Genomic DNA, 57,304 nt, shown 5'->3' with positions numbered 1-57,304 from the left:
ATGTTGTGATCATCGGAACGAAATAAAACCAGAGAAGAACAGGAGTAAGCTAGCAGGTGGAGTGGAGAAATAGAAAACGCATCCAGGAGTGATCATGATGGATTACCAAAAGACAGCTAGAGAAGTGCTTAGATCGGTGGGGGGAAACGAAAATGTGTATAGTGTCATTCACTGTGTCACTCGTTTGAGATTCAAATTGAAGGATAACCAATTGCCAGATAAAGAAAAAATTAAACAGATTGACGGTGTCATTACCGTCGTGGAAAGTGGCGGCCAATTCCAGGTGGTCATCGGGAATGAGGTTCCCAAAGTATACGAGGCTCTTTTGGATACGATGGGAGTAAAGCACGGAGACCAGACAGTTGAAGACGATCAAAAGAATGAAAAAGCGAGCCTGTTCAGCCGATTTGTCGATGTGATCTCAGGCGTGTTCATGCCCGTTGTGGGTGTGCTCGCTGCTGTGGGGATTCTAAAAGGACTGCTGGCCTTATGCACATCTCTGGGGTGGATGACTGATCAGATGGGCACATACAAAATTTTATATGCAACAGCAGACGCTATGTTTTATTTCTTTCCGGTTATTCTAGGGTTTTCAGCAGGTAAAAAATTCGGAGGAAACCCGTATCTATCTGCTGTTTTGGGGGCCGCCTTGGTGTATCCGACCATTACTTCGGCTTTTACGGATAAAACGGCGCTGTCCTTTTTGACCATACCTGTCGTTCTGATTAATTATACTTCTTCTGTTATACCCATCATTATTGGGGCGTTCTTGGCAGCTAAGGTTGAAAAATTTATTAGTAAGTATGCACCTGCATCCATTAAAATGTTCATTGTGCCTTTTCTGACCTTGGTCATTATATCACCGATTGTTTTTCTGGTTGTCGGGCCGATAGCAACTATAATCAGTGATGGATTAGCCAAAGGCTCCATGTGGATTTACCAGTTAAGTCCGGCTATAGCTGGTCTCGTTCTGGCTGGGTTCTGGCAAGGGATTATTATCTTTGGCTTGCATTGGGCGTTCATTCCGATTCTCCTGAATAATGTAGTTACGAACGGGTTTGATCCGATTAACGGTATGCTGTTCTGTACTACGTTTGCGCAAACAGGTGCGGCTTTTGCCATTGCTTTGAAATCACGCGATCCTAAATTAAAACCTATTGCGACTTCTGCTACCATCGCGGGTTTGATGGGGGTTACTGAACCAGCTATTTACGGGGTTACGCTACCCACCAAAAAACCGTTTATTTTAGCCTCGATCGCTGGGGGTGTAGGAGGAGCTGCAGCGGGCTTACTCGGCTCAACAGCATATGGATTTGCCTCAGGCGGGATTTTTGGTATCCCTTTATTCATTAATCCAAAGGGGATAGATGCAGGCTTCATTGGCTTTATTATCTCTTTGGTTGTCGCTTTTGTAGTCGGATTTATTCTGACCTATCTTTTCGGCTATAAGAATGCTAAACCCGCACCTGAAATTAAGGTTGCAGTTGAAAACAAAGCGGAAGAAAAAACGGTATTTAGTCCTTTAAACGGTGAATTGATTCGTTTGGCCGCAGTGAAAGATGAGGCTTTCTCCAGTGGTGCGATGGGTCAGGGAGCCGCGATTATCCCCCAAGAAGGGGTAGCTTACGCACCGTTTAACGGAACTGTTGTTACCGTTTTCAAAACAAAACATGCGATTGGACTGATCTCTGAGGATGGAGTTGAACTGCTCATTCACATTGGAATTAATACGGTCAGCTTGAAAGGAAAACATTTCACTTCTTTTGTGTCTGAAGGAGATACGATTCAAAAAGGGGACAAGCTGGTTGAATTTGATCCAAAAGCTATAGTGGATGAAGGATATGATCTCACCACCTCTGTTATAGTAACCAATACTGCGGTGTACACAGATATCTTAGCTGAAAACTCGAAGGATATTCATGCAGGAGAACGTTTATTGAAGATCAGATAGTTCCCTAATATTCAGTAATGCACAGCAAACGCATCAAGCTGACGATGGCCCGTGTGTAAAAATAGGGTTGTCGTCAGCTTTTTTGGATCATGAAACAGACTTTTGCGGCATGTACTACAATAGCAGGTTACCGTACACCCAACGAGCTCATCATCTGCCGGAAGGAGCGCACATATTTATCTGGCGCCAACAGGTTAACGATCCGTGTACGCCCCTTCTGGCGGATAGATTCGCGATGAGGGACGTTGTTCATAAGGTCTAGTCCTTGCAGTACCGCCTGTAAAATGTCTCCCTGCTGATAAAACTTGCCGGTTTCGTTATGGTCAATGAATGCTCGTACTCCGTCTGAATCAGAGCTTAAGACCGGGCAACGACAGGCCATGGCCTCAGCTACCGCGTAACCGAATCCCTCCACCAGTGAAGTCGAGAGCAGATACCCACCCGAGTCGCCAATCATGGAATAATACAAAGGCATTTTCGCATGAGGCACGCTTTTAAAACGCTCAATGATCGTGGACATGCCAAGCTGAGCAAGCATGTTCTCGAATTGTATTTTATCCTCCGTCTGCGACAAGGTGTCATCATAGAACATCCAAATCCGAAGATCGGCACGATTTTGCAGCATCCAGTAAGATATGTCTATAAAATGCCGCCAATTCTTATTGGGCTCAAGCCGCCCAACCCATGCAATGACCGGATTAACCGGGGGAGTGTTAGGTACATAATTAAATACGCTAGTATCCAATACGTTTGGGAATACATAACGATCAAGCCATGGACACATGCTGGAAAATAGCTGCACGAGGTGAGTTGTATCGGGGAGGAGCACCGCGTCAGCATAATTTTGAAGATACGGAGATGCATCTGCAACAACCCAAGCAGCTTCTTCGTGAGTGCCAAAGCCTTGTGATTCATAGATTAATATCCCTTGATAGCCCAACATTCGCAGTCTAGGGAGCATAGGATAGTCCGAAGAGACGATAATTGCATCGTAGCGATGAGTCTCCACCAGTTTTCGAATTTCTTCTTCAGAGGAAGTCATGAACACCGGAATATCGCCTTGCAGGTTTTGCATCCCTGTACCCTGCTGATAATAGAGAAGATGACATTCAATCCCGTCCTGAATGAGCGCTTTACAGCGTTGGCGGTTCAAGGTTTCCACGCCACCGCTGGGTATATAAAAAGTAAATAGAACTTTGATCTCAATAACCTCCTTTGCCAACCACAAGTTCTTATACCAAGTTATTCAACCTACAGGACGGGGTGTGGGTTTCTATGGAAGCCTGGATTGAATTAGCGCATAATTATGGCGAAGGCGAGAATCTTCCGGAGAGCGTTCTGTTGCTTCTTTCGCAAATTCACAGGCTTTGTGTATTAGGCCCAACTCATAGCAAGCGAGGGCTCCAAGATCATACAAAGTAGCATCCCAGCAAAAATCCTCTTGCATATACGTATCTGGTCGTGTCGAAATGCGCAGCGCTTCTTCGACCATATGATAGACGGCGGGCCAGTTCCGTGTATGATAGGCAAGTTGAGCCATTTCCGTGTAAGGTTCACGTAAATAGGGCGCTTCCGCAATAGCACGGTATAACCAACGTGCAGCCTCATGCCATTGTTCAGTTGCCTTATATGCTCTAGCGATAAAACGCATCGAAGCGCTGCGTTCATCGGCCCAGCGCGCCTGTGGCATGGCAAGATGTTGTTGCAGTGTAGTGATGCATTCGTCCCAACGGGCATGATACATATATTCTCGCCCCAAGTAATGCATATTGCGATCATCTTCGGGAAATTCACGTACAGACTGCTCTAGCAGTGGAAGGTATTGGCTGCGTGACTTGTGCGGATCGGGATCATGATACAAGCGGAGCTGGCACGATCGGATGCTGTGTTCTTCGCCTTCCCCGATATATTCAAGCACTTCATGAACCGGGCGTACCCAGTGGTAGCCATGACGAGTGTGTATTTTTTCTTTCCAGAACCATGTATAAGCGGTATTCCTTCCAGGCTGTCCATGTGTAAAGGCATACAGCATTCGAGTCGTTCCATCCTTCCAGTTGCCTTCCAGGCGCGACCGCCATCCCTCCTCCCAGACTTCATCCAGATCTGTACAGACACAAATATCTACATCATCAGGGACCAGCCGCAGGGACTCATTGCGAGCCTTGTCAAAACGCCAAGGGACTACCTGAATAGGATGTACCTCTGCACCCGCCTCGCGCAGTAGAGCAACGGTGTCGTCTGTAGAACCGGTGTCGGCTACAATGACAACATCAGCTTCCCGCATGGAGTTCATCCAGCGCTTGGCGAATCGGGCTTCATTTTTGCTGATGGCATAGACCGCTATCTTGTACCGTTTCTGTGGTTGCATTGGTTTGCTCCTCCTTTGATTGACTTAAAGAATGATGGCTGGCTATGGGAGGCATCTCTATTGGGAAGGGTTCAGGATTGAGCTGAAATATTGTCGATTATGCTGGACATGCGGGTCATTGGGAACGTACGTGGCTGCTTGCTCATTGTGCCAGTTCGCACGTGTATAGTCTTTTAGCCGAAAATGGCAAATGCATAGCTGGATATGAGGAAACCATGTTTGGTATGCGTCTTGTACCGGGCCTAGCGTGTTAGGAGGATTCAGAGTGGTAGCCATGTCGTACCAGTAAACGGCTTTGGGAATCTCATTTTTATGCAAAAAATAATGACCCATCCGACAACAAAGCTCCGCTCTAGGCGTATCGAAGGTCAGGCTACGGAGAGCCGCGGTAATACTTTCCTCCAGCTTGCCGAGTTGTTGCAGACAGTCAGCCATTTTGCCACATGCACTAATTGCGTCCTCTACCCAGCCTTGTTCGGTGTTTAGAAAGTCTCGGTAAGCCTGCACGGCCTGCTCATATCTTCCATTGTCTCTAAGCTCGTTAGCGTAATAGTAGCGGTCGCGGGGAGAGAAGTCATGGCCTTGGGCGAGCTGCTTCTCATAAATTCGCAGATTTCGGCCCGGGGTATGGGTATGTGTTCTGGTGTGAGTTATGGCAATATCCGCATGTAGAATATTTCCGTCTACGGCGAGATACTCATGCACGGCTCCATGCCAACGGAATCCGGCCGACCGTCTGACCAAGCGATTCCGACGAAAATGCAGGGTGACATTGCCATGATCATCGAAGGCATAATGATACTTCATGGACACTGCATCTACGGTTGATATAGCTGAGGAATCAAGAGTATGCTTTAGCTCAAGCAGCTTGATAGCATCCTGCTCCTTCAAAATGTCATCGGCATCCAGCCAGAGAATGTACTCCTGCGTAGCTTGCTCAAATGAATAGTTACGTGCAAGGGCAAAATGATCTACCCATTCAAACGGAAAAATCCGATCTGTAAAGCTGCGACATATGTCAATGGTCCGATCCTGTGAACCTGTGTCCACGATGTTGATTTCATCTACAATATGATGGACCGATTCAAGGCAAGGACCAATGGTATGTTGGTCATTTTTGACGATCATGCACAGGCTGATACTGATCAATTGAGTATCACTCCTTTGGGAACCATTTAAGGATTCAGGTCAAACCTAAAATTGGAATTAATAGAGACCTGATTATAGAAGCCCTGCCGCAATTGCGGCAGGGCAAGGATGGCAAAGCCATAACTTGCTAAGAGGCTTTGGCGGTAGGATATGATACGTCGTTTAAGTCCATGATGTGGTAATAATAGAAGATTAGAGTCCGGTCGGCCCAGTGGGTCCAGTAGGACCAGTTGGCCCCGTAGGTCCGATAGGTCCTGTAGGTCCAGTCGGTCCAATTGGACCGGTAAAGCCAAGACCAAATGGCCCGGTCGGTCCAGTTGGTCCAATCGGTCCCGTGTCGCCCGTAGGTCCGACAGGTCCAGTGTCGCCAATAGGCCCGATAGGTCCGATAGGTCCGGCAGGCCCCGTAGCACCAACGTCGCCCGTGGCACCCGTAGGTCCGGCAGGTCCGGTAGCGCCAACGTCGCCTGTGGCACCCGTAGGTCCGGCAGGCCCCGTAGCGCCTGTGTCGCCTGTGGCACCTGTAGGTCCGGCAGGCCCCGTAGCGCCAATGTCGCCCGTAGCACCTGTAGGTCCGGCAGGCCCCGTAGCGCCAATGTCGCCCGTGGCACCCGTAGGTCCGGCAGGCCCCGTAGCGCCAATGTCGCCCGTGGCACCCGTAGGTCCGGCAGGCCCCGTAGCGCCAACGTCGCCCGTAGCACCTGTAGGTCCAGCAGGTCCCGTAGCGCCAACGTCGCCCGTAGCACCTGTAGGTCCGGCAGGCCCCGTAGCGCCAACGTCGCCTGTGGCACCTGTAGGTCCAGCAGGTCCAGTAGCGCCAATGTCGCCCGTGGCACCCGTAGGTCCGGCAGGTCCAGTAGCGCCAACGTCGCCCGTAGCACCTGTAGGTCCGGTAGCGCCCGCAGGCCCCGTAGCACCTGCATCGCCGCTAGCGCCTGTAGCACCAGTTGGCCCCGCAGGTCCGGTTGGTCCCACAGCTCCAGTTGCACTTGCTTTAACAAGGGCAACGGAATCAATGGCTACATTAGCGGTGTTAGCTAAGGCATTTTTGCTAATAACCAAAAAGGCAAAGGCTGCGTTAGCTGGAACAGGAGCTGTTACTTCATACAGGGTTTGCCATGTCCCATTAACAGCATCAGGTAATGTGCCTGCGCTCAGATAGGTAGTTAGCCCAGTACCGAGGAAACTAAAGGTTGCGTCATAGTAGTACAGAAAAATGTTGATTTGAGGATTAATCAAGTTTCCTATTTTTGCAGCTGACAGGCTCAACGTATAACTTTCGCCTGGTGTGGCAAAAACGACCTGGGAAAGAGATGCATCTACCGCGCCTCCTGCTAGGATCGCACTATAAAAGTTTGTCTTTTTTACGGATAAGTTAGTGACGGTTACATTTGCGGCGTTCCAAAAAAGGGTAGATCCGGTCTCGAAGTCGCCGTTATTAACAAGATTGGTAAATAATACGGTCATCGCTTTTTATACACTCCCTTCACACGTTGTAATGATAGTAGATGCGAATCCACGCCGTGGCGAACCGTACAAGTTGACGAGGGCAGGTGTGTATTTCCATGTTCACATTTTAGACACATTATTTTAAGCTTCTATTTAAGTGACGTTAAGCTGAAGCTATATGTGGGGGATTATCATTAGAATTTAAAAGTGTAGCATGAAGTGCGAGGAGACCGCTTCGCGAAGGCTTTGAGCTTCCGATCGCTGGCGCTTCTCCAGCTTCAAACCCTCCGCTTCGCTGCTACCCAACTCCCATGCAACATTTGGGGGAGGGGAGCAGCAGGGAGGAGACCGCTCCGCTACTCATGCAACATTTTAGGTGGGAGAGCAGCATAGGGAAGATCACGAACAATGAAAGGGTGAAACATGTGCTCAAAGTACAACAGGTGAGCAAGTGGTATGAGGGCAACCGGGGCGTACATAAATTGGATTTTGAAATGCAGCGCGGTGAAATTGTTGGTTTCCTGGGGCCAAATGGTGCGGGTAAAACAACGACAATGCGTATGATTACAGGGTATCTTCAGCCAAACGAGGGTGTAATTACGATCGACGGTATCCCGATTCAGGATAAAGGCAGACAGGCTCGTTCCAAAATTGGTTATCTGCCGGAGACGCCTCCTTTGTATGGGGATATGTCTGTAAGATCCTACTTAAAGTTTGTAGCTAGTATTCGGGACGTGCCTGCGAGAGAGCAGAAGCTGCGTATTTCGGAGATGATTTCCCGACTGGGACTGAATGGACGTGAAAAACAATTGGTCCGCAGCTTGTCCAAAGGGTATAAACAGCGTCTGGGATTGGCAGGTGCGATTATTCACAACCCGGATTTACTAGTGCTGGATGAACCGACTTCGGGTTTGGACCCCAATCAGATTTTGGAGATTCGTCAGCTCATTCAGGAGATTGGTGAAAATCATACGGTATTGCTCAGCACGCATATTTTGCCTGAGGTGGATGCTTTGTGCAATCGGGTTCTGATCATCCACGAAGGGAAACTGGTCATGGACGGGCGTCCTGACGCGCTCGGCGGTTCGATGGAAGACGGATTCAAGGTGAAGGTGGAGGTCAAAGGCAAGCGTGAGCAGGTAATGGATGTCCTACGAGCTTGGGGAAAAGTACAAGTTGAACCTTCGTCACCTACTCTGCCTTCAGCGAATACGAAGCTGGCTGTCACAGAGCAGGATTTGACTGGATTGTTGCTTACAGGAGCTCCTGATGAGGATTTTCGCGAAGAACTGTTTTTTGTGCTGTCGGATGCGAAGCTTCCGATTTTGGAAATGAAAAAAGAAAACATAAGCTTGGAAAACATCTTCCAGCAGTTAACGACCCGCGAGACGGAAGAAGGTGGGAGCAGCGATCCAGCGGTTCATGTTCTACATACCTCTAAGAATGAAGCAACGGTCAACACGGTGGATCATGGAGAAGCCTTGGCCAGCGATAACAAGGTCGATGAAGACAAGGATACAGGAGGTAAACAGTCATGAGGCGTTTGTTCGCAGTTTGTCAAAAGGAGCTGCAAGCCTATCTATGGACCCCAACGACGTATTTTGCGCTTGCGGTGTACATGTTGCTGACGGGGTTACTATTTTACACGAACTTTGTGATGTATCAGCCTAGTATTTTGGACTATCGGCTGGTACTCGGTGACACATTGTCCATGCTGGTGTTTGTTGTCCCCCTACTCACAATGCGGCTGGTTGCAGAGGAATTCAGGCAAGGTACAGATGAGCTCCTGCTTACCTCACCTGTAAGTGTAACGGAAATCATGATAGGTAAATTTTTGGCATCGCTAGGCATGTTGCTCATACTGGTGCTGTGCAGTCTGGCGTATCCGGTCGTGATGTCCTTTTATGGGTCGCTGGATTGGACGCTCGTATTTACATCCGTGATCGGCCTGTTTATGCTTGGCGCAGCCATGATGGCGATCGGCTTATTCGCATCGACGCTTTCACAGCATCAGATGATGTCCGCGGTCGTCAGTTTTATTCTCTTGCTCGTGTTCTGGATGCTGGATTCGTTTGGTGGACAAACGGGCGCATCTGCGGCGCTGCAGCAGTGGCTGGAACCTTTTTCACTAACCGCACGGTTTGACAGTTTCACCAAAGGATTGCTGAATGGAGCCGATGTGATGTACTACGTGACGGTGGCGGCGCTCTTTTTGCTATTTAGTATCCAAGTGGTTGAACGGAAACGGTGGAGGTAATGAATATGAAAAAATGGCTGGGTCATACCAATAGTATGGTACTATCGATTGCTGCTGTAGGGATTTTTATTTTATTGACGTTATTTCTGCGTTCGCTGGGAGGCTTTCAATTGGATCTGACGGCAGGCAAGCAGTATACGCTGTCTGATCAGACGTTAACGACCATTCAGGGTGTGAAGGAAAACGTACGATTGATTGCCTTTACTGTCTCCACTTCGCAGAATCAGAAGCTGAACCGGGATGTTACGGATATGCTGAATGAGTATGCCAAGCGTAACAACAAGCTCAAGGTCGAGCAATATGATTTGAATCAGGAACCGATACTGGCCAAGCAATATGGGATTACAGCAGCATCCATCGTGTTGGTGCAGGGAGAGAAGAAGCGGGTTATAGATATTGGGAGTCTATTTACGCAGGCTCAGGGGAGTAGTGAAGGAGCATACCAATTTACCGGGGAGGAAAAGCTGACCAGTGGACTGCTGGCATTATCGTCTACCCGCCAAGGGAAAGTGGTTTTTCTGACAGGGCATGAGGAAATTCCTTTGTCCCAAATGACCGAATTAAGCAGCTCGCTGGCGCAAGATAATGTGAAAGCAGAGGAAGTTCAGCTCAATCAAGCGGGTAGTGTGCCCAAAGATGCGTCTGTATTGGCTATTGTCGGACCCGAACGGGATATTAGCGTGACGGAACTGAAGAGTATTCGTACGTATCTGAATGACGGTGGAAAGCTTTTTATGGCGTTAGGATTTCACCCGAACATGGGGTCTAGCTGGAAAAACCTTGACGCATTAGCGGCTGATTATGGTGTGAAAGATACTCATGCTATCGTGGTGGATCAGGAACAGACGAATACGCTTGGTCCTCTGTGGACGGTTCCCACCTTTGGCAGTCATGCAATCACCGATAAATTGGCGGCCTCTAATCTGTATCCTGTTCTTTCACTATCTATTGCTTTGCAGGCAGGAGAACAGAAGGATTGGAAGACGACGCTATTGCTAAAATCTTCTGCAGCTAGCTATGGTGAAACGAATATTCAGGGACTGCTGAACAACGAAACGCAGAAGGATGACAAGGACCCACAGGGGCCGCTTGATCTCGGTTACGCGGTAGAAGGGAAAGACGGCAAGCCCAAAGCGGTTATTCTCGGAACGTCAGCCCTCCTAAGTGACACGGAGATCAGTACAGGTGGGAATCGTGACTTTGTGCTGAATAGTCTGAATTATGTACAGGAACACTCTGATGGACTCACTATTCGTCCTCGTCAGGAGCAGGATTTTAAGGTAGCTTATTTGACTGCTGCACAAGCGAAAACGGTATTAGCCATATCTGTCGTCGGATTGCCGCTGCTGTTTGCGGTTGTCGGAATCTTATTATGGTGGAGGCGAAGAAGTGCATGAGAAAATGGATACCCACAGTGCTGCTGTTAGTCGTATTGGGAGCGGGTATAATCTATGCCAAGAGCCAAAACTTTTTTCGTGAACAAGCTCCGGCCGCTCGCCAGCTCGTTCAGCTTACGCAAGGAGATATTGCGTCTTTTGCGATCACTGGAAAGGACGGCAAGTCGGTGGAACTTGATCAACATGATGGCAAATGGAGCATGAGTAAGCCGCGATCTTACCCGTTAAATCAATATACATTAGACAATTGGCTAGCCGCGATTCAAAATGTAAAGTTGGGTGATGTCGTGGAATCATCTCCCAAAGACGTAGCCAAATATGGAATCAGCGCTACCCATGACCAGATTGAGATTAAGACCAAGAATGGTGACGTTCGCACCTTTGCCTTCGGTGATACGCTGCCTTCTGGAGACGCTGTTTATGTACTATCAGACCAAAAAGAGATAGCTTCCGTACCTATAGATACACTTTCGGGTTTGCTGCTGGATGCTGATGATTTTACAGACACAACGCCGTTTGATTGGGATGATACCAAGCTGAGCGGGATAGAGTGGGAAGGCCAGAATGCCTCATGGATGCTCCGATCCTCCGGTAACAGTGGAACTGGAGATAGTGCTTCCGCATCTTGGACGCTAAACGGAAAGTCGGTAGCGGGTGACACGGCGACTTCCCTCTCACAGCAAATCAAAAACCTGGCCAGCAATCAGGCTTTGCGCAAAGCCTCCGAGCTGAACAAGCCTGTTCACCGCTTTACGCTGAGCATATCGTTGGGAAAGGATGATCCCGAGCTGGTTTATCAGGGCTGGACACTTAAAGATGATCCAGATACCGTGTGGGTTGTACCGCCACAAAGCAACTGGGCTTATGGCCTGTCAGCATCTGGCGTGAACCATGCTGAACAGAATGGTCATGACCAGGCTAAGGCTAGCCAATAATCATTACATTTATAATAGCTGAACAAAGAGGCTCCAACGGCGAATAATCGCCGCGTGGAGCTTTTTTGTGTGCGTTATTCATCAGGCTTGCTGCTTTTGGAAGAAGGGCTGTTATTGACATTTAAATCTTGGATGACCTGAATCAGCTCATGAAGTGAGAGATCCAGCTTATCCAACTTTTCTTCCATCGTGTGCAGGATGTGCCGCAATAAAATAAAACAAAGCCCAGCCGGAAAGCCTACGTTGGTAACCAGAGAAAGAGCATCATCCATCTGCAATGTATTTCCCTCCTTTTTAGCCATATATAAAGGAAGGTAAATTAAAAGAACCATATACAACTGATTGTAAAAATAGTATAATAAATAAGAACAAATGTTCTGTTTTGGTTGTAAAACAGGATTGCAAATTACCCTATAATATGAGGATTTAGAAAAAGTCAAATCCAAAGAGAAAGGGTGATTTATATTGGAGAAATCTCAGCTAACATTGGTCGAACAATACCGTAAGAAGTTGTACCGCATTGCTTGGAGAATCCAGTATCGTGCTCGGGTACAAACCAATCATGAATTTGTAATGGAAAAGAACGAAACTGTCAGCGCCCCATCTTTTGCAGAATCTGTAAACTCTAATATGTACACACTACAGCTTATCAACTCTCTATCTTCTGAGATCGGAAAAATGATCATCTTTGACCTTTACATACTAGATAAAACCGAAGCGCAGATTGCAAAAGAGTTAAAGCTATCCCAACAGGCGGTGAATAAATGGAAAAAGAAAATGCTCAAAGAGTTATTTCGGATGCTGAGTTCGTCCAATGGCTCAAATTAGCACAACGTGGGGATCAGGAGGCCATGAGCAGGATACTTTATTTGTTCGAGGAAGACATTCAGAGGACGAGTCGATATATACGTATGTCCCGTGAAGATGCTGTTCAAAGTATCATGGTTGATTTTATTGAAGAATTGCGGCAAGAGCTGAAGACAGAGATCTAGAAAAGTGGACATTGGATATAGTCTTGTCTATCCTTATCGGTAGGTTTAACTTATGTGACGGAGGGCTTGTATGTTTATGAGTGATAGCAGGGCTTTATTTGAAAAAAATATGAAGTTGTATCCAGTTAACCGTATTCGTTCCAATGTTATCATTCTTGTTTTATTGCTGTTAGATCTGTTTTTAACTATTCCCTTAATGGGAAACCCCTACATTGCAGTCTATGTTTATGTGCTGATGCCACCGATTGTTGTGATTAATATTTGGGCTCTTGTACTGGTCATCATGCCAAGCAAATTGCAATTGAATTATGTTTTATTCCGTGGTGTATTTGGTTTGGTATGCTCTATTGGCTTCATGATCATGACACAAAAGTTTGCTTATGGTATGTTGGGTCTGGATACCCCATGGTATTTTATAAGTTCTTTTGCCGCTTATGGAATCGCTTTATACTGCTATATAAAATATCATCTGACGAAATTCAAAGATCCTTCAACTTATAAGAAAGAACCAAAAGTGAAGAAAAAACACAAGCGAGAAGCTGTAGTAACAATGATCACATTTACCGGGGCTGGTTATTTGATAGCCAATCTTTCCCTTGGTTTTGCTACACAACAATTCGTTGCTACAGTATTGATGTGTGTTTATTCCATGCTTGCATTTGTTCTTTTTCATTTTATTATGGAGCTACATCGCTACTATTGGCTGAATAAACTGAAGAATCAGACAACGGATTGAACAGAACACAATGCATAGATTACATCGTATTATCTCTATTAAAGATGTTTGGAATGATAAATAAGCCTGCGAACGCCCATACTATAATAGGTGTTTGCAGGCTTATTAAATTGTAGTTTTATTTAGTCAACATACTTGTTACCGTCAGCATCAATATAGATGGATTGAACTGCTGTGCGGCGGTAAGGATATCCTGCTGCTGTGGTACCGTTAATTTCATACGTTACGGAATAGATGCCCGGCTTGTCCGCTTTAGAAAGCTCAATTTGCCCAGTAGGGTTAACGGTTTTTTGCTGCAACGTCAGACCTTTGGACGCTGTAGTGATTCCTTGTTGCGGATCACCATAGTATTGAACTTGGTAAGTGACTTGTGTGACGCTGGCCGGGGAATCCTGGGACTTCAGGTTTAGCCTTGGACCCACTGCATTTAGATTGTATTTAAGCTCAGGGACTTGAACGGCATGATAGCGTGCAATCAGGAGATACGCACCATGATCAGGAATAACGGCGTTCAACTTATAGATGCCTGGTTGGGGATTGGTAACTACTGCACTATGATGCCAGGCACCAGCAAAGATTTCTTCATCACGACCTGCTTTCACTTGAAGCAATTCGCTAGTACCGTCAGGTTTGGTCAGCTCAAGCTGGCTTACACGTTTATCACTGATCCAGTCCAGATCAATGGATTGGACACCATTTTCAACCGTAAGGGTTTCGGAGGCTTTTCCATTATAATCGCCGCCTCGAATAAAATATGAATTATCGATCTCGTTATAGGTGGATTGTACAGCAGAAGCAGTCAGGGAAGATGCTGCTGAAAATGCCTCAGTTTCCTGATTCAATGCTGGAGTGTTCGCTTGGAGGTAAGGTAGGATCAGGGAGAAGACGTAAGAACCGGTACGAACCTTGGCATGATCCCAGGAACCGACTTTAACTACACGTCCGCCGGGAAGTTTAGCATTGTCGACTGTGACCACTCCATCATTTTTGCCGAAGGATGAGAGATAAAGTCCACCCAGTATGTAGGAAGCAGTGCCACCAGACCAGTTATCACCAGCAAACGTGAAGAACGGAATTGTAGTCGCGTTGCTGAGTGCATCGGTTTTAGTTCGGAAATACTTCATATAAGATGTTTGTAAAGTAGAGGTGCCGGGATTTTGTGAGCCGACGATATCTGCCAGCCATCCGGCCCAGCTGCTGTAGGCGAGATCTGCAAGTTGTGAGCCATGATGGGGACTGCTGAGGGTGATGACACGTTGTACATAAGGAGCTGCTTCGTTATACACGAGAGCGGTTTGAGTATCCACTCCACCTTTGCTGTGGGCGATGATGATGAGTTTTTTTCCAAAATGATTACTAATGACTTTGATTTTGTCGGCTAGCAGCTTGCCATTGTCCCACATATCCTGGGATGCGCCATTCGCATCGTACAGATTAATGCTGGCCGTCTGGTATCCAGCGTCACGGGCTTTCTGAAGCATATCGTTATTATTCTTGGTCCACACTTCGGCGCTACTGTTCAAACCATGTACAAACAATAATGCAGGCTTGGCAGGATCAACGCGATTAGGTGCTGGGCCTTCTGTCCAGCTTCCGGCGGGAGCTTTCGGTGCTTCAGGTGTAGTGGAGCCTGCAAAAGCACCGGCGGGGATAAGAGTGACGGATAACAAAAAAATGAGCATCAAAACGGTGAGCTTCTTCAAACTGTAAATCCTCCTTTTTGTAAAATTAAGTATTTCAAACTTATTATACATGCCATCTTGTGGTAAATCATCAATTGTATTTCATATTTACATTAAAATTTTATTTTTTTAGTCATTTTTTAGTCAGGATATCCCTAAGATTGATGGCGCATGCTAATCTCGTCACACATTTTATATGTATGGAGGATGAGTTCATGCCAGGAACTAAGAAGGTCATCAGTTTGACGATTTCTGCTGCTTTACTTGCCAGCATGGCTGCTTTGACAGGATGTGGGACTGCAAATCATAACGTCCGTACGAACGCTACCCGCTATAATGCGCAAAGCACGCCTAATATGGATGGTGTGAATCGTTATGGTTTAGACGGTGTAAACCGTATGGACGGTGTAAATCGTTATGGGGTAAAATCCAATGGTATGGACGGAATGTCACTGAATGAAAATGGCAACAGAACCGGACACCCAATCCGTAATCTGCAAGTCGATCGCAATTTGTCCAAACGTATATCCGAGATGCCGGATGTAAAGTCTGCGACAGTGCTGGTCGGTGAACGACATGCCTATGTAGCCGTTTCCTTGAAAGACCAAGCCAACGGAACGGGTGTCAATGCTCCAAGCATTGACGGTACTCCAAGTGCTAATAGTATTGGGGGTAACGGAAATGTACCGAGTGTGAATGGCGTGAATGGCACTAGAGGGAACCGTACTACAGGTACTACAACGCCTGGAATGACAGATAATGGAGTTACCGGGATTGGAACACCTGCACGTCGTGACGACGGTTTGTACGGAACAATGGGTACAGGCTCGTATGGTATGTTGCGTGGCTTGACGAACAACAACAATCGCACAGATAACGGCAACAACACCATCGAGGGAGCAAGAACTGCATATGAACCAAGTGATGCAGTCAAGAGTCGTATTGCTAACAAGATTAAGCAATTTGCTCCTTCCATTGAACAGGTGCATGTATCGGCTAACCCGGACTTTGTTAAACAAACCTCTGACTTTACACACAGTGTACAAAATGGTCATCCGATCAGAGGCTTGAGCAATGAAATGGTGGATGTGATTGAACGTGTATTCCCGACTTCGGCGGCAGATACAAACCGTCCAATGCAAAATACACCAACACGTCCACAAAATAATACGCCCGCACCAATGAATCATCGCTAATTCAAACCCTTAAATGTGAATATCCAAAGAAGAGCTATCCCATCTCGGCAATTACGCTGATGGAATAGCTCTTTCTTTTGCGGGGATTATATAACTATAACGATTTGCGAACTCCTTTAATCCATATCCCTTGCAGATTTAAGTCAGCATCCAGCAACAAGACATCTGCTTGTTTACCTGCTTCAAGTGAACCTGTCCGATCAGCTATGTTCAGGGATCGAGCTGGATTCAGGCTGGCCATTTGTGATGCCTCGGGAATACTCAAGCCTACATGTTGAACGAGATAGCGGAAGCCCTCAATCATCGTTAGGGTGCTTCCTGCCAAAGTGACGCCATCCTCCAATCGTGCGACACCGTCCTGTACAATCACTGGCAAATCGCCGAGTGTATAATGACCGTCTTCCAGTCCAGTAGCAGACATGGCATCGGTGATGAGGATGAGATTATGGTCCTGCTTTAATTTGGCAAGCAGGGAAATGGCGGCAGGATGCACATGAATGCCATCTGCGATGATCTCTGCTTCAATGCGCGGATCAGCGAGTACAGCTCCCGTAGCTCCCGGCTTGCGGTGATGCAGCGGAGTCATGGCATTAAAGGTGTGGACTGCATGGTTCAGGCCCGCCGATGCTGCCTGTTCAATCTCCTCATACGTAGCATTCGTATGACCGAGCGCCGCGGTGATGCCGTGGCTACGCAACCATGTGATGAGCTCAAGGGCGCCTTTTCGTTCAGGCGCAAGTGTGACCTGGCGAACAAGGCCCGGATAGCACTGCTCCCATTCTGCCACCCAAGCGAGGTTCGGAGGCACGATATGTTCCGGGTTTTGTGCTCCTGCCCAGTTCGGACTAATGAACGGTCCTTCCAGATGCACCCCCTCCAACTGAGCATGGGGCATGGGAAGTGCCATGTATGTGTGAACTTCTCTTAATACCTGATCAATTCGTTCCTTGGGCGCGGTCATCGTGGTAGCCAGCATAGCCGTCGTTCCTTGCGAACTGTGAAAGGAGGTGATGACATCCAGCACCCTCGAATCTGAGTCCATAAAGTCCTCACCGTTGCCGCCGTGAACATGAATATCGATAAAGCCTGGTAGCAGGTAACCCCCTTCCAGACGAACAATATTCGCCGCTTGTGTGGCACCTTCTTCCGGATTGCCCAAGACCACTGAGGTCCAATCCACGGGCAAATCCTCCTCAGAACCAATGTATACGATGGATTGCCCCTCAATGATGACAACTCCGTTGTCGATGATGTCATTCCCAACGACGACTTGACCATACAATAGCTGCGGTATGTTACCGTTCAGTTCATCTGACTTCATTTGAACCATCCTCCTGCTTCCTGATCCAATAAAATAAGCACATCGGGGTGACATTGCAGCAGGGAAGCCGGACACTCCGTTGTGACGGGGCCAGTTAAAGCCTGCCTTATAATGTCGGCCTTCTCTGCGCCAAAGGCCACCAGCATAATTTGCTTCGCCTTCAGAATGGTGCCAACTCCCATCGTCACTGCTTGTCTGGGGACTGCATCTATATCACCAAAAAATCGGGCGTTCGCTGAGCGCGTTCTTTCTTTCAAATCTACAACATGTGTGGCTCCGGTCAAGCTGTGACCGGGTTCGTTAAAGCCGATATGACCGTTATGACCAATGCCAAGCAATTGGAGATCTACAGGTCCATGATCCAAAATGGCCTGCTCGTGTGCTGCACATTCTGCTGTGAGATCTAGTGCATCCCCGTTAGGGACGCGTGTATGAGATATGGGAATGTCGATATGCTGAAACAAGTGCTCATTCATAAAGCTGCGATAGCTCTGCGGATGTTCTGGGGCAAGGCCAACGTATTCATCAAGATTGACGGAATAGGCGTGTGCAAAGCTCACCTGTCCCTTGCGGTACATATCTGCAAGATGTCGGTAAATGCCTATCGGCGTACTACCGGTGGCCAAGCCCAGCATAGCTTGTGGTTTGGACAGCAGCAAGCTGGCGATCACAGCGGCAGCAGTAGCGTTCAGGTCCTCACGGCTGTTCAAAATGCGAATGTTCATCTTTAGTGACCCCCTGGTTGTTTTTTGAGCTTACTCACTTGTTGATATGAACCTTCCAATCTCGGAATATATTTGTCAAAATTAGCGCTCACCATACCTGTAAACAGGATATCTATAATATGAAGCTGGGCGATGCGGGAGGCCATGTCTCCACGTCGCATTCCTTCCTCCAACGAAGAGGAAAATAGCGCAATATCCGCAAGGCTTGCCAGCGTATTGTTTCCGAAGGAGGTCAGGGATAATGTTTTAGCACCTTGTTCCTTTGCACAGCGGAGAGCCGCAATCGTCTCCTGGGTTTCTCCTGAATAAGAGACGGCAAAGGCTACATCCTCCGCTCCGAGCGAGGAGGCAGAGGTGATCTGCATGTGAGAATCCGCGAAGGCAGTGCTATTCTTGCCAATACGGATCAGCTTCTGGTAAAAATCCTGAGCCACAATCGAGGATGTCGCCATCCCATAGAGATCAATACGGCTTGTGGCTGACAGCCATGCAATGGCCTGCTCCAGCTTGTCGAAATCCAGCAGCCGGGTCGTGTCCGCGATGGAGGCAGTATGGTTTGCCTGAATAGCTTGCACGATGCGGGAAAGTGAATTTCCAGCCACAATGTCCTGGTAGGATTCTTCACCTGTAAGGTTGGAATGGGACAACTCGGCGGCCAGCTTCATTTTGAAATCGGGATACCCTTTAAAATGGAGTGATTTACAAAACCGTGTAACGGTTGCGGCACTCACACCACAACGCTCTGACAGTTCCCGAATACCCAGGTGCAGCACATTCTCCGGGGCTTGCAGGATAGATTCCGCCAGCTTACGCTCTTGTACGGGCAACTGCTCCAGTCGATGGGATAATGTATGAAGAATGGGGGACATGGGCTGTGCTCCTTTAGCTATATAATGCTTTTATGAAAAAAAGTATCGTTTAATTCAATAAAATAAAGAAAAATATTTTCGTGTATATTGTAAAATAATTACGCTCTTCATACAAGAGGAGAGAGGCTGATCGCTTTCAAGTGTAGCTTCTATAAAATGAATAATGAATGCAGAAAAATTTGTAGAAGTAATCATACATTAATTTACATCTTGCGACTTTTACTTACAAAACAACCTATTGACTTGTCTCTTCAATGGAGGAGTATAATTGAATATAGTTCCAAGCAAGGAAATTTTCTAGGAGCTTTTTAGACGGCATCGTTGGACGGAAGAGTAGTATCTCATTCACAAGGAGGAGTTTGCTATGCAAAGCCAAGTGATTGAAATGATCAGCGCGGTCAAGGAAGATCCTGAATTGGTCGCTAAGCTGGATGGACATTCGGACATTATTCATGATGCAGGACTAGATTCGTTGCAATTGGTTCATTTCATGCTGCAAGTGGAGGATGCATTTGATGTGGAGATTGATTTTGATTCCTTTGAGTTGGAACATCTCCGTTCAGTAGATGCGTTTTGCAGTTACATTCAAGAAATGAGCGATGCGGAGCAAGTGCCGCACCCGGAAGGTATGGAGACAGTCTGAACGTAGGGTAGACTTTGCCTGAAAATCCATTAAACGAGGTGTTAGCATGCAGCCCAAAAGCAATGTGCTGATTGATGAGAAGGCTTTCAAGCTCATCAAGCGTAACCTGAAAAACGCTTCCGTGTCTTATCGTAACGCAACACAGGACCCTGCTTTCAAAACGGACATGCCCCAGACGATCGGTATTAAGCTGACCAACCGTTGCAACTTAAGATGCACGCACTGCTTTGAATGGAACGAGGAAGGCTATCATCACCAGATGGATAAAGAAGAACAGAATATGGATCTTGCCCCGGACATGCTCCGGCAGATTTTGAGCGAAACGAAGGAGGTTAAGTCCCGACTGTACATGTGGGGTGGTGAACCGATGTTTCACCGGCGCTTTGATGAAATTTTGGACGTGCTGGCGGAAGATCGGCGTGAAATGACCTTTTGTACAAATGGACTACTCATTGATAAATATTTGGACCGGATTTTGGACTTGTCTGAAAATCTGGAATTGTTAATAGCGATTGAAGGTTTTGAAAGAGAACACGATTTAATACGCGGTAAAGGCACCTTTCAAAAAACAATGCGGCAGATGGATAAGCTGATTGAACTTCGCGATCAGGGATTGTACAAGGGACGGGTAACTGTCCATGCGGTCATTAACGATAACATGATCGGACGGATGTACGAATTTCTGCAAATGTTGGAGGACAAGAGGCTGGATCTGGTGCTGCTGACGTTCCCCTGGTACATTTCCAAAGAAACCTCCTTTAAAATGGATGAATATTTTACACGTAATTTCTCCTGGCTCCGACAACTTGAAGAAAAAAATATTAGTAGCTGGCATGCTTTCAAATATAAAATCAACCCGGCTAACATTGACCCTCTGATGCAGGAATTACAGCGGATCAATGAGCGGGTATGGAACATTCGCGTGCGCTATCAGCCCGGCTTGGATTATGAGGAAATTGATAAATTTATACATGGCGAGGAAATGGTCAGCCGTTGTTCCAATCATTGCTTGGCGCTCACCTCCAGAACAGATATTTTACCAGACGGAAAGGTTATGCCTTGCAAATTTTTCAGTGAGTTCACAATTGGAAGTTTGCGTGAGCACAGTCTGAAGGAAATATGGAACTCGGATGCGTATGAAAAAACCCGTCAAAAGATTAACCATGAAGGATTGACGCCGGTGTGCTCCAAATGCAGTGTACTGTATCTGCACGGGGCAGGCTCTCTGAAATACATTTAGTTTCCTATGGATCTCCTATGGATATTGTTCGCTACTAGATGGAAGAGAGAGGGATGATGACAAGACGTGACGACTAAAACGATTAACCTTGTGGAAGCACTTGCTCATGAACGGGATCATGGGGTCCTGATTTGGCTGTTTAATATCGGCGCAGAGCAAGTGTGGCATCCATCCCCCCGGAAGGGGGGCATGGTAGACCGGGATGAACAGCAGGTTGTAAACCGGATGGAGGAAATGAATCTCCTGCTATGCCGAAGTCAGGATGTCATTGTACTCCGTGAACAGCCGGATGAGGCATTTCTGGACATGCTTCAGCGGTTAGGCTTCAGCCTGCCGCGTATTGAGGTACCAGAGCCCTCTGATCCGCTAACGCCGATTTCAGAGCTGGTACTGGCGGATGACGCGCTTTTGGCACGATTACGCGCGGTTGCGGATGCAGGCCATAGCAGCGGTGGTACCAAAGCATGGCTCGTACCCTATGCGGTCACACCGCAGGAGGAAGCGATTGCGGAGCGTTGCGGGCTGGAGCTGATCGGCGCTCCATCTGCGGTGTGCGCCCAGGTGAATGATAAAATATTTAGCCGTCTGACCGCACAAAAGCTTGGTTTTGCTGTCAGTGAAGGCGCTGTGTGTGCAGATGAAGCGGCAATTCGCAGAGAATGTGAGAGATTGGCTGGCTTATCGGACGAGCCCGTGAAGCTGATTATTAAGCAGCCGCACGGTGCCTCGGGACAAGGCATGTATATGCTGGACGAGCTGTCCAAGCTGGATACACTGCTGAGTGTGATGAGACGCTTCGGCGGCTCGTCATCGTCTTCTGGCGGCTGGCTGGTGGAGCGCTGGCACAATAAGCAAATGGATCTGAACTACCAGCTCTGCATTGACGAGGGCGGTGGGGTGACGATGTTTTCACTAAAAAGGCAAAACGTAGACGGCACAGTCTATATCGGGTCCCAGGTTCCCGCTGATATTGGCGAAACGCTGGAGGAAGAAGTGAGACGATGCGCTTATCAGTTGGGAACGTATCTCTATTCCATCGGGTATACGGGAATGGCCTCCATTGACGGTTTTGTTGACGAAGATGGTTTGCTGGTTCCAGTGATCGAGATTAACGGCAGATTTACCCTGTCTACTTACATCTCGTTCCTGTCCTCTGTCTTGGGAGAACAGCATAAGACCTTGTCCCGTTATTATCGCAACGTGACCACTACACCTCTCACCTACAGCCGTTTGTGCGGGTTGCTGGCGGAGGAAGGCCTGCTATATACACCCGAGCGACCTGAAGGGGTGTTTGTTTATACGGCGGGCACTTTGTCTGGTATTCCTGTGAAGCGGGGCTATGTGAACCGGATTTTTACACTTATTTTGGCAGACAGCTGGCAGGAAGCTGATGCTTATGCGCACAAATTGGAAGGTATCATTGCTGGATTAGGATGCTCATAAATTAGGAGGGAATCGAGAATGAAAACAGACGTATACCATGTAGTACCTTTACTGGAAAAGGTTTTGAAGCTGGCTCCCGGCGAGCTGGAACAGCTCACTCCGGATCAGGATCTGCGAACCTTGGGGCTGAATTCCTTATCTGCTGTTGAATTAATTGTTGAATTAGAAAATGAGCTTGATATTACGATGGAGGACGACGATTTGGTGCTGGAGCATCTGTCTACATTGCAAGGCATTGAGCGTCTGCTGGGCAAATATGCATAAGGGCGCTGAACAGACAAGACCTAGGCTGCAATCCGATATGGGAACTCGTCATGATTCCATAGTTGACCATAGTGCAGAAGAAATCGCAAACGCTCTCCCAGGGAAACATTGTGTATATTCTTCCCTGCGTACTTCATTGCGGAGGTATGGGGTGAACATGGCGGAAGCTGAGCTGTTCATGCTGTGTGGGAGTATGTGCGCAGAGTATGGTGGAGATTTGAAGCGCTTCGGACCGGAGAAATATCCGGAGCAGCTTCAAGAAATGGCCGCCAGTGGCGGACCGGTTATTCGGGTAGAACCGTGGATCGAAGGAGTCAGCAATGAAACCGACCTGTTGCAGGTGCTCACATCCGGCTATGGTACGATGCTGCATACGTCCAGCACCGCTTTAACCTATCACGACGTATATGTGAAAAATTACCCAAGGGGCCATGTGATTGAGTTGTGCGGATTGGACTTGCAAGAACGGACGGCACAGGTGAATGATAGCTTCCTGCTCGATTCCTCGGGACATGCGATGACTTATGTGGGCTCAGCCCGGCTCGACGACCTCATGCAGGGCATTATTGAGTATGCATGGCTAGTGGAGCAGCCTGTCCCGCTTTCGCCAAGGGAGCTGCATGCTGCGTGTGCTTACCATATTCGTCAGTATGTGACGGGTGAGAAAGTTGCAACAGATCAGCAGGTCAAGCGGGGAGATGCAGGTTACCGGTCATTTGTCGATGACTTCCATCTGTTAGAAGACATGGAGGATCAGGAGTTTCGGACGTACTGTCATGAAATCTATTACAATCTGCGATTAGGCAGCGCTCTTCATTTGACAGATTATACAGCTGATTATTGCCGGCTGCATCAAGATACGCTTGGGCCGCAAACCCAGCATGTCATTGAATTGGCGCAGGCACTTCACAGGGATTGGCACAAGCTTAATCTGCATATTTACAAAACAGGACTCCAACTGCGCAAGCATCGGATGCCTGAGATTACAGAGCGGGCTCTGCAATTGATTGAAAGACAGCGCCATATGCTGGAGGAATTGATGATTTTAGCTGAGCAAGCAGCCGAGTAGTCTAAGCATTCGGCTATATCAGGCATGTTCATCCAGGTATCACGCACAGAGGAAAGAGGAGGGGAATTCATTGCCGTCCATTACATTAAACCAATTGTCGAAAACGTTTACGTACTACAAAAAGGAGCCGGGCGTGCGCAAATCGTTACAAAATTTGTTTAAGCGTGAACAGCTGACCAAAAAGGCTGTGCAGGATGTTAGCTTTAGCATTGAGGAAGGTGAGATTGTCGGATTTCTTGGCCCAAACGGGGCGGGCAAAACAACGACGCTCAAAATGCTGTCCGGCATTCTCCATCCCACAGACGGGGAGGCATCGGTACTCGGCTTTACCCCGTGGAAGCGCCAAAAGGAGTTTAAACGTCAGTTTTCCATCGTAATGGGACAGAAAAACCAGCTCTGGTGGGATTTGCCTGCAAGCGAGTCGTTCGAGCTGAACAAGCTTATCTACGAAATCGATGATAACCGTTATAAAGAGGCGCTGGATGAGCTGGTCACTCTGCTTGGGGTGGAGGAGCAGCTTCATGTGCAGGTGCGGCGACTATCGCTCGGCGAGCGTATGAAAATGGAACTAATCGCCGCGCTGCTGCATCGCCCACGAGTCATTTTACTGGATGAGCCGACCATCGGATTGGACCTTGTTTCTCAGCGGCGGATTCGGGAGTTTTTCAAAGCTTATAATCGTACACACCGGACGACCATTTTGCTGACAAGCCACTACATGAAGGACATTGAGGATTTATGCACTAGGTCCATCATTATCAGTGGGGGCAGATTGGTGTATGACGGAGACTTGCACAAGGTGAATGAGGTCATGGGTGCTCGTAAACTGCTCAAGGTTCGACTGGAGACTCCTGTATCCAACCTGACGTTGGCGGGGCTCGGCAAGCTTCGCTCCAACTCGGAGCTGGAGGCGGTATTTGAGCTGGACGCAGAAGATACGTTGACTTGGTCCAAAAAGATTTTGGATGCACTGCCTGTCGTTGATTTTACGATTGAGGACGTCCCGCTGGAAGAGGGGATAGCCAATTTGTATGATGGGGGCAGGCTGGCCGATGCGAAATAACAAATATGTGAAGGTGCTCCAGCTTGGTATGCAAAACGAAATGGAGTATCGAGCCAATTATTGGCTACAAATGGCGGGATTTATGCTACCGATCATGACACAAATTTTTCTCTGGCTTGCGGTATTCGGTTCTTCAGGACAAGCAAGAGTGGTGGACTATTCTCTGCCGGAAATGCTGGTGTATGTGGTTATGGCGGGAGTAACTGGAAAACTGATTGCTACAGGCTTTGAATACGAAATTGCTACAGATATCAAGGAAGGTGGACTGGCAAAATTCATGGTACAGCCTGTACATTATTTTGCCTACCGTTTTTGCCGGTTTATTGGAGGCAAAGTCATACAGTCCGCAGTTGTGCTGCTGGCGGCTGCTATTTTGCTGTTATGCCTTAGCCTGGAAGGACAAATTAGCTTCGAGCTATCGTACATCCTGCTTTACATATTGGCGTTGCCGGGAGCACTTGTGCTTAATTTTGTGGTCTATTATGCGCTGAGTGGCATAGCTTTTTGGATGACAGAATCGGCGGGACTTTTTTATACGGTGTCGCTTGTCATTTATGTAGCTAGCGGTACTGTGTTTCCGCTGACGATTTTTGGAGATGCGTTGGCCCGTTTGTTCAGTCTGCTGCCGTTCAGCTATACCGTATTTTTTCCGGTGAATGCGTTGACGGGCAAGCTGACTGTGCTGGAAGCCGCTGAAGGCATTGGCGTGCAATGGATCTGGATTGCAGTGCTGGCGGCCGTATCGCGCTGGGTGTGGCAAGCCGGAGTCAAACGCTTTGTCTCGGTGGGAGGTTAACATGAAAAATGTTTTTCGAAACGTTGGACGTTACCTCAGACTGTACTGGAAATTTGTCCAGTTTTCCGTCATGTCGCAAATGGAATACCGCACTAATTTTATAAGTGCATGCCTGGTTGAAACCGCTTATTTATTTATCAAGCTGCTATACGCATCGCTTCCATATCGCGCTGGGACGGACATTAACGGCTGGTCTCCCGATGCCATGCTCTTATATATCGGCGTGTTTACGATGATGAGCGGATTTTATAGTGGATTATTTTACAGTAATTTTACAAGCCTGCCTGACAAAATTCGGACTGGCTCACTGGACGTGCTCATGACCAAACCAGTATCGCTGCAATTTATGGTGACACTGCGTCAATTTGAACTGGGCTATACTGTGCCGAATGTCGTGGGCGGTGGAATCATGACAGGCATTGGCTGGTATCATCTGGGGTTGCCATTTGATGTGGAAACCGTGGGAGGATTTGCTGTGCTGCTCGGATGTGGAGTGCTTACGGCATACTCCGTGTTTTTGCTGCCCCAATTGCTGGCCTTCTGGATTATCCGCACGAACGGTGTTACAGAGCTATCCAACAGCATTTTCGAGACAAACTATGTGCCGATGGCCGTGTACAGTAACCTGATTCAGCGTATTGGCTTATTTGTGCTTCCGGTGTTTGTCATCTGTAATTTTCCGCCCATGTTCATTCTCGGCAAAATGGAACCCGGTTTGATGCTATGGGCATTTCTCGCACCTCTCTGGCTGCTGGCGATTATCCGCTTGATATGGCAGTTTGCTCTACGTGATTATACGAGCGCGAGCCAGTAGGGCTACCGTGTAGTAGGTTCATAATGAAGCAGGAAAGGAAGCGAATCATATGAATGCGATACCGAACCAGCGTCATTTATATATGGGCACGTTCGAAGCGGAGGCTTACTGGCGAGATACCGAGCTAGCTTCCCTACCCGCCCTGCCTGACCGGGCTTCTTCGGCCATAGTAGCAGCTATGGATGAATTGCTGTTTAGCTTTTGCCAGCCGGGAGACGCCTTATTGACACGTTATGCCATTTCACCTGTGCACCGTCAGTATATCGCGCAGCTAGGCTTTCATCCGGCTGTAAACGAACGGGATTTGACTGACGGAATGGAACAGGCGGGCAATGTGTCGGCCGCATCTGTTTTTGAGCTACTGAGCAGTCGCAAGATGGATGCCGATGAAGGTTTTCCTCAGCTGGAGGGCTGTGTGCTTAGTCCATTTGCGGGGTTGCCGCATGTGGAGGAGGCCGCACGTGCTTGGGGAATTACATTGCATCAGCCACCGCTGGAAACCATTCGCAAGGTAAATGCCAAAACCTATTCCTCTGAGCTAAAACGCAATCTAGGTCTGCGCAATCCAGGCCATATTGTGACTTCGTTTGCGGATGTCGCTGAAGCAGGACGTAAACTGCTGCGGGATGGAAGCTTTTTAATCAAGGATGATTTTGGCGTATCGGGCAAAGGCAATCTACACATTACCTCGACACAAATGCTGGACCGGGTCGTAGCATATTTACGTGGACAGGAGCGCAAAGGCAAACGGGTGCTGTTCCTGCTGGAGCCTTTCCTGGAGAAAGAGCAGGATTTTTCATGCCAATTCACGATTAGCGATGATGGACGTGTAGACATTATATCTGTGCAATGGCTGGCTAATACTCAATTCGCCTATCGGGAATCCCTATCGCCGGACAGGACTTTTATGGAGCGCCTGGAGCGGGACGGCTATTTTAGCTTGATGCAGGACGTGGGACAGCAATTGTATCGGGATGGATATTATGGCGATGTTTGTATTGACTCCATGACACTTCGCGGCGGGAAGCTGGAGCCCATTATCGAAATTAATGCCAGAAAGTCGATGAGTTTGATCAAGCATCAGCTCGATACCTATCTGGCCGGGAAAAATATGCATGGCACGCTGACGAATTATTCACTGTCTCATGATGGCAGTCTATCCTATGAGGAATTGCTGGAAGGGCTGAAAGATGAAGGATTGCTATTCACAGGTGAGCGTGAGGAAGGTGTCATGCCTCTGGGAGCCAATACGTTATATGTAAACACAGGTGGACGAGACGGTGAAAACAAGACTGTAGGTCATACAACCACGCCAAGCAGAAACACAACCGGGCGCGGAGGCAGGTCATCTGCCAAGCAGGTTCGCGTAAGTGGGATTGGAGCCAGCGATGGCGGACCAGAAGGGAACGGCATGAGTCAGCCTGATTTGAATGGTAAACAAGAAGCTGACGGAAATGAACGGGCACGAGGCAAAGGCCGGCTTTATTTGGAACTGGTTGCTGCGAGCGATGAGGAAAAAATACGATTGACTACCAAGCTGGAGCGTTTTTTGGCAGAGCGACATTTTACAGTGCTGAATTAAACGGGAGGCGTATAAGCATGCGTAAGAGTACGGAGAAGCTTATGAAGGTAACGATTTTGTGTTCCGGTTTCGGATTGGGCTTTTATACCCCTGGCTTGCTGCTGCAAGCAGGTCTTCGCAAGCTGGGCATGGATACGGCGATCCATGTATTTGAAAATGTACTGCCAGAATCGGCCCGTCTCAAGGTCGACAAAAGTCGGAAAGCTTATCATGACAATTTTGCAGTGGCCTTAATGTCGCAAAAGGTTCCGCAGGATATGCGTCATTCACTGGACCCCGCAGCGATGGAAGTACTGCTGAACCAATGGATAGAAGAGGATCGGCGGTATTTTATATGCTTATCCGGTCATTGGATGTATGTACTGGAGGAGTATCGCAGGCGCAGAGAGCCGGAGTCGGTGTATGTGGACATCGTGTATATGGATTCGACACCTTCTCCTTCTTGGAAAAATCTAGCCAAGCATCATCCGCATTTTGCTGATGGCTGTGGAGAAACGACCCTGTTTGAAAATGATAAAAATAGAGTCAGCCACTATATTGACATCCCAGCAGTGGAGCATATCCCTTTTGAAGCACGGCAATCCCGCTTATTCGTACATGGCGGCGGTTGGGGGATGGGCACCTACCGTGAGAAGGTTGGACGGTTGGCAGAAGCGGGCTGGGAACTGGATCTGCTGCTGTATGATCAGGATCAGCCAGATGAACAGCGGGACAGTATACGCTATTTTCGGATGGACCCGCAATGGAGAACATGGCAACGAAATGAAGCCGGGGAGCATACATTTCCACCTTTCGGAGAGGTGAAAATGGGTGAGGAAACGGTGTATCAGGTCGGACCGGATTACCATTGCATGCTGGACCGAGCATGTCATGCCCAGGCCATTGTCAGCAAGCCCGGTGGCGGCAGCCTGACCGATTCGTTCGCTACAGCTACTCCGTTGATTATGCTGGAGCCGTTTGGTGTGCATGAGAAGCATAATGCGGATCTATGGGAACGTCTGGGGTTAGGCATGCGCTACGAGACGTGGATTGGAACCTATGGCGCCAGTGCTCAGATTCTGGAGGAAATGCATCGGAGGATCGTAGAGCTGCGCAGTCGGACGCCGCGTTATATAGAGTCCTATGTGAAGAGCATTCAAGTGCCATCAGGAATGGAGCAGGGATCATGAACGCGGCCGCGGCTGCGCAAGAATCTGCGATGCCAGATATTCGCTTTGGGATCATTGGCTGTTCTGCCATTGCCCCTCGTGCGTTGCTGGAACCGATCCGACATGTTGCAGGAGCACGCGTGACCGCGCTTGCGAACCGTACGGTTGCCAAGGCGGAAGAAATGGCAGAGCGTTATGGAGTCAATGTCGTTTATCAACATGCTGAGGATATGTTAAAAGACCCAGACATCGACGCTGTATATATTGCGCTCAGCAACGATTTACATGCTGAGTGGATTGGCAGAGCCTTACAAGCTCATAAGCACGTGCTGGTGGAAAAACCGTTATGCCTGAATACGGCTGATCTGGCTCCTTTGGCAGCTATCGTCGACCAGTGCAACGCTTATCTGCTGGAGGGAGTCATGGTGCAGCATCATCCCTGGCAACGTGAGCTGCGCAGAATCGTAGAATCGGGTCGCTATGGTCGCTTATGCTCCATAGAGACGAGTCTATGCATTCCGGCAAAAGAAGGGCATGCGGACAATTACCGATCCCGACCGGAGCAAGGCGGGGGCTGCTTTTGGGATCTGGGTGTGTACTGGCTCCAATTGCTTCAGGCCGTCGTTGGATTGGAGCAGGCGGAATTCCACAGTCAATCGGATTTCGATGGCCCCCATGGCTGTGACTGGACATTTCGTGCACAAGCCCGTTACCCAAGCGGACTAGAGGCATCTGCCCTCTTCTCATTTGAGCGACCTTATCGCTGTGCTCATGTACTGACCTTTGATTCGGCAGTAGTCACCTTAAAGGATTGCTTTCGGGCGAATTTAGGCTTTTATAAAATGACACTCAAGACGGAAATAAAGAAGGATATCGCGGTGAATATAACAGATACGGCAGCACAGTCCTTGTTATCACAGACATCCTCGCATAGCAAAACGGTTTTTGAGCCCATGAACTATTATGTCAATCAGTTGGATGCCTTCTGCAGCATCATCCGGGGTGAAACGGAGCCCATTCCATTTCATGAGGCTGCTGAACGCGTCAGACTGCTGGCAGCTATTCATCAAGCAGCACGCTCAGGCGAGGCGATCTATGCCATATGAGTATGATTGTGGTTTTCAATCGGTGAAATTCGAGTAATACCAAATACAGAGTATCCAAGCAAAGAAAGGAGGGATTCGGCAGATGGATCAAAAGGATCAAGTCTTACTGGAGCGATTCGGCGAGCATCCGACACCCTTTTATTATTATGATGGGGACGCGCTGCATGCTCACGTCAGCTCGTTGCTGGCCCGGTTACATCCGGCCGTGCGTGTACATTACGCGCTCAAGGCTAATGGTAACGTAGCCTTGGCTGGGTTGCTGCGCTCGTTAGGTTGCGGTGTGGAAATTGCCTCGGCTGGAGAAATGTTCGTCGCCATGGAGGCCGGGTATGCTGCGGAGGATGTGCTGTACGCTGGGCCGGGGAAAACGGTAGCCGAGCTGCGCGAGGCGATAGCCTGTGGGATCGGCTGCATCCATGTTGAATCGGTGAGAGAGCTACGTCTACTGGAGGACATTGCTGCCCAAACAGGCGTGTTTGTCAGAGCTGCGGTTCGAATTAATCCCGATAATGACCTGTCGGGAGCAACGATTAAAATGGGCGGTGTTCCGCGCCCTTTTGGAGTCGATGAAGGGCAGCTGGATCACTTTTTTAAGGTGCTGGAAGATTGCCCGCACGTATATTTTCAAGGTATTCAAGTGTATACAGGTACGCAAATGCTGAAAGCGGATCAGATTTTAGCTTCATTTGCGAATACCTTGCAGTTGGCAGAACGGGTGCAGGCTCAGTATGGTGTGGCGATGCATACGGTCAATTTGGGCGGTGGGTTTGGTGTACCTTATTTTGCTCATGAACAGCCGCTCGATATGGATCACGTCATTGACGGACTCAATGCACTCGCGGAACAGACTCGATCCAGTATGCCCGGGGTTAGGCTGATCATTGAAAGCGGCAGGTATTTGGTCGCTCAATCAGGCATGTATGTCTGCCGGGCGTTGTATACCAAGGAATCCAAGGGAGAGAAGTTTGTCGTGGCTGATGGCGGCATGAATCACTACGTCTCAGCTACCTTTCGGGGACGCCGCTTAAGGGACAATTACCCGGTGCGAATTATGCGCAGACAAGTGGGAGAAGAGGTTTCCACGGCGCTGGAGACGGTAAGCATTGTCGGTCCGCTTTGTACACCCGAGGATTGTATTGTGAAAAAAGCAGAGCTGCCCCCGATTCGCGAAGGCGATTATATTGCTTTTCCGAACGCAGGAGCCTATGGATTAAGCTACAGCCCATTATATTTTTTGGGACATGCTACTCCGGCGGAACTGCTCGATTATCGCGGGGAAGTGCATGTCATTCGTGAACACGGTGATCGCACGGACCTGCTGCACCATCAGCGTATGATTGCGTTGCCTGAGGATGTGATGTAAGTATGTAAAAACGCCAAAATCATAGGAGCCGATATCCATCGGACCTGTGATTTGGCGTTTTTTACATTTTCAGCATTGTAGTATTGACTTAACGTGCTTTGGAGCTGCGTATTTCCTGACGGACAAGCTGCCATACCATAAAGATCAGCACAAGGGCTTGTGGGACAAATGTTTCCCAAGTTGGATACATTCCCAACCAGCTAATAGAAGGAAGCGAGGACGCAGTGTGTCCCGGCAGCTTGCCTGCCACCTGAAGGGAATGAATACTTTCGCCCAGAAATCGGAATACGAGATAGTAGATCAGTATAGTGGCGGTCAGGAAAAAGGCGCGAATTGGCAACCTTACACTGAACTTGATGATCGCTAAAGCAAGGACGACCAGTATAACCGTTGCTGAGCCAATACCAATCAGCAATTGCGAGGTTTTAATGGCCGGAGCCATACCGATATAAAAAATAGCTGTCTCGGCTCCTTCACGTAGAATCGCGAGCGCAGAAACCGCAAAGAGTGACCATAGGCTGCCCCGTGCCAGCGCATTGCCCACGCTGTTTTCCACAAAGCGGTTCCACGCAGCAGCATTGGATTTGCTATGCAGCCAGTTACCGACCGTTAGCATCAGCACAACAGCCACCAGCCCGGTGACACCTTCCAACAGCTCACGCATGCTGCCCGATGCAGCAGCTGCCACCAGCGAGGTGAACAGCACCGCCAGTATTCCGCTTAGCACCAGTCCTGTACCAGCTCCTGCCCATATCCATCGTCCAGCCACGGCTTCGCCGCTTTTCTTGACATACGCGAGCAGAGCTGCGAGCACGAGAATGGCCTCCAGACCCTCGCGCAGCAAAATCAGTGCGGCGTCCCATGCAGTATAAGAACGTTCCTCGGTCAACGGACGGAGCCTGTCCAGCATCTGATCAAGAGTCTGCAAGGCTTTATCCGTATTCGGTGGGGAAGACAGCAGATATCCAGAAGTCTCGGTCATTTGATTTTCAATCGCAGTGTAAGACGCCGGATCGGAAATTTGTACATGTCCTTCGACAGAAGGCCATATAGCGATAAACTGACCTACCTTGTCTGCGGCCTGCTCTGGCTGATTAGCTACAACATCTTGGCGTGCGGATTCGAGCAGGGTGACTGCATCGCCGAGGGAAGCTGTTGAACCATTCGCTGCTCCGGCAGCGGCATTGCCTGCATCTGCCCCTTGATCTGTGTTCACAAGTTTGCCCTGACTATAATCAGACAGCAGCGTCGTTAACTCCTGCATTTCCTTGAGAGCCTGTGCTTGACGTATGGGCTCTGCTTGCATAGAGATGCGAATGAGGCTGATTTTCGTTTCAAGTGAACTGTATACCGAAAAATGATCCAGACGAATCGGTGTCTCTACCTGATACCAGGCTTTAACGATTCGGTCGTAATCCACCCGCGCAGCAGCCCAATCGCCTTTTTGCATGGCAGCCAGACTGCCCTTCGCCATAGGAAGCAGTTTTTCCGCTGCTTTAGCTCCGGCGGGAGCCGGTTGATCTCCTTCGGCAGCAGTCACAAACTCATTGACCGAGCGCGCCAGCACGGATAACGCAGCTTTCGCTGAATCCCCGCCGCCACGGGCAAGCGCCTCTTCCGCATCGGTCAGAGCTTGATCTACAGCCGCGATGTGAGCTGAATCCCCGCCATTTGCTTTGGCGGCTTCCCATAAACCACGGAATTCCTTTAGGTCCTTGGAGGCTTCCGTCCATTGGTCTTGTCCCGCCTCCACCAGTGCTCCGCCGACCACTGGCATCAGCTGATCATTAGATTCAGCTTTAGCATTTGATTGTGCGAAAGCAGCGGACCTGGAGCCGGATATGAAGGGAGTTACTGTCAGCAGCAGAGCCGCCACCAGCACAAACACCCACCCCAAGCTTTTATTGCGCCGATTCATATAAATCCCCTTCCTTGCCTGCTGCTAAAATAACGTATCCCCGATGTAGCCGCCTTGCGACACACCTGGGAAGCAGGCGAACACCGCGCTGCCTTTGTGTACAATGTATTCGTTCAGCTTGTCATTACGTGCAAGCTTCTCCTGAATGTGAACGAACTGCTTGAACAGATCACGCTGGTAGCTGATGAACAGCAGTCCGGCATCGAGCTGTCCTGTTTGTTTGTCTAATCCGCTTGAATAGGAATAAGATCTCCGCAAAATATTAATGCTCCCGTTCCCATGAGCCAATGCCACATGAGAGGTAGGGGGCGTAAGCGGCTTGCCTTCAGGGCTTGTAGCCGCCAGATCCAGCTTGTCAAACTCTTTGCTTTTGCCCAGTGGGGCACCGCTGCTGCGATGGCGTCCAAAGGTATCCTCCTGGTCACCTAATGTTGAACGATCCCACACCTCTACTCGCATACGAATACGGCGTACAGCCATATAGCTGCCGTCGCCCATCCATGCTGGTCCGTCATTGGTCTGTGTCCACACCAGCCGATTCATCTCGTCTGCCTTGGACGTGTCCGGGTTTCCCGTGCCATCTTTGAAGCCGAGCAAATTGCGCGGTGTGCTGCCCGCAGGATCAGCTTGTGCCGTCCGCTGGAAACCTTCCTGCGTCCAACGGAGTACCGCCGTTCCTCTGGCGATACGCGCCAAATTACGCAGGGCATGGAAAGCTACCTGCAAGTCATTGGCACATACCTGCACTCCGATATCACCGCCGCACCATTGCTCATCCAGGGCGTCTCCCTGAAAACGAGGCAACTCACGGAACCCGGCAGGCTTGAGCCCTGCCAGGCCATACCGTCCATCAAAAAAGGAGGGGCCCACCCCAAAAGTGATCGTCGTCCGGGACGGAGATAATCCCGCTGCCTCGCCCGTATCGGAAGGAGGGAGGTTGATATTTTCATTATCGGTGCCAAGCAGCACACCAGAAGTCATTGTAGCACTTGCTTCCGTCCAGGCCTTGAAGAGATTCCGCACCTGTTCCTTGTCGGGGGTTGTTAGATCGAAAGCGGCGAAACAGATAAAATCTTGTGCCGGAGTTACAATTCCCGCCTGATGTTTGCCGTAAAAAGGAACTACATCTTTGGTATCTGCCTCCGTCAACATGCTTTCGAGGCGTTGACTGGCTGACAGCACAGCGCCCACGCCACCGCCGCCAAGCAGTAGACCTAATCCGCCTACCCCGGCCAGCTTCAATAGATCACGGCGTGATACGGATTTACCTTTTCCTGATCGCTCATCATCCGCTGGCTGAGCATCCTTTTCTGTCAGATCAGACTGTTCATTACGGGATTCCGCATACTGCGACTTTTCTTGTCCTTTTTGCCGCTTAAAGCCTTTCATATCATTACACTCCTAACAATTTCCCCATTTGGGACAACGGTTCTGCCAAAGCATCAAGGTTCTGGCTTAGCTTTTTAATTTCTTCCGGTTTCAGTTTGGTATACGATACATAGCCTTCGCCGTCTTTGAAAGGAGCCAGCTCCTGCTGTAAGGCTGTAAAGCGCTCACCAATTTGTTTTTCCAACGCCGCGTCTTTTTGGTTCAGATCTGTTTTCAAAATGTCATAAATCTTTTGAGCACCTTCTACATTGGCCGCAAAGTCGTACAAGTCTGTGTGAGAATAACGCTCTTCTTCACCCGTTACCTTCGAGGTAGATACTTCATTCAGCAACTCGACTGCACCTGTTACCATCAAGCTGGCATCAATGTTAACTGTTTCTACTTTGGCACGCAGCAGTTTGGCATCACTCAGCAGGCGGTCGGAAAACTCGTCCAATCCTTTGGTGGTGTTTTCTTCCCATAATGTTTTCTCAATACGGTGAAATCCGCGCCAATCCGCTGCATCCACATCACCGTCACGAGCGTCAATATTCGGGTCCAGATCGCCTAGTGCTTCCGCAATCGGTTCAATTCGTTCATAGTACATACGCGCTGGAGCATACAAAGCCTTGGCTTTATCCAGCTCGCCAGCTTTGACTGCGTTCGTGAATTCTTCCGTCTTTTTTACAAACGTATCACATTGCTCGGTTGCATAGGTACGGTAAGCCGCAACCGCTTGATCAAAATTGGGAGCAGTCGCCGCAGGAGTCGTGGTCTGTGTTGTTGCTCCTGTATCTTTGGATGTTGCAGCGGGCTGCTGATCCGCAGTTCCGGCTTGTCCGCAACCTGCAAACAGAATAGAAGAGACTAGCACTCCGGCCGGTACGGCATAACGTAGTTTCATAATCAATGAACACCCTTTCTGGCCAAACTGGCCTTGAACCATAGTCTGTAGCGCGATCTCTATAACGAATTATCATTTTTGATAATGATTATCAGTCGCATTTTTTCTTATCATAAGGCTGGCCTATATGCCTGTCAATACATATTTTAGACACAAAGTTCAACTCGTCATTAAAGCTACAAGTAAGGTGCCTATGCCCATTTTTATCCGCACATTGAACCATACCTGAGCACATGACATAAAATGTGTTGACTGTATCCCTTAACCTTGTTACACCACACAAAACCCGAGCAAGGAGGGGTGAAATTGACGAAGGGTAACGACCAGAAAAACAAGTTTTTGTTAACTCACCGTGAACGTGAAGTATTTGAACTGCTCGTGCAGGACAAAACAACGCGTGACATCGCCGGACAACTATTTATTAGTGAGAAGACGGTGCGTAACCATATTTCCAACGTAATGCAGAAACTGAACGTAAAAGGTCGTTCACAGGCGGTCGTAGAATTAATCAGGCTTGGCGAATTAAAAATCTGACCTCTCGTTCCTTGCGGGGTACAAAGTCTTCTCGATGATCCTTCAACAATGAAGGGTGGTCGGGAAGGCTTTTGTTTTGATCATGCTGAGGATATGATGAAAAAAACGATTAAACCGCTGAAATATGTGGGAATTTGTGTATAAGTGGTGTACTATATAGATAAGGAAGAAAATACCATGCGTTTTCCAATAAGTTATATGAATAATTGAGGTGGAAGCTGTACCACAAAGTTGTATTTAGATAGAAATGCATCTGGTGATAGTCTAAGAATGAAATACAAATTAGCATGACGACAGGATGGAAGTTGAATCGGGTTTTTGCTTAGGACTACCTGTGGTATATTCTTGATCGGAGGTGAACGATAAGACATATGACACCCAACCAACACTCAATGACTTACACGCTGAACAGCGGTATAAAGGGAACAGTCGACCTATCCAGTAAACAGGTGCAGGAATGGATTAAAGCATATCGAATTGGCAGTAAATTTGTAACAGTTGTGGGCAAACAATATTTTGGTTTAAACCCTGAGTTGGTAGCAGATTTCAAGGTACATAATGAATACTCGGAGCAGAGAGAACACATATCCATGATACAGCCTGTAATGGAACGTAAAGCTGTAGATCTGGACCCACTGGTAGAAGCGTATAGTCAGTATAAAACATTAATTCAGGTAGAATGTAAATGTGGTGCTTCCTACATAGAAGAATCACCTCATAAGAGAACCAAGTGGTCATGCAAGGAATGCAACAATATTGTGTTCCTGGATCGTAAAAAGGGCATGGTGGATACGAATACAGGCAAGGCCTGGTACATGACCAACAAATACTATGTAGAAAGACAAAGCAACTGACAGATTGTCAGTTGCTTTTCTAACAGACTCGCACGCGTCTTTATATGCTTTTCACCATATATTAAATCCATACTTGGAAATGCTACTATATCTTTTGCCAAATAATAAAATTGATGTTTTGTACGCTTTGTAGTACATTATCAAGTGTATTATAAGGAGGCTTCTCATGTACGGACATAGACAAGATGATACTTTATACATCATGACTTACACATTAAATAGTGGTATCAAGGGCACGGTGCCTTTGTCTAATCAACAGATACAGGAATGGCTTGAGTGTTACAGAATCGGCAAGAAATTTGTAACCGAGATTGGCAAAGAGTACTTTGGACTGCATGCGGAACTGGTGGCTGACTTTAAAGTGCACAATCAGTATTCAAGCTATCAGGAGGTCATTATCCCGATTCAACAGCCGGATACTGGCTTAAGAGAGCTGTCTCAAGCTTACAAATCAACAGAAACCTTAATTAAAGTAGATTGCAAATGTGGTACATCGTATGTAACAGAATCCCCCTTCAAGCGGACCAAGTGGTACTGCACCAAATGCCGGGAGATTGTTTTTCTCGACAACAAAAAGGGAATGGTTGATACTTCTAGAGGCAAGGCTCATTATATGACCAATAAGTATTTTGTGGAACGGGAAACAACTGGCGTATAAGCCGGTTGTTTTTTTGTTCATAAGGTTTGTATACGTTCTGATTTTTTAAAACCGATTGCGCTACAGTGAAAAAGGGGAAAGATAAACCTTAAAATAAACGATAGTCAGGTGGTGAACGTCATCCGGGAAAATCGTACGAATGGTGCAAGAAACCGCATCAGCACGAACAATGTGTACATAAACGAAACGCTTCATTTGGAACAAATCATAAGTGACCTGCGTGTGATGGGCTATGTTGCCTTTCATCATCAGCCGCAAATTGCAGGTGAGCCTTATGAGCTGGATGAGTTAAAAAAGCAATTACTGTTGTTTTTTCAACAGCACCATGTATTGTGGATTGAGCTTGATCCGCTAACGCAATATGTGGTGGTGAATAACATGGGGAAGGCCACCGTGCTGAAACTCATTGGCCGGAAAATAAATCCGCTACGTGATCGGAGAGCGAACGCTGCTTTGGCGGGGCAGCCACTGCATGAGCTGGATCGGGAGATAGAACGGCTGAATCGGCTGGTTCACCTGTTGCGCTACACTCGTTTTCCTTAAGCGACGGCATTAACGAAAAAAAGCATTCACGAGCATGCGTAATCACATGCTGTGAATGCTTTTTGGTATGTTATTTTTTACCGCATAAGATGAGTAAATCTACGGTGACATACGGTAAATCTATTTCCTGCATTCGCTGCCAGTCTGCTTCCGTAGCTCCCCACGATAAGGGAGTCATATGGAGCAAAGGCTCCACAAGGTCGGCATTTAGCATAAAGCGATAGGTTACTCGTTCGGCGGATAGAAGATTAAAGCTATCTTTAAACCGGCTTAATATATTGTCATTTGAATAAGTTGGCTTTTTCTGTTCATACAAGCATCTCAATTCCTGAAGATAATATGGTTCGGGAATGACCTTTAGAATGCAGCCATCCTCCGAAAGAATCCTTTTAAATTCAGCATAATTGGAAGGGGATAAAATATTGAGTATACCGTCAAATTGTTGATTTGCAAATGGGCAATGAGCCAAATCGGCAACACACCAGAGGGCATGAGGATATGCTTTGGCTGCGGCCACAATACCTTCTTTAGACAGGTCCATACCTACGCTTGTAAGCTCGGTGATTCCCTTCCAGGTAAGCTTATCCTGAATGTGGCTCGAAGGGGAACCTTCCCCGCAACCTGCATCCAGCAAGTACAGATGTGATTTTTGATCGTACAGGGGTTTCATAAACTTCATCATCGTGCAGCTTATGGCTTCATTTAAAGGATCAAAAAATCCGCTATTGCACATCATTCTTCTGGAGTTAAATAGTTGTTTATCATATTTGGTTTTATGGGATCGGGCGGATAAATGTAAATACCCGTGTTTTGAAAGATCATAGCAATGCTGATTCATACATAGGAGGCTTTTACCTTCCACCATACGCATGGGTTGAGAACATACAGGACAACTAAAAAGATGTTGATGCTTCCTGATCAGGCTAGCCTTCATCTCGTGTTTATTCCATTTGGACATAGAAAAGCACCTCGTTCATTCGTATTGGGTGAATGAAAAAAGGCACAGCCAAATAAACCCAACCCATTTTTCGAAAAAATGATTGAGTTTTCATGAACTGTACCTCACATTACCGTAAACGAATGAACTGAATAATCATATTGTGCAGCGCTCCTCTAAAAAAATAGAAAGGGCTTTCGCCCTCTCTATTGTAACTTAGCCATTAGAAGTTGTCATATGCTTACACAGATTTCAAAAACTCCACAATCGTCAGCAGACCCTTGTCGAAATTCTCCAAATTAAAATGCTCGTTTGGTGCATGCAGGTTTTCATCTGGCAAGCCGAAGCCCATCAATACAACTGGAGCACTCAGCACACGGGAGAAGGTTTCCACGATCGGAATGGAGCCTCCATCCTTGGTAAAGAGGGCACGTACACCGTATACCTTCTCAAAGGCATCCGCTGCTGCTTGTAAAAACGCATGTGACGGGTCGATGTTAAAGGCGTTCGCTTTCTCACCTTGTTGAATATCCAGAGTAGCTCCTGTCTGAACGTGTGCGCGTAAATGGCGCTCAATTTTGTCCAGAATATCTTGCGGATTCTGATTAGCTACCAAGCGGCATGTGATTTTAGCGTGAGCTTCCTTCGGAATGACCGTTTTCGTACCTTCACCCTGGAAGCCGCCATATACGCCGTTCAGTTCCAGTGTAGGACGAGCCCCAACACGCTCGACGAAGCTAAACCCTTCTTCGCCATAGAGCGAATCAAGTGCAAGATCTTGTTGCAGCTTGCTCTCATTGAAGCCTTGCTTCGCGAATTCTTCTCTCATCTCTGCCGATAATGGAGCAACATCGTTGTAAAATCCTTCGACGCTAACGCGGCCTTTGTCATCATGCAGGGTTGCCAACAGGGACACCAAAGCATGCAGGGCATTCGGCACACCGCCACCGAAGGAGCCGGAATGCAGATCCGTGTTCGCCGTGTGAATGGCGACTTCTAGTGAGCACAGTCCGCGCAAACCTGTGCAAATCGCAGGCTTCCCTTTTTCGATCAGAGAGGTGTCAGACACCAGTACAGCATCGGCTGCTAGGCGTTCAGCGCCGGTGTGCAAAAACTCAAGCAGGTTCGGACTGGACACTTCTTCCTCGCCTTCAATGCAAAACTTGATGTTCAGCGGCAATTTGCCTTCCTGCTTCAAAATGGCCTCAACCGCCTTAATGTGCAAGAAAACTTGCCCCTTATCGTCTGTCGCTCCGCGCGCATACAATTTTCCATCGCGAATGGATGGCTCAAACGGTGGCGTTTCCCACAGGTGAAGCGGGTCCACAGGTTGCACATCATAGTGTCCATACACAAGGATGGTTGGTTTGCCAGGTGCATGCAAATGGTCTGCGTACACTAACGGATGGCCTTTGGTTGGAATAATTTCAACGTTTTCCAAGCCTGCAGCAGTCAGTTTGGCCGCCAGCCATTCGGCTGCTTGATTAATGTCTTTTTTGTGCTCCGATAATGCGGAGATACTCGGAATGGACAGCCATTCCTGTAGCTCGCCCAGTTGTTGTTCTCTGGCTTTTTCAAAATATTCAGTATAACTCATAAACTATGTATCCTCCTTTTAAATGTAAATCGTTTTTATATTGCGCTATCCTCCGAACCGAGGTTGTGGACGATATGTCTAGTTTACTACGTTTTATGCTGAACGAAAAATAGGGAGAAAAAAAACGATTCTGCCCGGGTCTGTACAGACCTGAGTAGAATCGCCTTTCATCATGAATAGGATGTACTTATGCCCGGATGTCCAGATGACCCCCAAGATGCGGTTGTACGCTTTTTTCCATCATCTGTACCAAAGCCTGTCCTTGTTCACTGGCCTGATCCTTAGCCATACCCAATACCTTCACACTTACGGCTTGAGCCAAGCTGGCCTGACTCATACCTGTGGATAATGCTGCGATATCCATGTTCCATCCTCCTTCATTTTGAAAATTCGCTTTCTCTGTATTTATCGGTAGGAATGGTTATTTTGTTTCATCCAATTGGAATTGTGTCAGTAAATCTTGAAGCTGCTCTGCCAGACGGGTCAAATCTGCGGCAGACGAACCGATCTCTTCCATGGAGGCGAGCTGTTCCTCTGCGGCTGCGGACACGGTCTCTGTATGAGATGCTGCTTCTTCAGCGATGCGTGTAATTTCCTCCATGCTGCTAACGACTGCATTCGTTCCATTGGCTACTCCCGCGGTAGAAGCAGCCACGTTATCGAGCTGCTTCGCTGATTTGGCTACTGCTCTACGGATGCGCGAGAAGGAGCGACCGGATAGATCAATGGAATTGATCCCTTCCGTTACGCGTTCCTTGGCAGATTCCATAGCGACCAGGGCTTCAGATACACCGCTCTGTATCCCTTGAATCTGTTCACGAATTTGCTGTGCGGAATAAGCTGAGTTTTCAGCCAGCTTGCGGACCTCTGTTGCTACGACAGCAAAACCTTTGCCATGCTCCCCAGCTCGTGCTGCTTCAATAGAAGCGTTCAGTGCAAGCAGATTCGTCTGGCTAGCAATTTCCGTAATGACGGTGACGATCGTCCCGATTCGTCCGGAACGGTCACTCAAAGCGCTGACAATCGTATCGAGCTCTTCCACGGTAGTGCGAATTCCATCGATGGAGATGACACTGTTGCCGATATGCTCACTGCCTGCATCCGACGCCTGAATAGCTTGGGCGGAATAAGTGGTCATTTCTGCCATGGTGTCGGTCATAGCTGTAATGTCAGCAGACATGCCGCTAACTCGTTTCTGATTATCTTTAGCACTGTCCACCTGACGTTCGCTGCCGGCAGCGACATCTTGAATGGCTATGGTCACATGCTCGATGGCACGGGTCGTTTGTTCTGCACCTGCGGCAAGTTCTTGCGAGGATGCTGACAAATTACCTGTCATTGCTTGAATTTCTCTAATCATGTTACGCAGGTTATCCACCATTTGTTGGAAATATCTTGATAACTCGCCAATTTCATCTGTGCTGTTCGTAGCCACATTAATCGATAGATTACCTTGGCTGATAGCATCCATAGAATTACGCAATCTATGGATGGGTTTAAGGATACTGTTGATCAGCCACATTGCGAGCACACCAATGATGATGGCTGCAATGACCAACACTACGATTGTCGTGAGAAGAATAGGTTGGGCGGAGGCACGGGTTTCTGATTTGTCCATCGTTCCGGCAATTTTCCAGCCTGTCAGCTCATTGGTTTTGAAAATCAGATGTTTAGCTACACCAGCGGCATTGAAATCGAAGCTACCCTCCTTGGAGGTAAACAATTCAGGCGTTTTTTCTCCCATTTCGGTACTCCCGCTGACTGCTGTCGGGTGGGTAACGATGCGTTTGGTACTATCAAATATCACAATATAGCCATTTTGTCCGATTCTTAGCTTTGTGATTTCTTTTAAATTATTCAAATTCAGAGAAAGACCGAGAACACCGCTGTTGTCGGGAAGTGTACGTGAAATATACACAACGGGGACCTTGGCCGTATTGAGCCCGACAGGGCTGATTACGGTTTGACCGGGTTTCTCCATGGCCTGCTTATACCACGGACGTTCCCGAGGATCGTTTGTGGAGCCTACGGCTTTGCCAATAATAAGTTTACCTTCGGGAGTTCCTACAAACATATCAACAACTTCCGCATGCATTTTCAAATACACTTGTAATCTTTTTAGAATGGCATCATCTGCTTCAGCGCTGTTATCACTAGCCGTCAACGTTGTGGAGTAATATTCAAGATCAGCTAGTTTGGCTTGAATCGTTTGAGTAACTGCGCGATCAGCTGCAGTCACGCTAGATGTTGCACTGTCCAGTAATTGGCGATCTGTCTGGTTATACGCTGCCTGATATGAGAAAGAGCTCACAATAATACTAGGAACAAGCATGACCAGCAGGAAAGCTGCTGTCAATTTCTTGCGTAGTGTTAATGTTTTCAGTCGTTTCAGTTGTTTCATCTAACCCCTGCTTTCTAACTATATATTCATTTCAAAAGCTTATACCATATGTATTTACTATCGGTTTTTTGGAGCTGAATTGATAGATTTATTGCTAATTTGTCCAATACGTCAAAGAATTGCTTGCATAGCATGGAGTATCTTGCAATTTGGAGGGATAAGGTATGGGTTTTTTTCTGGATATGAGAAGCTCCACCAATTCATCAAAAACAGGTGAGGGCCCCGATATTCAATTGGGGCCTGTACCAGAGCGATTCGGTATGATTACGCTGCGAACTTATCTTGTGCCGAGTCCGATTGTGACTTTTAGTGGTTCGATTGGTCTGATCGGTGAGTTTGGTGATACGTATGCGGTTGAGATTGTACGTGGAGCTAACTATGATCCGAACGAGGTAGTCTACCGCGCTGAGGGGGTATTGGGCGTGAATGGAGCTAATGAAACGCAAGCTTTTAATGCACAGGATTTGTCCGCTCCCTGGGCCATACAAACGGTATATTCTTCTTATATTTCCGGTGTTTCGACTACTGTCCGCAATGGTCCGGAAGTATTCACGGGTATCGCTTCAACTCCGTTTTTGTAAAATATATCAGACAAGTATTCTCCGGTTCAGAGCTCGCTGCCTGTTCATGGTTTTCCTATGATTAGGCAGCTGCGCTTTAAGCCTAGCAGCCACAGCCTGGGGTAGACATTTGCCGCAGGCTTGTGGCTGTCTGTACTCCTTACAACACCGAGAACATAAATGATATGGTTGTTGTGATTACTTCATGGTGTGTACAACAGAGTTGATTTGCTTTTACGGGCTGCTAATTCTTTAAAATTTCTTGCAAATACTGAGTCAACTCGTCTGCCGCTTTGGTATGGGCGAGGAGTCCGGGATGGCTGCGAGATCCTATCGTTTCTTCTGTCGTGTTGGGCAGTTGGAATACGGACACACTGCGATCCCTCGTTTTTTTCTTGTACGCATCGACCGCCCGATAGATCGCTGACATCATCGGAGTACCAAGCATCCCATAGGCCCATACAATATGGGCAGTAGGATTGCAATTCCGAAGCTTGACAAGAAAGCGTTCGGTAGCGTTTTCAAAAGCTTGTACGTCTTCTTCATTAAATGTGCCATCCTCATTCAAACGTTGCTTATACACTTTCCCACTTACTGGGTCTGTCCATGCTGGAGAATAAAAGGCTCCACCGTCATTAGTCCCTAAGTTCACTACGACCACGTCCGGTTGCCAAGAGGTAAAATCATGATCGGCAAATGCTCCTAATGCTTCATTTCTCTCTCCGATGAGCACACCGCATATTTGCTCATAATATGCCGGTATGTTCCCATGTGGATTGTTATCCCAGCTTGTTAGCACACCCCATCCGCTTTGTGAGAATACTCGGTAATCCGCATTCAGTGCCTCGGCTGTTATGGCTGTATAATTGCGTAGAGCCGTGAACAGCATAGGAACCCAGTCGGTCTCCTCCTTCGCTCCAATCGTTCCTTCTCCCGAAGTAATGCTGTCCCCGACAAACTCTACTTTGAGGGGCTTATTAGGGACCGGCAGCAATTCTCCGTCAACCTTTAGGGCATGAATTTGCAACAAGCAGCGCGGGTCCGAGCTCATAGGCTGGGCATCCTTGACGAGACGGACATTTTTGACCGTGTCAGAGTTCAATCCTCTCAAAAGACAGATCCAATGCCGACCAGCGGTCACCATCAGACGACTCATCGGGACACCATTGATGACAATACTGATCCAGGGCTCATACACCTGATAATCGGCTTCTATTTCAATCCATAGCTCTGAGCCTTTCATATTTAATTCAATGCCGCTGCCTGTCCAAAATAGAGTAAGAGGTGTAAGTGTTGGCGTAGTTCGGCCATGAACCTTTACATGCTTTGCTTTTGCAAGTGGAAATGTCTTCAATCTCTTGTTATGCGACATATTCAACATCCTCCTCATAATCTCGAATGAATGCTAGTTTCTGTAATATTGTAAAAGAAGTGACAGGTAATCTCAAATCTATTTTTAAGTAAGTTTAGAACAGCAATGGATAGCAAAAAGCACCAGCAGGTTTCATTTTGCTGATGCTTTTTTTGATATACGGAGCCCCAATAACGAAGTTGATTCTTTTCAGACTATTACCTTTATTCTTTAATTCGCTTTGCCGAACATGACAATGTTAACCGCTTTGCCGAAGTCTATACCTACTTTGCCAGTTAATTCTGCTGTTTTTTGCGCCAACACCACTGCATTGACACCACAAGAGAATAGCGCAATATCAAAGTCATCTTTGTGGGTTGCGATCCATTCGAGTGTTTCTGGCATCTGTTCATATTGATGGAATGCGAGCGTGTGCGCGATATGCAGCCCATATGGCTCGGCTTCAAGAACAGGCTTTACTTCAGCAGCTGTCCGGGTGACCAGCAGAATGCGTCGATTTTTCAGCAAGTTCCAGAATGCGGGTGTCTCTGCCAAATATCGATTCAGGCAGGCATGGCAAGTCAGCGCAGGGGAAAGAGCATAGTGAGCAAAGACCTGATCGGTCAGCTCCCGCTTCATATAGGATGGTGCCTTAATAGACTCGTCATCATATGGCAAAATGCCTGCGACGCTGGCTTTGTTCACTGCCTCTGCCACTGCGTCTCGTAGTTCCGTATTGGGCAGAAATAGTCCCTTTTGGCCGAGATTGGCTTTGACCGCCCAGCGTTCCTGTAACACCTTTTCCATCGGCCAGACGGTGTCTTGAGCCAATACCAAATTTTCGCCATCTCCAATACGTATGAGTGAGAAGGGATGGTGCTGATCGAGTGCCAGCTTCAAACGTTTCAATACCTCGTCAATCTCCAGATACTTTGGATCCGTCATATCCTGTTTCCTCCCTGTCAGTCCTGCTTGTTCAACTTTTCAAATAGAGCAAAAAACTTCGTATTCTATCATATGTCGAAAGTTAAAAGGTTTTTGTATGAACGGCTATTCTTTTTCGATTCTACCTATTTTTGCGAGAGTTGTTGCATCTGTACGTGCCGTTTCAGGAGCGTCTTCATAACTTGAGAGAAGACGGATGAAAGGGAGGAAGATCAATGAAGCGCAAGATTGTGATTGAAATTAATTTTAATAACTATGGGATGAATCCCAACCGCCTGACACGTGAGTGGATCAGCGAGCGACTGGATATATTCAGAACCTTTACGCTGCGTAGTCTGCTCAATCAGACAAATACGGATTTTTTATCTGTCGTCAAGCTGGCGGGTGGATGCAGCGACATTGTGGAAGAGGAACTGGCCCAACGGGAGCCCATTCCTGAGCACATCCGTTTTGGTACGAGCATCGAAAGTAAACGTCGTATCAATGCGTACATCGAAGGAGCGGACGAACTGCTTATTGCTCGAATAGATTCCGACGATTTGTATCACCAATCCTTTGTACAACAGTTGCATGATTACAAGTTTCAACCGGATACGGTTGCGCTGGTAAATCAAATGGGTTACTTGTGGGATGCGGTTGAGGGGCAGATGGCACCTGTGTTTCACCACTCGCCTTCCTTTTATGTGTTCCGCTATCAAGTAGAGGAATTTCTGAATGATTACCGTGTCGTTATTCCTGGGAAAGGCACACACGGATATGTAACGGAGCTGCCGCATGAGGTGATTCCGCTTCGCAACTATGTGAATGTCATTCATGCCGCCAATACATCGGTGAAAAAGGTGCCGGCAAAGGATCGACTCTCAGAAAATGAAATGAACGCGGTGCTGGCTGAATTTTTGGGCACAGGCATTGCCAATTCGTAACCGTCAGGAGGAGATTATATTGTTCAAAGGAAAAAAACTGCTGGTGACCGGAGGAACGGGATCTTGGGGGCAACGCCTGACGGCTGAATTGCTGAAGGAGGGACCAGCGGAAATTCGTATTTTTTCACGCGGTGAATTTGCACAGATTGCCATGCAGCGGCAATTCCAGTCTGATCCCCGGCTGAATTTCATGATTGGAGATATTCGGGACCTTCAGGCATTGCAGGAGGCTTGTCGCGGGATAGATTATGTGTTCCATTTGGCGGCATTAAAGCATGTTCCTGTGTGTGAGAAGCAGCCGGAAGAGGCTTTCAAGACGAATGTACATGGTACGGAAAATGTGATTCGGGCCAGCATAGAGCAGGGAGTCGCCAAGGTCATTGATGTCTCTACAGACAAGGCGGTAGACCCGGTGAATGTATATGGGATGACGAAGGCGATTGGCGAAAGATTGATGATCCGCGCCAACGCCTTAAGTGAGCGTACTCGCTTTGTGTGTATTCGCGGCGGCAATGTGCTAGGGACGAGTGGAAGTGTCGTGCCTCTGTTCAAACGCCAGATCGCGGAAAGTCAGGATTTAACGCTGACGAGCCCAGACATGACACGTTTCTTCCTCACGCTCGGAGAGGCGATTGGCTTGCTGCTAAAGGCTTCTGTTACGGCGATTGGTGGAGAGACACTAGTCATGAAAATGAAGGGTTGCAATATTGCGGATTTGGCAGAAGTGATGAAAGAACAGGCGGGGCAGCCTAAGTTAAAAGTGAAGGAAATTGGTATACGTGGTGGGGAAAAGCTGCATGAGGTGCTGATTTCACCCTATGAGGTGCCGCACACGTATCGCTATGACGATCGTTATTTTGTTATTCTTCCCCAGCAAGCAGACGAGCGCTTACTGAGCCAATATGGTGGATTGGAGCGGGTGAGCTTCGAACAATATCGCTCGGACGATGAGTTAATGGATCGCGCTGGAATTGCTGAGTTACTGCAAGGTATGGAGTAACGATGAAAGAGGTGGGTATTTTGCAGCTTATGGAAAAAATCACAAAAGGAACGGTAAAGGTGGCAGTGATCGGCCTCGGTTATGTAGGGCTGCCCATGGCAGTGGAAATGGCAAAGGCCGGTTATGATGTATATGGCGTGGATTCCGATCCCGTCAAAGTAGCCAAGCTACTTCAAGGAAAGTCGTACATCATAGACATTGGCGATGATGCATTGAAAGGTCTGATCGGGCAGCAATTGCATCCAGTTACGGATATCAAGGTGCTGGAGCATGCGGATATCGTCGTGATTTGTGTGCCTACGCCGCTAACGGACGGACATCAACCAGATACGTCCTATATTGAGACAGCCATTGATCAGGCCATACCTCATTTGCGTAGACAAACGCTGTTGATTCTGGAAAGTACCACCTATCCGGGAACGACCGAAGAACTGATTCGGCCCGTGATAGAGCAGCGCAGGGGATGGACAGTGGGTAAGGATTTTTATGTGTGCTTTTCACCGGAACGTGTCGATCCGGGCAGCGTCCATTTTAACATTCGCAACACCCCTAAGGTGATCGGCGGTTGCACACCAGATTGTCTGGCAGCAGGAGCAGGTTTTTACGGATCCTTTTTGGATCAGATTGTTCCGGTTAGCTCGACAACTGTGGCTGAAGCCGCCAAGCTGTTTGAGAATACGTTTCGCAGTGTCAACATTGGAATGGTCAATGAGCTGACAGCGGCGTGTGAGAAAATTGGCATCAATATATGGGAGGTACTGGATGCAGCGGCAACCAAGCCGTTCGGCTACATGCCTTTCTATCCAGGACCAGGCATTGGGGGACACTGTATCCCGGTTGATCCGCTATATTTGTCGTGGAAATCGGAACAGCATGGTTTTCCGCTGGAATTCGTAGATCTGGCAGACCGCATGAATCGGCGTATGCCGCTGTATATCGCGGAGCGAATCGAATCCATGCTTGCTCAGGAAGGGAAAGCCATAAACAAGGCCAACATCATTCTGGCAGGTGTAGCCTACAAAAAGGACATTGATGATGTTCGGGAATCCCCGGCTCTTGTCCTGTTCGAGCATCTAACAAAAATGGGTGCTTCGGTTAGCTTCACCGACCCGTATGTATCGAGTTTTAAGCTGAACGGTGAAGAAATCCCATCTCGGACGGCAAATGCCCAGCTGTGGGAAAGTGCAGATATTGTGGTCATCACGACAGACCATTCTGTGGTGAACTACCAACAGTTGGTTGACCATGCTCGGCTGGTCTTCGATACACGTAATGCGACTGCACATTGCACAGGTGGACATGTCGTGATTTTGGGGCATCCTGGTGACGGAGGGGGCGCCGCTGTTGGCTAACCGTGATCAGGTAAACGAACGTTATTACGGACAGATTAATTCAGAGGAATCTCATGAAGCCACCCGCAATAGAATTCACTGGATTTGTCGCCATGTACAGGGTCGTACCGTGCTGGATGTTGGATGCAGTCAGGGAATAACGTCCATTTTGCTTGCGCGGGAAGGCTTTGAGGTAACGGCGATTGATTTGGAAGAAGACAGCATTTATTATGCAAAAAAAGAACTTCGTCAGGAATCTGCACCCGTCAGGGGACGAGTCCACTTTCAGTTAAAGGACATTTCACAATTTGAACGTCCTCCCGGCGGATTTGACACTATTATTTTAGGAGAGATTTTGGAACATTTTGCGCATCCCGACACTCTGCTGGCTCATGCTTACCGCCTGTTGAATAAAAAGGGGACGCTCGTCCTGTCTGTACCTTATGGATATCATCCGTTTCACGATCACAAACGGACTTACTATGCCGGAAGTCTCTCCCGTGTGCTGTACCCTTACTTTATAGAACAAACGCTGGAGGTACACCATAAATATTTGTGCTTTGCAGGTCGCAAGAAGCCGAAAGAGCTGCGTGAGGCCAAGCCAGGGACAGAGCAACTGAATGAATGGATGAAGCTGGATGAGGAGCAGTTTCAACGGGTAGAGCAGCAGCATGTTCGCAAAATGAATCAGCGAAAGGCCGCACTCGACAAGGCGGTACAGCGAATCCGGCATATGGAGGAACAACTTTTGCCGTTGGAAAGGGTTACGCATGTCGAATAGATAGACAAGGCGCAGGCTGAGAGGAGAGGTGCATATACTGATGGCAAGTCTACCGGAAAAACAACGGAAGAGTCAGCCAACGGTAAAGGGGATGACGTGAAGTGATGACTGAGCATCCAATGACCCTCAGCTTGTGCATGATCGTAAAAAATGAGGCGTTAACACTGTCCCGGTGTCTGGATTCGGTCGCAGACCTGATGAATGAAATCATCATTGTGGACACAGGATCAACGGATGAGACGAAGACGATAGCAGCCCGCTATACGGATCGGATATATACGTTTGAATGGAAGGACGATTTTGCCGCCGCTCGTAATGAATCGTTTGACAAGGCAACGTGTTCCTATATCATGTGGCTGGATGCGGATGATGTGCTGCTGGAACCCGATCGTGAACGTCTTCGTTCCTTAAAACAGCGTTTGTCCGAAAATATCGACGCGGTGGTGATGCCACTTCACTTGGCAGAGGGTGAGCGGGGTGAACCGTTGTTCAGCTCACGCCGTATTCGCCTTGTGAAGCGGGAGCGACAATACCGCTGGGAAGGGCGTCTGCATGAGGATCTGGTGATACCTCAGGGGCAAATCGTGCATGCGGATGTGGCAGTGACACATCGCCGAATGCAAGACCATACGCTCCGTAACCAGCGTATTCTCGCCCGGTGGATCAGCGAAAGCGGCAAGCTGGAAGGGCGTCTGCTGTATTTTCACGCCAATGAATGCTTTGACCGTAAGGAATATGCCGAGGCCGCAGAGGGCTTCGACCATCTGCTGGAGGAGCCGAGCGGCTACCAGGAGGATCGCATTACTGCTTGTGCGCGAGCGGCTGAATGCTATCTCCATCTCGGGAAGCCCGAACAACAGCTGGATCGTTTGTTACGCTCTTTTCGATACGGGGTACCGCAAGCAGACCTGTGCTGCATGATCGGGGACTGGTTTTTCACAAGAAATGAATGGAGTACTGCCGCATACTGGTATGAAAGAGCATTGGAGCAACAGCATCACCTTCCTGGTATGAGACCTGTCCCACTGCCATGCTACTCTTGGTTACCTCATGTACGACTCAGTCATTGCTACGCCCATGTAGGTAAGCTGGAAGCTTCATATGAGCACAACCAAGTCGCTTTACGTTATTTGCCAGATGACCCGCATTTGCTGGATAACGAACGCAAGCTCAGAGAGGCTATGCCCAAACTTTCACCCACAGCCCGGCCGTCAAAATAGCTCAAGCTGTTCCGGCCCTTGATCCGCTTCAGGTGGCTTGCGAGGTGGAAAAGGTCTAGGCTCCATGCCCAGCATGGTCATGAGTTGCTTGGCATTGGCAGCGGCGTCTCCACCTGAGTTGTTGTTGAATATAACGCATACCTCACGGCTTTGCTGCTCCAGTTCCAGCAATCTGTCTTTCCATTCGGTCAATTCTTGTTCATTGTACCGATACAGATAACGAACCTCCCGCCAATTAGGTGCCGAGCTTTGATTCCAGCCTGATATGTTCCGTCCGTGGAGACGTACGATGGTCAGGTTGCTGTCTGTAGCCAGCGGTACAATGGGAACTGACCCGGGGCCTGCCTGCGGCTCGTCGCATACGCTATGTATCCAGCCTTCTTCACGCATAAATGCCAGCGTTTGCTTCCGAAATTCTGGTGTGAACCAGCTTTGATGTCTGAATTCAAGTACGAATGGGACCTCTCCCATCCTATTTTTCGTGTCTCGCAATATGGCGACATTCTCACGTGTACAGTCGAACCAGGGTGGGTACTGAAACAGCACAGCTTTGAGCTTGCCCGCTTCGCGAAGAGGCAGTATGGATGCATGCAACGCTTCATACATCGCATCAATGGTTTTGAAGTAAGGCTGTTTGCCGCGGGTATGGCCGGTCATGCCTTGATAGGCCTTGACGAGAAATGAAAAGGAGTCTGGAGTTTCCGTCGCCCAGCGTGCCATACGATCCGTAGGCTGTACCGCATAAAAAGAACTATCCATCTCTACTACGGGAAAATGGCTTCCATAGACACTTAGTTTTTGGTTAGCTTTAGTGCCCGTTGGATACAAGTCATCGTGATCGCCCCAACCCGTCAGTCCAATTTGAATCATACTTTGCCGCTCCTTTCCTGCATGAAACCTCTGTAAAGGCATTCCCATGATTCATTTTAATGATAAAATGGAATAAATCACATGAAGTGGGTATGAAGTTCCTATGATTATTTAAGCTCAAATACGGTTATTGTAACATGCTCTCATGTCAGGAAGCTTGGTGCTTTTGCAAAATGCTTATTCGTAATGTTTTTGAGTTTCCAGTTTGAAAAAGCTAATATAGTATGTAATAGAGCGAAATGAGTTCATGGAGGAGAAACGATATGGCAGAATGGTACGAGCAGAGCTTTGGGGAAGATTATTTATTGGTATACAAGCATCGCGACTTTCAGGGAGCCTATCAGGAAGTGCAAAAAATGATCTCCTGGCTCAAATTACCGCAAGGTTCCAGCGTATTGGATTTATGCTGCGGGATGGGACGTCATTCGCTTGCGCTCGCCGATGCAGGGTATAAGGTGACGGGTGTGGACCTGTCCAATGTATTGCTGAGAGAGGCGCATGCGGCGGATTCCGAAGGGCGGGTAAGCTGGCATCAAGGGGATATGAGAGCGGTGCCGCTGGATGAAAGCTTTGATGCGGTGGTCAATTTGTTTACCTCCTTTGGTTATTTTGAGAAGGATGAGGAGCAGCTTAAGGTATTAAAGGAAATTTATCGGCTGTTGAAACCGGGAGGTCGTTTTATTATAGATTATTTGAACCCTTCCTACGTAGCTGCACATTTGGTACCGCATTCGTCCCGGGAGGATGAGGGATCTTGGATTGAGGAGCATCGGGTCATTGAAGATGGATTTGTGAAAAAGCAAATTGCCATCCGGTCAGCCGCATCTGTGACGACCACAGAAGCAGCCTCTGAGCTGGATGCCACTCATGCTGACGCACAACCTGCGCGTGTGTACTATGAGCGAGTAAAGCTATATCCGTATGAAAAGTTCCGTGGATTGCTAGAACAAGCCGGGCTATCCGTAGAGCAGGTGCACGGAAGTTATGATGAAGATCAATATATAGAAGATGCTTCGCCCCGAATGATTTTTGTCGGTGTGCGGGCTTGAAACAGAAGGCCGGAGGGGAAGCCATGAAATTGCCAGAGCTTACGCCGTGTGAGCGAATAGACGGAGGCTTTCAGGTCAAAATATCCATGTCCTTTCCGCTGCGCTGGGTGAATAGCTATGTGCTCAAGGGACAGCACGGTTTTACAATTGTAGACCCAGGTCCGCGCAATCTGGATACAGAGGCGGAATGGGCATATGTCTTCCAACAGCTGGGAATGTCCTTTGAGGATATTTCAGACATTGTGGTGACTCATCATCACCCCGATCATTATGGACTGGCGGGGTGGATGCAGCAGCAAGGTCAGGCTCGCGTACATATGTCAGCTCGCAGCCATCAGGAAGCGAGGATGATGTGGGACGCTCCAGAATCGACGACCGCTATGGAGAAAAGGCTGCCCAGCTTTTTTGTCCAGCATGGCTTTCCTTTGGAAAAGGTATCAGCCTTGGAATTACATATGCGGCAGGCTTATTTGCAAGTGAATCCGCAGCCTGAGATTACCTTCATTCCTACCGGAATAGACGCTCGTCTGGAATTAGACGGACGCAGCTGGATGCCCGTAGAGACTGGAGGGCATGCGCCTGGACATGTGTCCTTATATGAGCCGAATAGCGGCGTTATTCTGTGCGGTGACGCAGTGCTGCCGCAGATTTCCCCTAATATCAGCCTGCTGCCGGGCAGTGACGCCCAGCCGCTGAAGTCTTATATAGATGGCTTGCAGTGCCTAGGTGAGCTAGAGGTGGCATGGACATATCCCGGGCATCGCAATCCGTTTGGATATTTTCGCGAACGGACGCAAGCATTGCTGGCGCATCATGAAGAACGGCTGGACAAATTCTTGCAGCTCGTCCAACCGGAAGGCAGCACAGCTTATGAGCTGTGCATTGCCGTGTTCGGCGACAAGCTGGGGATTCACCAGCTAAGGTTTGCCATGTCTGAGACACTGGCCCACCTGGTGGAGCTGGTGCGCCGTGAACGAGCCTCTATGAGCGAGACGAGTCCCATCACTCGCTTTTATCCTCTTTGCTATCAATAATGGCGTGGAGTTAACGAGCGAGTATAGTGATATGACAATGCAACATGACAGAACAACATGAACGGCATGTATGCCGGGGAAGAGGCTTTTATGAATTTGCTGCTGCTGGGAGCTACCGGACGTGTGGGCCGTTTTATATTAGAATATGCGTTAGCGGATGGTCATACCGTAACCGTCCTAGTTCGTTCACCGGACAAGTTGGAGAATTTCGCATCCCAATACGGGACACAGCTGAAAATTGTACAAGGTAATGCCACCAACGCGGAGGACGTAGCACAAGCGCTGAAAGGCGGGCCAACAGTTGTGATCAGTGCGCTGAATACAGATGGAACCACCACCTTATCCGTTAGTGCAGGTCTGCTGATCCGGCTGATGCAGGAGCAGTCCATTCACCGGCTCATAACAGTAGGAACGGCAGGGATTTTGCAAAGCCGGACCGAACCGAGCCTGTATCGGTACGAGTCCTCCGATACCCGGCGACGCAGCACCCGCGCGGCCGAGGAGCATCGGCGAGTGTACGAATTGCTGCGTGAATCGGCACTAGATTGGACAGTCGTATGTCCAACCTATTTGCCAGATGGCGGACGTACAGGTGTATATCGCGTGGAAAAAGATTTTCTGCCTGAAGACGGCTCACAAATTTCCACTGCGGATACAGCTGATTTTACCTATCGTCAATGGACAAGTTGCGATTTTATCCGCACAAGGGTGGGCATTGCCTATTGATCGTGGACGCAAAACATAGCTTCATTTTTAACATCCAACCAGAGCGCAGTAAGTGTGTCTACTTATGTTGTGCTCTTTTTTATTTGACAAACATTTAGGAATGGAATACTATGGTTCACGAAGGAAACGACGTTTCTGAGATAAGCAAAGGAAGTGCATTGAACGATGTCTGAGCCATCGCAACCTTATAAAACCTATTCTGAGGTGAAGCTACAGCAGCAGCAATTGCTCCGTAAAAATGTGATTGATGCGGCATGCATCCTTCTTGCAGAAGAAGGGCCTGAGGCAGTGACTGTACGGCGAGTTGCACAGAAATTAAGCTGTTCCACCAAGATCATTTACAGTATTTTTGGCAGTAAGGACGGTCTTGCCAATGAGATGTATCTGGATGGATGCCGGCTATTGGCTGAAACCTTTGAACAAGTACCTGTTACGAAAAACGTACTCGCTGATCTGGAAGCTTTATGCTGGGCATATTGGGAATTTGCGCGGCTTCATTCAGCCTATTACAAAATGATGTTTGGCGGGGCATTATCTGATTTTAAGCCGGATGAACAGAGCTTGGAGGGTACCACAACGGCATTATCGCGAATCTTACAAACCGTCATACATGCTATGGAGCAGGGAGCACTGAAAGAACAGGACCCACTGCTGGTTGTCCGAATGCTGTGGTCAGCTTTACACGGGGTGATACATCTACAATTTGCAGGTCATTTTTTGACTGTGGACATGGCCCAAGAGGTGTATGCATTTACACTGAAGAATACGCTCGATGTATGTAAACCCTCTTCATCTCCAGCGTAAATATGAAGTGTACTGAGGTCGTCATCGTGATGGCTTCAGTTCATTATAGAGTAGTGGTAACAGTGTTTCTTAAATAAAACGACGATACTATGGAGGTCATCATCATGTTTAGGTATGCAAACAAAACAGCACTCATCACAGGGGCTTCATCCGGGATTGGTGAGGCATTTGCCTATTCGCTCGCGGCTAAGCAATGTAATCTCATTTTGGTAGCGCGCAATGAAAAAAAACTAAAAGCACTGGCGAAAGAACTCTCCGCTAAATATAACGTAAAAGCTACGGTGATTGCGCTCGATCTATCCTCATCGGGAGCTCCCCAAACATTGCATCAGGAGGTTCAAAATCAACAACTCAAGGTAGATCTTCTGATCAACAACGCCGGTTTTGCCACCTACGGGTACTTTGAGCAGGTTTCAGGAGAAAGACAGCATGAGGAAGTGATGCTCAATGTGGCTGCTTTAGTCGATATCACACATGCATTTATGCCTGATTTGTTGCGTAACCGGGATGGGGGACTCATCAATGTTTCATCCACCGCTGCATTTCAGCCTGATCCCTATATGGCCGTATATGGAGCAACCAAAGCATTTGTACTTTCGTTTAGCGAGGCGCTGTGGGCCGAAAATCGAAAACGAGGACTCAAAGTGCTCGCCCTCTGTCCAGGTGCAACCGAAACCTCATTTTTTGATGTGGTAGGCTCCAGTGAAGCCTCTGTAGGTTCCAGAGAAACACCCCAGACTGTCGTCAATAATGCCTTGAAAGCATTTGAAAAAGGGCGCAGTCATATGATATCGGGTCGACAAAACTATTGGGTAGCCCAAGTATCCCGATTTTTCTCTCGTCAATCCACACTTAACATTGTGGAACGTACACTACGACCTCAAAATTGATTGCAATTTAAGAATCAAGATAGCCTATACTTTAATCAGGATTACCGCTCAATAAGCTGAGATTTCTTATATGCCGGGTCTGATTGCTTCTAATTCAATAGAATCAGCAGCCCCGGCGTTCCTAATTTACATAGATCAAGCGTTCAGATGCTATCCCAGATCTCGCGAATATAATAAAATCCCATCTCGCTTCTCCCAGCCGTTAGCTGACCAGAAGCGTTGACCTCCTATGTTATGCTCCATCACAAACAGATGGCATTTATCAATACCTTCTTTAAGCAAAGCAGATAACGCTTTATCCACCAGTCTGGGCGCAATCCCATGACCACGATGTTCTGTGGCTACACCCAGATGATACAGAAACCCTCTGCGACTATCATGGCCTGCTAAAATCGTGCCTATGATGTTTCCAGCGTACTCACAGACAAAGCTAAGTCCTTCATTCCGCTGCAAAAATCGTGCAATCCGCTCCGGTGAATCGGCCTCACTTAATCCCAATCCGTCTAAGCCATTCCACAGCTCAATGGCCTGATCGTAATCATCAGCCT

General features: G+C 48.0%; 56 protein-coding genes and 2 pseudogenes (2 of these 58 only partly in view). 37 read left to right on the top strand and 21 right to left on the bottom strand.

All coding sequences use genetic code 11. The annotated features are described in order from the left end of the window. Positions 1-26 carry the 3' end of a DUF4038 domain-containing protein gene (locus ACH59B_RS19760; protein ID WP_016820097.1) on the top strand. Its footprint begins 1,255 nt before the window's first position, so the window shows 26 of its 1,281 coding nt (coding positions 1,256-1,281); its start codon lies beyond the left edge, outside the window; its stop codon occupies positions 24-26. 71 nt (positions 27-97) lie between these two features. Next, positions 98-1,951, top strand: coding sequence for a beta-glucoside-specific PTS transporter subunit IIABC (locus tag ACH59B_RS19755; RefSeq protein ID WP_016820098.1), 1,854 nt, complete (start codon positions 98-100; stop codon positions 1,949-1,951). A 127-nt stretch (positions 1,952-2,078) separates the two neighbouring features. Here ACH59B_RS19755 and ACH59B_RS19750 read toward each other — a convergent pair whose 3' ends face one another. From ACH59B_RS19750 to ACH59B_RS19735, 4 genes are all read right to left on the bottom strand, one after another. After that, complete coding sequence (locus ACH59B_RS19750) at positions 2,079-3,173, bottom strand: glycosyltransferase family 4 protein (RefSeq protein ID WP_016820099.1); 1,095 nt, start codon at positions 3,171-3,173, stop codon at positions 2,079-2,081. A 51-nt stretch (positions 3,174-3,224) separates the two neighbouring features. Further along, on the bottom strand, positions 3,225-4,319 hold the full coding sequence (locus tag ACH59B_RS19745) for a glycosyltransferase (RefSeq protein WP_031462138.1): 1,095 nt from the start codon (positions 4,317-4,319) through the stop codon (positions 3,225-3,227). Positions 4,320-4,376: 57 nt separating this feature from the next. After that, positions 4,377-5,468, bottom strand: coding sequence for a glycosyltransferase family 2 protein (locus tag ACH59B_RS19740; protein WP_019688479.1), 1,092 nt, complete (start codon positions 5,466-5,468; stop codon positions 4,377-4,379). 192 nt (positions 5,469-5,660) lie between these two features. Further along, positions 5,661-6,935, bottom strand: coding sequence for an NTTRR-F1 domain (locus tag ACH59B_RS19735; RefSeq protein WP_285692538.1), 1,275 nt, complete (start codon positions 6,933-6,935; stop codon positions 5,661-5,663). 344 nt (positions 6,936-7,279) lie between these two features. On the opposite strand from ACH59B_RS19735, the gene ACH59B_RS19730 reads away from it, so the two are divergent. From ACH59B_RS19730 to ACH59B_RS19715, 4 genes are read left to right on the top strand one after another with little or no spacing between them, the layout of a single operon-like run. Beyond that, positions 7,280-8,455 carry an ABC transporter ATP-binding protein gene (locus ACH59B_RS19730; RefSeq protein WP_285692535.1) on the top strand — a complete coding sequence of 392 codons (1,176 nt, stop codon included), beginning with the start codon at positions 7,280-7,282 and terminating at the stop codon, positions 8,453-8,455. Next, entirely contained in the window at positions 8,452-9,174 is a 723-nt protein-coding gene (locus ACH59B_RS19725; protein ID WP_016818483.1) for an ABC transporter permease, read from the top strand. Before ACH59B_RS19730 ends, ACH59B_RS19725 begins: the two co-directional genes overlap by 4 nt. Before the next feature lie 5 nt (positions 9,175-9,179). Continuing rightward, positions 9,180-10,571: a GldG family protein gene (locus tag ACH59B_RS19720; RefSeq protein WP_017427344.1), complete on the top strand. Its 1,392-nt coding sequence runs from the start codon at positions 9,180-9,182 to the stop codon at positions 10,569-10,571. Continuing rightward, positions 10,568-11,506: a DUF4340 domain-containing protein gene (locus ACH59B_RS19715; RefSeq protein ID WP_025365711.1), complete on the top strand. Its 939-nt coding sequence runs from the start codon at positions 10,568-10,570 to the stop codon at positions 11,504-11,506. The genes ACH59B_RS19720 and ACH59B_RS19715 overlap by 4 nt, the downstream gene beginning before the upstream one ends. Before the next feature lie 74 nt (positions 11,507-11,580). On the opposite strand, the gene ACH59B_RS19710 is transcribed toward ACH59B_RS19715, so the two are convergent. Next, positions 11,581-11,784 carry a hypothetical protein gene (locus tag ACH59B_RS19710; protein ID WP_016818486.1) on the bottom strand — a complete coding sequence of 68 codons (204 nt, stop codon included), beginning with the start codon at positions 11,782-11,784 and terminating at the stop codon, positions 11,581-11,583. A gap of 187 nt (positions 11,785-11,971) precedes the next feature. On the opposite strand from ACH59B_RS19710, the gene ACH59B_RS19705 reads away from it, so the two are divergent. From ACH59B_RS19705 to ACH59B_RS19695, 3 genes are all read left to right on the top strand, one after another. Beyond that, a complete protein-coding gene (locus tag ACH59B_RS19705; protein ID WP_016818487.1) occupies positions 11,972-12,334 on the top strand; it encodes a hypothetical protein in 363 nt (120 codons plus the stop codon). Between the two features lie 23 nt (positions 12,335-12,357). Beyond that, positions 12,358-12,498 (top strand): hypothetical protein, encoded by a 141-nt coding sequence (locus ACH59B_RS19700; RefSeq protein WP_016818488.1) that lies wholly within the window; start codon positions 12,358-12,360, stop codon positions 12,496-12,498. A 70-nt stretch (positions 12,499-12,568) separates the two neighbouring features. Beyond that, positions 12,569-13,234 (top strand): hypothetical protein, encoded by a 666-nt coding sequence (locus ACH59B_RS19695; protein WP_016818489.1) that lies wholly within the window; start codon positions 12,569-12,571, stop codon positions 13,232-13,234. A 122-nt stretch (positions 13,235-13,356) separates the two neighbouring features. Here the strand turns inward: ACH59B_RS19695 and ACH59B_RS19690 are convergent, their stop codons facing one another. Then, the gene (locus tag ACH59B_RS19690; RefSeq protein ID WP_025365710.1) at positions 13,357-14,937 is read right to left on the bottom strand and encodes a triacylglycerol lipase; all 1,581 of its coding nucleotides are present in this window, start codon (positions 14,935-14,937) and stop codon (positions 13,357-13,359) included. A 194-nt stretch (positions 14,938-15,131) separates the two neighbouring features. On the opposite strand from ACH59B_RS19690, the gene ACH59B_RS19685 reads away from it, so the two are divergent. Continuing rightward, positions 15,132-16,112, top strand: a complete 981-nt coding sequence (locus tag ACH59B_RS19685) for a YhcN/YlaJ family sporulation lipoprotein (protein WP_123797591.1) — start codon at positions 15,132-15,134, stop codon at positions 16,110-16,112. A gap of 94 nt (positions 16,113-16,206) precedes the next feature. Here ACH59B_RS19685 and nagA read toward each other — a convergent pair whose 3' ends face one another. Genes nagA through ACH59B_RS19670 form a run of 3 tightly spaced genes read right to left on the bottom strand, consistent with a single transcriptional unit; the run spans position 16,207 to position 19,027 of the window. After that, positions 16,207-17,433 carry an N-acetylglucosamine-6-phosphate deacetylase gene (nagA, locus tag ACH59B_RS19680; protein WP_123797590.1) on the bottom strand — a complete coding sequence of 409 codons (1,227 nt, stop codon included), beginning with the start codon at positions 17,431-17,433 and terminating at the stop codon, positions 16,207-16,209. After that, positions 17,430-18,158: a glucosamine-6-phosphate deaminase gene (nagB, locus tag ACH59B_RS19675; protein WP_123797589.1), complete on the bottom strand. Its 729-nt coding sequence runs from the start codon at positions 18,156-18,158 to the stop codon at positions 17,430-17,432. Before nagB ends, nagA begins: the two co-directional genes overlap by 4 nt. Positions 18,159-18,160: 2 nt before the next feature. After that, complete coding sequence (locus ACH59B_RS19670) at positions 18,161-19,027, bottom strand: MurR/RpiR family transcriptional regulator (RefSeq protein WP_123797588.1); 867 nt, start codon at positions 19,025-19,027, stop codon at positions 18,161-18,163. Between the two features lie 364 nt (positions 19,028-19,391). Between ACH59B_RS19670 and ACH59B_RS19665 the strand changes: the two genes are divergently transcribed. From ACH59B_RS19665 to ACH59B_RS19610, 12 genes are all read left to right on the top strand, one after another. Continuing rightward, the gene (locus tag ACH59B_RS19665; protein WP_016818495.1) at positions 19,392-19,670 is read left to right on the top strand and encodes an acyl carrier protein; all 279 of its coding nucleotides are present in this window, start codon (positions 19,392-19,394) and stop codon (positions 19,668-19,670) included. A 46-nt stretch (positions 19,671-19,716) separates the two neighbouring features. Next, positions 19,717-20,910 carry a radical SAM/SPASM domain-containing protein gene (locus tag ACH59B_RS19660; RefSeq protein WP_016818496.1) on the top strand — a complete coding sequence of 398 codons (1,194 nt, stop codon included), beginning with the start codon at positions 19,717-19,719 and terminating at the stop codon, positions 20,908-20,910. A 66-nt stretch (positions 20,911-20,976) separates the two neighbouring features. Continuing rightward, on the top strand, positions 20,977-22,353 hold the full coding sequence (locus tag ACH59B_RS19655) for a peptide ligase PGM1-related protein (protein WP_016818497.1): 1,377 nt from the start codon (positions 20,977-20,979) through the stop codon (positions 22,351-22,353). An 18-nt stretch (positions 22,354-22,371) separates the two neighbouring features. Beyond that, on the top strand, positions 22,372-22,617 hold the full coding sequence (locus tag ACH59B_RS19650) for an acyl carrier protein (protein ID WP_016818498.1): 246 nt from the start codon (positions 22,372-22,374) through the stop codon (positions 22,615-22,617). After that, positions 22,610-23,686 (top strand): BtrH N-terminal domain-containing protein, encoded by a 1,077-nt coding sequence (locus ACH59B_RS19645; protein ID WP_167440939.1) that lies wholly within the window; start codon positions 22,610-22,612, stop codon positions 23,684-23,686. The genes ACH59B_RS19650 and ACH59B_RS19645 overlap by 8 nt, the downstream gene beginning before the upstream one ends. Before the next feature lie 70 nt (positions 23,687-23,756). After that, on the top strand, positions 23,757-24,749 hold the full coding sequence (locus ACH59B_RS19640) for an ATP-binding cassette domain-containing protein (protein ID WP_016818500.1): 993 nt from the start codon (positions 23,757-23,759) through the stop codon (positions 24,747-24,749). Further along, entirely contained in the window at positions 24,739-25,545 is an 807-nt protein-coding gene (locus tag ACH59B_RS19635) for an ABC-2 family transporter protein (protein ID WP_016818501.1), read from the top strand. Before ACH59B_RS19640 ends, ACH59B_RS19635 begins: the two co-directional genes overlap by 11 nt. Position 25,546: 1 nt before the next feature. After that, positions 25,547-26,359, top strand: a complete 813-nt coding sequence (locus tag ACH59B_RS19630; protein WP_017427353.1) for an ABC transporter permease — start codon at positions 25,547-25,549, stop codon at positions 26,357-26,359. 49 nt (positions 26,360-26,408) lie between these two features. Beyond that, positions 26,409-27,941, top strand: coding sequence for a hypothetical protein (locus tag ACH59B_RS19625; protein ID WP_242211278.1), 1,533 nt, complete (start codon positions 26,409-26,411; stop codon positions 27,939-27,941). Positions 27,942-27,958: 17 nt separating this feature from the next. Continuing rightward, positions 27,959-29,110 carry a hypothetical protein gene (locus ACH59B_RS19620; RefSeq protein ID WP_016818504.1) on the top strand — a complete coding sequence of 384 codons (1,152 nt, stop codon included), beginning with the start codon at positions 27,959-27,961 and terminating at the stop codon, positions 29,108-29,110. Then, complete coding sequence (locus ACH59B_RS19615; RefSeq protein ID WP_126666254.1) at positions 29,107-30,195, top strand: Gfo/Idh/MocA family protein; 1,089 nt, start codon at positions 29,107-29,109, stop codon at positions 30,193-30,195. Before ACH59B_RS19620 ends, ACH59B_RS19615 begins: the two co-directional genes overlap by 4 nt. 82 nt (positions 30,196-30,277) lie before the next feature. Beyond that, entirely contained in the window at positions 30,278-31,558 is a 1,281-nt protein-coding gene (locus ACH59B_RS19610; protein WP_016818506.1) for a type III PLP-dependent enzyme, read from the top strand. Between the two features lie 88 nt (positions 31,559-31,646). Here the strand turns inward: ACH59B_RS19610 and ACH59B_RS19605 are convergent, their stop codons facing one another. From ACH59B_RS19605 to efeO, 3 genes are read right to left on the bottom strand one after another with little or no spacing between them, the layout of a single operon-like run. Further along, the gene (locus ACH59B_RS19605) at positions 31,647-33,476 is read right to left on the bottom strand and encodes an FTR1 family protein (RefSeq protein ID WP_404302444.1); all 1,830 of its coding nucleotides are present in this window, start codon (positions 33,474-33,476) and stop codon (positions 31,647-31,649) included. 24 nt (positions 33,477-33,500) lie between these two features. Further along, positions 33,501-34,865 carry an iron uptake transporter deferrochelatase/peroxidase subunit gene (gene efeB, locus ACH59B_RS19600; RefSeq protein ID WP_019688461.1) on the bottom strand — a complete coding sequence of 455 codons (1,365 nt, stop codon included), beginning with the start codon at positions 34,863-34,865 and terminating at the stop codon, positions 33,501-33,503. Positions 34,866-34,869: 4 nt separating this feature from the next. Continuing rightward, complete coding sequence (gene efeO / locus ACH59B_RS19595; protein WP_016818509.1) at positions 34,870-35,748, bottom strand: iron uptake system protein EfeO; 879 nt, start codon at positions 35,746-35,748, stop codon at positions 34,870-34,872. 306 nt (positions 35,749-36,054) lie between these two features. Between efeO and ACH59B_RS19590 the strand changes: the two genes are divergently transcribed. From ACH59B_RS19590 to ACH59B_RS19575, 4 genes are all read left to right on the top strand, one after another. Then, positions 36,055-36,282, top strand: coding sequence for a LuxR C-terminal-related transcriptional regulator (locus ACH59B_RS19590; RefSeq protein ID WP_013372773.1), 228 nt, complete (start codon positions 36,055-36,057; stop codon positions 36,280-36,282). Between the two features lie 371 nt (positions 36,283-36,653). Further along, a complete protein-coding gene (locus tag ACH59B_RS19585; RefSeq protein WP_016818510.1) occupies positions 36,654-37,136 on the top strand; it encodes a hypothetical protein in 483 nt (160 codons plus the stop codon). Between the two features lie 166 nt (positions 37,137-37,302). Further along, positions 37,303-37,794: a hypothetical protein gene (locus tag ACH59B_RS19580; protein WP_013372771.1), complete on the top strand. Its 492-nt coding sequence runs from the start codon at positions 37,303-37,305 to the stop codon at positions 37,792-37,794. Positions 37,795-37,902: 108 nt separating this feature from the next. Further along, the gene (locus ACH59B_RS19575; protein ID WP_016818511.1) at positions 37,903-38,337 is read left to right on the top strand and encodes a hypothetical protein; all 435 of its coding nucleotides are present in this window, start codon (positions 37,903-37,905) and stop codon (positions 38,335-38,337) included. A 70-nt stretch (positions 38,338-38,407) separates the two neighbouring features. Here the strand turns inward: ACH59B_RS19575 and ACH59B_RS19570 are convergent, their stop codons facing one another. The 5 genes and pseudogenes from ACH59B_RS19570 to ACH59B_RS19550 form a co-directional block, all read right to left on the bottom strand. Beyond that, on the bottom strand, positions 38,408-39,007 hold the full coding sequence (locus ACH59B_RS19570) for a methyltransferase domain-containing protein (protein WP_225164801.1): 600 nt from the start codon (positions 39,005-39,007) through the stop codon (positions 38,408-38,410). A gap of 132 nt (positions 39,008-39,139) precedes the next feature. Further along, positions 39,140-39,271: pseudogene (locus ACH59B_RS19565) on the bottom strand (putative RNA methyltransferase); the annotation flags it as partial. 244 nt (positions 39,272-39,515) lie between these two features. Continuing rightward, positions 39,516-40,871: a dipeptidase gene (locus tag ACH59B_RS19560; RefSeq protein ID WP_016818513.1), complete on the bottom strand. Its 1,356-nt coding sequence runs from the start codon at positions 40,869-40,871 to the stop codon at positions 39,516-39,518. A gap of 187 nt (positions 40,872-41,058) precedes the next feature. Beyond that, on the bottom strand, positions 41,059-41,235 hold the full coding sequence (locus ACH59B_RS19555) for a YjfB family protein (RefSeq protein ID WP_016818514.1): 177 nt from the start codon (positions 41,233-41,235) through the stop codon (positions 41,059-41,061). A gap of 57 nt (positions 41,236-41,292) precedes the next feature. Further along, positions 41,293-43,272 (bottom strand): methyl-accepting chemotaxis protein, encoded by a 1,980-nt coding sequence (locus ACH59B_RS19550; protein WP_404302439.1) that lies wholly within the window; start codon positions 43,270-43,272, stop codon positions 41,293-41,295. A gap of 164 nt (positions 43,273-43,436) precedes the next feature. Between ACH59B_RS19550 and ACH59B_RS19545 the strand changes: the two genes are divergently transcribed. Then, complete coding sequence (locus ACH59B_RS19545; protein ID WP_016818516.1) at positions 43,437-43,853, top strand: hypothetical protein; 417 nt, start codon at positions 43,437-43,439, stop codon at positions 43,851-43,853. Between the two features lie 223 nt (positions 43,854-44,076). Here the strand turns inward: ACH59B_RS19545 and ACH59B_RS19540 are convergent, their stop codons facing one another. Both ACH59B_RS19540 and ACH59B_RS19535 read right to left on the bottom strand, forming a co-directional pair. Further along, a complete protein-coding gene (locus tag ACH59B_RS19540) occupies positions 44,077-45,204 on the bottom strand; it encodes an SGNH/GDSL hydrolase family protein (protein WP_019688457.1) in 1,128 nt (375 codons plus the stop codon). 210 nt (positions 45,205-45,414) lie between these two features. Then, positions 45,415-46,128, bottom strand: coding sequence for a GT-D fold domain-containing glycosyltransferase (locus ACH59B_RS19535; protein ID WP_016818518.1), 714 nt, complete (start codon positions 46,126-46,128; stop codon positions 45,415-45,417). A gap of 215 nt (positions 46,129-46,343) precedes the next feature. Here ACH59B_RS19535 and ACH59B_RS19530 point away from each other — a divergent pair, with 215 nt between their 5' ends. The 5 genes and pseudogenes from ACH59B_RS19530 to ACH59B_RS19510 all read left to right on the top strand — a co-directional run bounded on the left by ACH59B_RS19530 (position 46,344) and on the right by ACH59B_RS19510 (position 51,383). Continuing rightward, on the top strand, positions 46,344-47,051 hold the full coding sequence (locus ACH59B_RS19530) for a glycosyltransferase family A protein (RefSeq protein WP_016818519.1): 708 nt from the start codon (positions 46,344-46,346) through the stop codon (positions 47,049-47,051). A 19-nt stretch (positions 47,052-47,070) separates the two neighbouring features. Then, on the top strand, positions 47,071-48,051 hold the full coding sequence (locus ACH59B_RS19525; RefSeq protein ID WP_330708071.1) for a polysaccharide biosynthesis protein: 981 nt from the start codon (positions 47,071-47,073) through the stop codon (positions 48,049-48,051). 2 nt (positions 48,052-48,053) lie between these two features. Beyond that, positions 48,054-49,403, top strand: a complete 1,350-nt coding sequence (locus ACH59B_RS19520) for a nucleotide sugar dehydrogenase (protein ID WP_404302436.1) — start codon at positions 48,054-48,056, stop codon at positions 49,401-49,403. Then, positions 49,396-50,268, top strand: a pseudogene (locus ACH59B_RS19515) (class I SAM-dependent methyltransferase). Before ACH59B_RS19520 ends, ACH59B_RS19515 begins: the two are co-directional and overlap by 8 nt. Continuing rightward, positions 50,268-51,383: a glycosyltransferase family 2 protein gene (locus tag ACH59B_RS19510; protein WP_016818523.1), complete on the top strand. Its 1,116-nt coding sequence runs from the start codon at positions 50,268-50,270 to the stop codon at positions 51,381-51,383. Before ACH59B_RS19515 ends, ACH59B_RS19510 begins: the two are co-directional and overlap by 1 nt. Here ACH59B_RS19510 and ACH59B_RS19505 read toward each other — a convergent pair. Then, complete coding sequence (locus ACH59B_RS19505) at positions 51,375-52,253, bottom strand: DUF72 domain-containing protein (protein WP_404302434.1); 879 nt, start codon at positions 52,251-52,253, stop codon at positions 51,375-51,377. The two genes, ACH59B_RS19510 and ACH59B_RS19505, sit on opposite strands and share 9 nt — an antisense overlap. 263 nt (positions 52,254-52,516) lie before the next feature. Here ACH59B_RS19505 and ACH59B_RS19500 point away from each other — a divergent pair, with 263 nt between their 5' ends. From ACH59B_RS19500 to ACH59B_RS19480, 5 genes are all read left to right on the top strand, one after another. Next, on the top strand, positions 52,517-53,302 hold the full coding sequence (locus ACH59B_RS19500; RefSeq protein ID WP_016818525.1) for a class I SAM-dependent methyltransferase: 786 nt from the start codon (positions 52,517-52,519) through the stop codon (positions 53,300-53,302). 23 nt (positions 53,303-53,325) lie between these two features. Next, a complete protein-coding gene (locus ACH59B_RS19495; RefSeq protein ID WP_016818526.1) occupies positions 53,326-54,336 on the top strand; it encodes an MBL fold metallo-hydrolase in 1,011 nt (336 codons plus the stop codon). 90 nt (positions 54,337-54,426) lie between these two features. Further along, positions 54,427-55,062 carry an NAD(P)-dependent oxidoreductase gene (locus ACH59B_RS19490; protein WP_404302432.1) on the top strand — a complete coding sequence of 212 codons (636 nt, stop codon included), beginning with the start codon at positions 54,427-54,429 and terminating at the stop codon, positions 55,060-55,062. A 165-nt stretch (positions 55,063-55,227) separates the two neighbouring features. Next, positions 55,228-55,866: a TetR/AcrR family transcriptional regulator gene (locus ACH59B_RS19485; protein ID WP_263560762.1), complete on the top strand. Its 639-nt coding sequence runs from the start codon at positions 55,228-55,230 to the stop codon at positions 55,864-55,866. Positions 55,867-55,970: 104 nt separating this feature from the next. Then, positions 55,971-56,756: an SDR family oxidoreductase gene (locus ACH59B_RS19480; protein ID WP_025365685.1), complete on the top strand. Its 786-nt coding sequence runs from the start codon at positions 55,971-55,973 to the stop codon at positions 56,754-56,756. Between the two features lie 150 nt (positions 56,757-56,906). On the opposite strand, the gene ACH59B_RS19475 is transcribed toward ACH59B_RS19480, so the two are convergent. Then, positions 56,907-57,304, bottom strand: partial view of a GNAT family N-acetyltransferase gene (locus ACH59B_RS19475; RefSeq protein WP_031462109.1) — the 3' portion only. It continues 40 nt past the right edge of the window; the window shows 398 of its 438 coding nt (coding positions 41-438); its start codon lies beyond the right edge, outside the window; the stop codon is at positions 56,907-56,909.

This window comes from Paenibacillus sp. DP01 (assembly GCF_044784315.1).
Taxonomy (GTDB): Bacteria; Bacillota; Bacilli; order Paenibacillales; family Paenibacillaceae; genus Paenibacillus; species Paenibacillus polymyxa.
Note: the sequence above shows the minus strand (reverse complement) of the source record. Positions and strands in the feature narration are given on the sequence as shown.

What these genes read in the sequence shown, in the direction of transcription:
- ACH59B_RS19755 (WP_016820098.1), top strand. Translation starts at nt 98, where the DNA reads ATGGATTACCAAAAGACAGCTAGAGAAGTGCTTAGATCGGTGGGGGGA.
- ACH59B_RS19745 (WP_031462138.1), bottom strand. Translation starts at nt 4,319, where the DNA reads ATGCAACCACAGAAACGGTACAAGATAGCGGTCTATGCCATCAGCAAA.
- ACH59B_RS19735 (WP_285692538.1), bottom strand. Translation starts at nt 6,935, where the DNA reads ATGACCGTATTATTTACCAATCTTGTTAATAACGGCGACTTCGAGACC.
- ACH59B_RS19730 (WP_285692535.1), top strand. Translation starts at nt 7,280, where the DNA reads ATGCAACATTTTAGGTGGGAGAGCAGCATAGGGAAGATCACGAACAAT.
- ACH59B_RS19725 (WP_016818483.1), top strand. Translation starts at nt 8,452, where the DNA reads ATGAGGCGTTTGTTCGCAGTTTGTCAAAAGGAGCTGCAAGCCTATCTA.
- ACH59B_RS19720 (WP_017427344.1), top strand. Translation starts at nt 9,180, where the DNA reads ATGAAAAAATGGCTGGGTCATACCAATAGTATGGTACTATCGATTGCT.
- ACH59B_RS19715 (WP_025365711.1), top strand. Translation starts at nt 10,568, where the DNA reads ATGAGAAAATGGATACCCACAGTGCTGCTGTTAGTCGTATTGGGAGCG.
- ACH59B_RS19700 (WP_016818488.1), top strand. Translation starts at nt 12,358, where the DNA reads ATGAGCAGGATACTTTATTTGTTCGAGGAAGACATTCAGAGGACGAGT.
- ACH59B_RS19695 (WP_016818489.1), top strand. Translation starts at nt 12,569, where the DNA reads ATGTTTATGAGTGATAGCAGGGCTTTATTTGAAAAAAATATGAAGTTG.
- ACH59B_RS19685 (WP_123797591.1), top strand. Translation starts at nt 15,132, where the DNA reads ATGCCAGGAACTAAGAAGGTCATCAGTTTGACGATTTCTGCTGCTTTA.
- nagA (WP_123797590.1), bottom strand. Translation starts at nt 17,433, where the DNA reads ATGAAGTCAGATGAACTGAACGGTAACATACCGCAGCTATTGTATGGT.
- nagB (WP_123797589.1), bottom strand. Translation starts at nt 18,158, where the DNA reads ATGAACATTCGCATTTTGAACAGCCGTGAGGACCTGAACGCTACTGCT.
- ACH59B_RS19670 (WP_123797588.1), bottom strand. Translation starts at nt 19,027, where the DNA reads ATGTCCCCCATTCTTCATACATTATCCCATCGACTGGAGCAGTTGCCC.
- ACH59B_RS19665 (WP_016818495.1), top strand. Translation starts at nt 19,392, where the DNA reads ATGCAAAGCCAAGTGATTGAAATGATCAGCGCGGTCAAGGAAGATCCT.
- ACH59B_RS19660 (WP_016818496.1), top strand. Translation starts at nt 19,717, where the DNA reads ATGCAGCCCAAAAGCAATGTGCTGATTGATGAGAAGGCTTTCAAGCTC.
- ACH59B_RS19650 (WP_016818498.1), top strand. Translation starts at nt 22,372, where the DNA reads ATGAAAACAGACGTATACCATGTAGTACCTTTACTGGAAAAGGTTTTG.
- ACH59B_RS19645 (WP_167440939.1), top strand. Translation starts at nt 22,610, where the DNA reads ATGCATAAGGGCGCTGAACAGACAAGACCTAGGCTGCAATCCGATATG.
- ACH59B_RS19635 (WP_016818501.1), top strand. Translation starts at nt 24,739, where the DNA reads ATGCGAAATAACAAATATGTGAAGGTGCTCCAGCTTGGTATGCAAAAC.
- ACH59B_RS19630 (WP_017427353.1), top strand. Translation starts at nt 25,547, where the DNA reads ATGAAAAATGTTTTTCGAAACGTTGGACGTTACCTCAGACTGTACTGG.
- ACH59B_RS19625 (WP_242211278.1), top strand. Translation starts at nt 26,409, where the DNA reads ATGAATGCGATACCGAACCAGCGTCATTTATATATGGGCACGTTCGAA.
- ACH59B_RS19620 (WP_016818504.1), top strand. Translation starts at nt 27,959, where the DNA reads ATGCGTAAGAGTACGGAGAAGCTTATGAAGGTAACGATTTTGTGTTCC.
- ACH59B_RS19615 (WP_126666254.1), top strand. Translation starts at nt 29,107, where the DNA reads ATGAACGCGGCCGCGGCTGCGCAAGAATCTGCGATGCCAGATATTCGC.
- ACH59B_RS19610 (WP_016818506.1), top strand. Translation starts at nt 30,278, where the DNA reads ATGGATCAAAAGGATCAAGTCTTACTGGAGCGATTCGGCGAGCATCCG.
- ACH59B_RS19605 (WP_404302444.1), bottom strand. Translation starts at nt 33,476, where the DNA reads ATGAATCGGCGCAATAAAAGCTTGGGGTGGGTGTTTGTGCTGGTGGCG.
- efeB (WP_019688461.1), bottom strand. Translation starts at nt 34,865, where the DNA reads ATGAAAGGCTTTAAGCGGCAAAAAGGACAAGAAAAGTCGCAGTATGCG.
- efeO (WP_016818509.1), bottom strand. Translation starts at nt 35,748, where the DNA reads ATGAAACTACGTTATGCCGTACCGGCCGGAGTGCTAGTCTCTTCTATT.
- ACH59B_RS19585 (WP_016818510.1), top strand. Translation starts at nt 36,654, where the DNA reads ATGACACCCAACCAACACTCAATGACTTACACGCTGAACAGCGGTATA.
- ACH59B_RS19580 (WP_013372771.1), top strand. Translation starts at nt 37,303, where the DNA reads ATGTACGGACATAGACAAGATGATACTTTATACATCATGACTTACACA.
- ACH59B_RS19570 (WP_225164801.1), bottom strand. Translation starts at nt 39,007, where the DNA reads ATGAAACCCCTGTACGATCAAAAATCACATCTGTACTTGCTGGATGCA.
- ACH59B_RS19560 (WP_016818513.1), bottom strand. Translation starts at nt 40,871, where the DNA reads ATGAGTTATACTGAATATTTTGAAAAAGCCAGAGAACAACAACTGGGC.
- ACH59B_RS19555 (WP_016818514.1), bottom strand. Translation starts at nt 41,235, where the DNA reads ATGGATATCGCAGCATTATCCACAGGTATGAGTCAGGCCAGCTTGGCT.
- ACH59B_RS19550 (WP_404302439.1), bottom strand. Translation starts at nt 43,272, where the DNA reads ATGAAACAACTGAAACGACTGAAAACATTAACACTACGCAAGAAATTG.
- ACH59B_RS19545 (WP_016818516.1), top strand. Translation starts at nt 43,437, where the DNA reads ATGGGTTTTTTTCTGGATATGAGAAGCTCCACCAATTCATCAAAAACA.
- ACH59B_RS19540 (WP_019688457.1), bottom strand. Translation starts at nt 45,204, where the DNA reads ATGTCGCATAACAAGAGATTGAAGACATTTCCACTTGCAAAAGCAAAG.
- ACH59B_RS19535 (WP_016818518.1), bottom strand. Translation starts at nt 46,128, where the DNA reads ATGACGGATCCAAAGTATCTGGAGATTGACGAGGTATTGAAACGTTTG.
- ACH59B_RS19530 (WP_016818519.1), top strand. Translation starts at nt 46,344, where the DNA reads ATGAAGCGCAAGATTGTGATTGAAATTAATTTTAATAACTATGGGATG.
- ACH59B_RS19520 (WP_404302436.1), top strand. Translation starts at nt 48,054, where the DNA reads ATGAAAGAGGTGGGTATTTTGCAGCTTATGGAAAAAATCACAAAAGGA.
- ACH59B_RS19510 (WP_016818523.1), top strand. Translation starts at nt 50,268, where the DNA reads ATGACTGAGCATCCAATGACCCTCAGCTTGTGCATGATCGTAAAAAAT.
- ACH59B_RS19505 (WP_404302434.1), bottom strand. Translation starts at nt 52,253, where the DNA reads ATGATTCAAATTGGACTGACGGGTTGGGGCGATCACGATGACTTGTAT.
- ACH59B_RS19500 (WP_016818525.1), top strand. Translation starts at nt 52,517, where the DNA reads ATGGCAGAATGGTACGAGCAGAGCTTTGGGGAAGATTATTTATTGGTA.
- ACH59B_RS19495 (WP_016818526.1), top strand. Translation starts at nt 53,326, where the DNA reads ATGAAATTGCCAGAGCTTACGCCGTGTGAGCGAATAGACGGAGGCTTT.
- ACH59B_RS19490 (WP_404302432.1), top strand. Translation starts at nt 54,427, where the DNA reads ATGAATTTGCTGCTGCTGGGAGCTACCGGACGTGTGGGCCGTTTTATA.
- ACH59B_RS19485 (WP_263560762.1), top strand. Translation starts at nt 55,228, where the DNA reads ATGTCTGAGCCATCGCAACCTTATAAAACCTATTCTGAGGTGAAGCTA.
- ACH59B_RS19480 (WP_025365685.1), top strand. Translation starts at nt 55,971, where the DNA reads ATGTTTAGGTATGCAAACAAAACAGCACTCATCACAGGGGCTTCATCC.